The organism is Agrobacterium vitis (genome assembly GCF_014926405.1).
Lineage (GTDB): Bacteria > Pseudomonadota > Alphaproteobacteria > Rhizobiales > Rhizobiaceae > Allorhizobium > Allorhizobium vitis_H.
Window position 1 is genome coordinate 57672 of record NZ_JACXXJ020000002.1, and the last position, 57671, is coordinate 115342.

The window sequence follows — 57671 nt, forward strand, 5'->3', positions numbered from 1 at the left end:
CCTCGTTAGCACAAACCCTAGAACGCCTAAGACGGAAAGACTACTCATGCTTAGAACTAGTAGAAACTCTAATCGCGCGTTGTGAAGCTGCAAAAGCATTGAATGCCCTTCTGGCAACAGACTGGGGTGGCTTGCGGCGGAGGGCCAAAAAAATTGATCGCCATGGAAACGCCGGGGTAGGTCTTCGCGGCATTCCGCTCTGCTTCAAGGCGAACATCGCGACCGGCATATTTCCTACAAGCGCTGCTACGCCAGCGCTGATAAACCACTTGCCAAAGATACCATCCCGCATCGCAGAAAGACTTTTTTCAGCTGGAGCACTGCCGGGTGCCTCGGGAAACATGCATGAGTTATCGTTCGGAATTACGAGCAACAACTATGCCACCGGGGCGGTGCGGAACCCGTGGAATCCAAGTCTGATACCAGGAGGCTCAAGCGGTGGTGTGGCTGCTGCGGTGGCAAGCCGATTGATGTTAGGCGGCATAGGCACCGATACCGGGGCATCTGTTCGCCTACCCGCAGCCCTGTGTGGCGTAGTAGGATTTCGACCGACGCTTGGTCGATATCCAAGAGATCGGATAATACCGGTCAGCCCCACCCGGGACACCGCCGGAATCATAGCGCAGTGCGTAGCCGATGTTGTAATCCTCGACCAGGTTATTTCCGGAAGACCGGCGAGAATTCTACCCATACCGCTGAAGGGGCTTCGGATCGGCCTCCCCACTACCTACTTTTACGATGACCTTGATGCTGATGTGGCCTTCGCGGCTGAAACGACGATTCGCTTGCTGGCCAACAGAGGCGTAACGTTTGTTGAAGCCGATATCCCCCACCTAGAGGATCTGAACAGCGGTGCAAGTTTGCCAATTGCGCTTTATGAATTTCCGCACGCCCTAAAACAGTATCTCGACGATTTTGTGGGAACAGTTTCTTTTTCTGACGTTATCAAAGAAATTCGTAGTCCCGATGTAGCGAACATTGTCAATGCACAAATTGATGGACATCAAATTTCCAACGCTGAATATGAACTGGCGCGTCAATCCTTCAGGCCAAGGCTCCAAGCCGCTTATCGCAACTACTTCAGACTCTATCGGTTAGATGCAATCCTCTTCCCAACTGCACCCTTGGCGGCCAAAGCCATAGGTCAGGATTCCTCAGTCATCCACAATGGCTCAATGGTGAACACTTTCAAGATCTACGTGCGAAACGTGGATCCAAGCAGCAACGCAGGCCTACCTGGGTTGAGCCTTCCTGTCGGCCTTACACCTGATCGCTTGCCTGTTGGAATGGAAATTGATGGATTAGCGGGTTCAGACCACCGTCTGTTAGCAATCGGGGCAGCGTTAGAAAAAGCGATAAATTTTCGTTCTTTCCCCGATGTTCTGAATTAGCTGTTTTCCAAATCTGCGCTTCATTTAGAATTATTCTTGAAATTGATAGAATATTCAGTTCGTCTTTGTCGTTCCCAAAATCAAAACATCTGCTTGATATAATAAAAATCGATATATAAAATTTATAGTTAATGCGTCTTCACAGATTAGAACATGAATTATTTTATAATTCAGCAGTCAGGATTCCCAAGTAAAATTAAATCAGAGAACTCCATAGACTGCACCTACAGTTTGCTTTGAGTGCCAGAACGGCTCAAAGATTAGATTGCGGCTCAAGACCAAATATTAACCAGATATATCCATAGAGAATAGTTTATTATTCATAAAACACACAACAATACGACATCGGCGATTAAAGTACATATTCAAAATACACTGATTCTCTGCATGCAGGCTACATAATTTTATTATCATTACATAGGATCGATACATTTCGTTACAATCGGACACTTTTGCTTCATTCCCGCTCGCACAGATGTGCGTATTAGACCAAGCGCTTCAACAAGGAGGTGAGAGCCATTGACCACCCCGCCTTGGGTGCCTTTTTCAGGCCGTTATCCTGAAAGAGAGCTTTGCCGACCGCGACTATTTCAACACAGAAAGGGTCAGCCCGGGATGGCGCCAGGAAGGCATCGCCGTCGATCTTCACGTGCGAGAAACTTGTGTTCTGAAGCGAAGTATTCGGAAGGAAAGCAATATAAGCATCCAAATCATTTTTTTCATTGTTTGTAATGTGACAGACCTCGTTCTGCCAACACCTCATAGCTTCTTTTGTTATTCCTTGGGAATAGGGTGGAACGGTGGAGATGACCACGCCTTTGCCGGAAAAGCCCTCATAAAATCGCTCGCATGCATACCTTCGCATTTCTTGAAACGAACAATAAACGTACATTAGAGAATCATTGAGTACAATATTCAGGGACATACCTACCGGTGCTGGCAAGCAAGCAACACTGCGAAAGCGCTTGACCACTTCGTCTATAGCTGGATCAATCGGTACATTGGTATCAATGATAGAATCTATCCAGGAGCGTTGAGCAGGTATGAGATCCTGTTGTGCAAACCTAAGATAAGCTCTCCTTGTAGCAAGTAGGACGATTTCAAGTTCACGCCGGTCTTGTATATGCGAGCAGTCGATAACGTTGAATATCGGCCGACTGTGATCCATATCGAACAAGAGGGTTCTTTTTTGAATGTCAATCAGTCTAGGTTGATTATTATACGTGCTTGAGTACCCTTAATATTGGCTACCCGATAGCATCAATCACGGGATTGCGGTTTGAATCAATTGAGACGCACCGAAGCATTTCGTTTTTTAGCTCATCAAATTTATGTTGTTGGACGATTTTTCAAAGTAGGGCCCACATTTCGGTGAAACCGCCGGCAACGGCGCGATGTGAGGCCTGCAGTTTGAGTATTTTGCGCAACTAATCGTATAGTGGGGGACAAACTGACACCGAAAATAAGACACTGACTGATTAGGCGGGCAGTGATTCCAGCTAGGTTAATGAGCCCCACTACATTATTAGTTAAAACTGTCAGCCTTTATCCATCATTTAAATATATATCTTGCCGGTATTTTTATACGTCGCACCGAGTTTTTTGCTTGTCACTTTTAGCTCGAGATCGCAACAATTCAAATTTTGCTCCCGGCAATCCGCTTTAGTTCGCAGATGGCTATGAATGTAAGAATGCTTTGTTGTTTTCTCATCAAGACGCGTCCTGACGTCCCGTTTTTTTGCGCAGGTGCTTTGTCAGCGTAGGCCACACAAGATGGAAGGAACCGCTTGGCCGGCTTGGACGCTTCATTGGGATCTTCCAGAAAACGTCACTCCCCCTGAGGTTCTCGCACGCCATTCTGTCCCAAAGCTTCTAGAGCGGCTCGAGGAGAACCTGCCCTTACAGGTCATTGAGCATAGAGGAATGTTCAATTTAGGGAACCGCATTCAAGAATGCACCGCGAGCTCATTGTTAGCCGCGCTGGGGCAAGGAGGACGTAATCTGAGCGAGTTAGACGTCTGTTTAACTTCAGATAATATCCCTGTGGTTTCTCATGATCTTAATACCTGGCGAGTGTCTGAAAAACTGGGAGATAAATTTTTCAATGAAATTCACTCATCAGACATCAATAATGTGCCTGTTATTATTCGAGAGGTGTCCAATGGGATAATACAGGATAGGTATCGTGAAACCATTGATCATATTCCTTTGTTAGACGAAATATTGGGGAAGGTATTCTCGGCTAATCCAGATGCCACCATTTTCCTAGACGGCAGGAACTACGAGGCTCACGTGATTGTGGCTTGGCTTAGCCACCGACCGGTATACCATCAAAGAGCTGTTGTACTTTTCTACACATTTGAATACCCGGACGGTGGTGCCTTTGTCGACGCAGTTTTAACAGCCCAGCCCGCATCTGATTGGAGAAAATCAATCGCTTTGATGCCCGCTCTTTTTCCTGAAGAACTTTGCCGATTAGCCCGTCTGCGTCAAGTTAGTGAACCCACAGTCGATGATTTGTATTTGGCAGGCAAAGCCTGGATTGATTCCTTGCTGATGCAGGACATGCGGGTTGTGGCGGTACATGTTGTTTTCTCCGAAGTGTCCAGAAATTTGTTGGATCGGGTTGTCGATAAAGATGTCTTGTTGGCTTTCGACTCTGATCAAGCTGCAGTGAGACTCGCGCACTACGTCAAGGAGGATACAATGATCAAAGCTAAACGCCCTCACCTAAAGTTCGCTGCGGTCACCAGATGCTACGACTTCGCGGCCTTACTGAATTCCGGCGAGAGGGCTGAGTTCTCAATCGACATTAACACAGGCAGGGCTCGACCTCATGAGACAGACGAGCGGAAACACATACGTTGGAGAAAAGGAACACCAGGAAATTCTGCAACGATTGCGGACTGGGTAATCTCAGATCGATCTGAAGATGAAATGGCTATCTGGGAATGGCGAAATCAGGGCATCGATCGTGAAGTTTCTCATCTAAGCCCCCATCTGGATGTCGATGTAGGAACGTCGGAATAAAAATATCGAAACCAGAATAATTTGTTTATTAGGTTTAGCAAATCAATGTATTTTTTCGAAATGTATCTGTTTATTTTCCCAATGTAATGAAACTGTGCTTCACATATATTTCCACTTTACACTAAATAGATAGATTTGTTTTAATTATATTCAAATTTTATCATCATATTCATTGGCGATCCGTGTATAATTCTCGAGACTGGATACATTTACAATTCAATATATCCTGCCGCCGCCGCCGCGTCGCTGTGAGCGTCCGGCGAAAGCGTTTTCGGGTGTCGAGAGATGGAAGCTACGAGCCGCGTTTCATTTCATCGGCCATGACGCGGTCGATTATTTCAGGATCGCACTGTGTGTCGATGAGGAACTCGCGGATACCGCCGTCCCACGTCCTGATGTCGGCAAGTAGGCTTTGAAGTTCTTCGATGCCATTCCCGGTCAGACCCTTCGGGCCATCTTCACTGCCATCGCTGACGTAAACCAGTTCGCCCTCGGAGATGTTGTCCGGGTTTGCGGTTACTTCTTCGATCAGTTCGAGGTTTTCGCCGATCATGCCGGCGACTTGGCTGAGCGTATAGATGAACCTCGAGCGAGCCATCAGGCGGCCTCGCATCGAGCTTTTGCTGGCATCCAGTTCCAGGGCAGCAGATCTTCAAATCGGTCTTTGGGGTGATCCTGGATCCGGGTCAGGACATCTGTCAGGTAGAGCTCCGGATTATGGCCGTGCAGTTTGACCGTTTCGATGATGGTCAGGATGTTGGCGATGCGCTCACCGCCCTTGTCCGAGCCTGCGAATAACCAGATGCTATGACCGTTCCTTCTTGCGATGTCGCTCAGTGAGCGCAGCATAGCCTGGTGCCATTTCGGCCGATAGGAGGATGGATTCATCATGACTGACTACGATGCATATATTGGGTTGGACGTCCACAAAGACTCGATCTCCGTTGCCATTGCAGACGCTGGCCGTTCTGGCGAGGTCCGCCTCTTCGGAGCTATTCCGAACGAGCCAGCCGCGATCTCCAAACTTGTAAAGAAACTTTCGAGCAGGCACGGACGGGTTGAGTTTGTACGAGGCGGGGCCGTGTGGATACAATGTCTTTCGGCAAATTGAGGCGTTGGGCTTTGTTTGCCGGGTAGTCGCGCCAAGCCATACCCCTGTCCGGCCCGGCAATCGGCAGAAGAACGACACCCGCGACGCCGTGATGCTTGCAAGGCTGTTGCGCGCCGGAGAACTTACCTTCGTTTGGGTTCCTGATGTCGTGCACGAGGCGATGCGGGACCTAGTGCGAGCCCGGTCTGTCGCGTCTCACGATGCGCGGAAAGCTCGAACACTGATCCAACTGTTTTTGTTGAAGCATGACCTTCGGTATTCGGCCAAGTCATGGACGTCGCGACATAGGACCTGGCTACGCAATCGACATTTCCAACATTATGCGCAGCAGATCGCGTTTCAAAGCTATCTGAATCGACTGGAACAGGCCGAGGCCCGCAAAAAGGAGTTGGAAGATCAGATCGCTGTCATTTCTCAGACATGGTCCTTGGCACGTACAGTGGTGAACCTGCAGGCTTTCAAAGGCATAGGCTTGGTCATTGCCGCAACACTGGTCGCCGAGATCGGAATATTTTCGCGTTTCGACAATCCCCGGAAGCTAATGGCATACCTTGGACTAATTCCTGGAGAGCACTCAAGCGGCGGTTCCGTTCGGCCACGCGGGATAACCAAGACAGGCAACTCGGCCCTTCGCGCCCTGCTGTTCGAAGCTGCCTGGTCCTACCGCGTTCAGGCCAAGGTTGGGAACTGGATGCATAAGCGACGCCCGGACGTCCCGCAGGCCATTAATGACATCGCCTGGAAAGCCCAGGTTAGGTTGAGCGCACGATACCGCAAATTAGTCGGATCAGGTAAGAAGAGCAACGTGGCCATCACCGCGGTCGCTCGCGAGCTTGTCGGCTTCCTATGGGATGTTGCTCGCAAAACTGAATCCGAAACAACGTCGGCTGCTTCTTGAGCAGCTAACCCATAATCAGCGATCGGGAATGGTCAGGGCGTCGGGAGCGGAGAAGGAATCCTCGGGCAAAAATTTGGACGGGTTTATCCTATGTCCGCAGCCAGATCGAGGCAGCCTTCCGACGCATCGTCACCATTGGGTAGCCAATCCCAGGACAAGAGTTTGAGCAACCGTCGAGTATTCCCGGCGCTCTGACCCATCCCGACCGTTACGTAATGCTAAAACACTGCCTGCTTTGCAGGCGGTGTTTTAAAGCGCGCCTCAAACCTTGATAATGGTCATAAGAGTTTTTTCTGCCGAGGCACATCTACCGAACATTCTGCCCATATCGGGGCAGAAGTCGAGATCCATTACCGCTGGCATGCGTTTTACGGTCGGCATGTCCGCCGTTACTACGGCGAACATCGCCGCGGATCGGCAGTCGTCGTTGTTGAGCACGAACCTGGAGTGACGACGGCCGTGGAGCGGTGGATGCTCGACCGCGCGATCTGTGCCGCGATGAAGCTGGGAGAGCCGCAGGTATCGCTACAAGCGCTGACGGACCTTGAGCGGGTACTCAAGGATCATGGACTCAGGCAAGTCTTTTCGGATGAACGACCTCCGCCACAAGCGGATCTGGCCAGGATGAACGTCATGCCGGCGCGCCACCTCACCAATGCGAGCACCGGGTTCATCAGCTTCCGCCAGTATCCTCAGCTTCGCCTCGTCCGACCAGCGCCGCCTGCGCTCGGTACCGGACATGATCTCCATGCGAGCCATGAAACCTCTTTGTTCTGGTATTAATGTCAGCACTAATGCTGGTTCGAATGCCAGAACATCGCCTGATTTGCCCGATCAGCAAAAACAGCTCACCGGACGCTCACGCGTCGCTTGCGTCCGGTGAAGCTTCCTTGCAGATCCCGAGGCAATCTGCCCCGGAAGGCGAAGACTGCTCCCGCCGTCACAGGTACGACGCCGTGAACGGTACAAAGTCGACGCATAAGACGTCAGCCGCAATCGGCGCTCGCCGTATGGTTCAAGCAGCGAATGGCGCAAACGGGCGGCCGACATAAGCAGCCAGCGATTGTCGCTCTTGCCCGCAAGCTACTCGTTGCCCTATGGAAATATATCACCGCAGGCGTGGTCATCGAGGGGGCTATCGTGCAGCCTGCCTGATCGTCCACCGTTCAAATTCCGCCATCCTCCAGGATGTGATCAGTCCTGGAAGACCCCAGGTGGGGCGAGCCGATCCACTGTTTGGCATTCAAAACGCCGATATTTAAGTATGGTATCGTCCACCTGAACCCTGTCCGTCGAAAGCAGGATGTTGGTGCTGCTGCTCATCACAGCGACCGTATATAAGCTGGATCCGGCTAGCTCAAAAGCCGCGTCACGCAAGGGTTCACATCTGGAGCAGTCTATCGGAGAAGCCAAGATGCCTCCCTAATCAACACCCTGATTGACAAACCTCATATAAACAGTGGAAAGGCCAGCTCCTTGAGGGGGCGACAGGCGTTTTCCGCGATAGACCCGGCAGCGGAATGCAAAAAAACAATTTTGACTCCCCATCTGCAATTAGAAAGACCCATCTGTTCAGTGTAATGGTGGACGCCGAGTTGATGGGCACCGGTGTTGACCCGGTGAACCCGGACGAAATCAACCTGCTCTACTACATGCCGCTCTTCAGCTTGGTCGCATGGAAGAACCGCGTACGGATCATGGTGGCGACCAAGGCCCTTATCGCATCAAGCCTGGCAAGGCGGTCTCAGCCCGCAGCTCCGCTGGCGGAAGGCTCGAGCTGCTTGGTATGTGAATCCGTCTAGAGTGAAAAACCTCGTGACGCCGAGCGTTCTCGACTCCGCGAATTTTCAGGAGTGTTGAGCTCCCGCGGTTCGACCGTCTGCGAAGAAACAGGTAGCGGTATACCAAGCAACTCATTCAGCAACGCTTCCTGTTCCGAGCCTGTCAGGTGGTCGACTCGCGAGGGAGATGCTGGTCTAAATTCTGAAAGGCGCGACAATTCCGGTTCGCCGAATAATGCTTGTGGATCGATGGAGGCGTTAGTCAAGCGATCACGTCCCACATGCCCCTCCGAAGGTTCATGGACCAAGCTCTCCGCCACAGAGCTTTCTGGCAAGGATGTACCAGGGTTATCGTACCCAAGCCCGTCGCCATTATGTGCTGGCAGAGTCGGGACTGGCACACTCTGCAGGAGGTTCAACAGCTCCTGGTGTCCTTGATCTAACGCATGACTGTTCGGCACTAACGGCACCGACTGGCCCTGAGAATCCACCTTTTTTGCCGGTTCTCGTACACCGGATAACACGTGTGACGATGCCTCGAGTTTGCCCTGCCCCTCTATTCCCTCCAACTGAAGAGGAGCCGGAACCTTTGATTCCGGATAAGTTGGCGAGAACTGATGTTCCACAGGCTCCGACAGGCTTGTTCCCGCTTGCACTCCGGTTTGATTGTGGTGCGGGAGAATGTGCAACGCTCGGCTATCGTCCAAAGTCACCACTCTCGCTTGACGATCTGGAGTCGGGAATTTGGAAGCAGCCTCGCGCTCCTGCCAAGCCTGCTTATGACGGACGGACTCTGACGCGCGCAGTGTCTGGGCGTCGTGTTCTTGCTCATTTAGCCCCCGCAGCCTCCGTTGAACTGTCACGCCAAGTATTTTTTTCGAAACTTTAATCACCTGATCGCTCAGGTATTCGGCTTCATTTTTATAAAGCTTGCCGAAAGTATGTTTAGTGCCTTTCAGTTCCCCTGTGGCGTCGTCGTAGATCGCCGATCTCTTATTGAACAGCCGCCGGTGACTTAAGATATCTCGGCCCAGTTCATTACCTTCCTTGTCCAGGAGAGATCTATAAGATTTGCTGAAAGTGCCCCCAAGTTTCCGAATCTTTGTATATGAGGTATTGTGATCTTCCGATTTTGTTGAATTCTTGGAAAAACCAAGTCCTTTGCGAGCGATAAGTTCAAGATTACCTTTGTCGTCCCGCTCAAATGTTTCCCGTTTGGAACCTACTTGTCGGGTTAGTTTGCGATAAAGTCTGTTCTCTCGTCCACTGCGGTAAGGCGCAGTCATCTCTTCGGACGTGGCCTGAAACAGCCGCCGGTTGAGCCTGCCTCGGTTGACATACCGTGTACGGATCAGGGTGTCGTTTTCGTCCCGCTCCCATTTTTCCTCAAAACGTCCGTCTCTATGTTTTACATGCTTTGTACGAAGAGTGCCGTCCTCACCGTATTGATGCCTGGTAACACTTGCCCACGTCTTCCTTTCGTGAAGACTCAAATAAAACGCTCCTGTCTCCAGGTTACGCTTCAAAACTTTCATGTTTTTTCTTAGTAGGCCGTGCTCGCGCGTCAATTCTCTTGCGTTGTCAACTCGCAGCCTTTTATTTCCGAGAAGTTTATAGCTGATTTCACCCCGAAAGCTGGCGCCCAACTTGTCGACGAGCCGAATATCCGCAGCGTATTTTTGCTTCTTCTGCGGAGCTTCGAACCGCCCGCGCCGCTTCATTGCCTTCTCTTCCGTAAGCACCGCGTTGCGCATTTGCTCAACCAGGCGCTGAGTAGCGCGGCGCATGTCGATTGTAGGGGATTTCGCGACCGTTTTCTTTGTGATGTTGACCATGACTAAGCTCTTTCAATCAGATGCTTGTGACGTGACAAGTCTCATTGCCGGCGCGGCAGTAGCAAAGTCACAGGCTGTTTTCAGTTTGGCCCCGCGGCCGACTTTCGTAGCTCCGACGGCTATCAATGATCGGTCGGGAAGTGGGCTCTGGGCGGACAAAATCACGTGAATACTTATCGGCGGGACCGCCAAGCAGTTGGGCAGCGTCCTCTGGCAGCTTCATCATAAGGCGCTTATATTCCGCAGCGCTCGTATAGGTGCCGGTCCGCTGGCTTTTTTCATTGCGATCCGCAATGAGCACATCTTTATCCGTCAGCTGCTGCACTTTGTCCGGAGAGAGGTCTCGAATGTCGCGTAGATCCGCGCCAGTCGAAGCAATCACCGCTGCCTGCTCGGTAAACCGTTCAAACTTGACGGTGTTCGCATGGCTTTGTCGGCCCATCGAAAGGGGCAATCCGACTCGGCCCATCAACTGCGTGAAGTGTTCGGGATCGGAATATTCCAGTCTGGGAGGTGTCATATAACGGTTTCCGTCGCGAGCAAGAACTTGAACGCGATCCCATAATTCTCCCTTTTTCAACGCTAGCGCCCAGGGGGAATTGGGTGCGTTGTGCATCAGGAAACCAACACTAACCAAGCGATCGCGAGTCATCCCGCCGCTCCCGTCTGGCTGCCGTCCCATATTGACCGTCGCGAGCGGCAATTGTTTGTTGTGGGCTCGATTCTCTCCTGCAAACTCGGCAAAGCGTACATCCGCGCTGCCTTTTTCCCATGCTTCCAAGTATTTGGAATCATGCATAATACCTGACTTCGACCTAAGCTTGATCTCGGTGTCGTTGCCATATTGGGCCTTTATGGTGCGTTGGAATTCATCGAAGGGTTTATTCGCATAGTTGTCACCTGCGAACCTGTAGACGAAATGGATATCGTTTTGCGGAGTCTTGATCAGAATGTCAGGGAGCAGCGATCCTGCCTGGAATTCGTGTTCATAGCGCTTTTGAACTTCTCTGCGGCCATATTTCTCTGTTTGTATATACCGATCTTCTGGCTTCAATCTGTAGTTTTGATCAAGCTTTATATTTTTATCTGTCTGATAAAAAATATTGGTACCCGTGATACCCATCTCGGCATGAGCGCGATTCCACACTTCCAGCTTGTGTTGAAAACGCGATTTTGTATCGAGTTCCTGCGGAGCGGCAATCCTTTCAAATGCGAGCGGCGGCGGAAAGTAGTTGCCTGCTCCGTCCCTGTAGAGACGGCAGCTCGCATTAAATTCCGCCTTGGTCGGTAGATGTTCGAGGTTACCTTTAGTGACACCGGCGACCGCGTCACCTCCGGTTTGTCGGACAAGAATATACTCATCTGGCCGCCGGTCGTGACCCGGCAATGCCATGTTTGCAAACAAGCTGGATAAATCATTGTGTGTGTCAGCTTGCGTAAGGTGGGAGCTCGTCTCATGCAGACGGGACTCGAGGCTTTCAGTCTGAGCGGAGCTGCTGCCGTGGTCGCCAAACTCGTGGGTTTCTTGGCTACTCACCATCTCGAAATCGTTGGTCGTGTCGGAATTGACTATCTTCTGCCGCTTGGTGGAACCGTCATTGGCAGTTTCGATGCTGTGCACGCCCACTACGACGCTGTTTTCATCACTGCCTTCACTGTTCGGATTCATTATCGAACTCCTTTCAGTCAGCCAGGTCTTCGTTGGGAAGGGGGCACTGATGAACAAAATTCTCCAGCTCGATCATGTCGAGGTCCAACTGTGTGAAACCGCTTGGTTCGTGATTATCGGTCTTTTTCTGTTGGATTTCTCGATGTGTCTCGGGCGACGAGGAATTGCTGCTATTGCTGGGATTGAGTTTGACTATCGCCATTTTTGTTCTCCTGCAGGGCAGAGCCCGGCTCCTGTTGATTGCTGCTCCAGTCAATCACGGTCATTCGTGAACGGTTGCTCTACGTGGCGGTGCCGATTAACTCAGCGACACGGGGCGCGAGTCGTCCGATGGCCAGTCGTGACAGCCTGTTGATCTCTCCGGATTCCTGTGCCAGCAGGTCTTTCCTGCAGCATAATTCAGAGTCCGGATGGAAATCGACAACATGTCGAAACTACCATCCGGGACCAAATTGTTGAACGGGTTTATCGTTTCATCTGTAACCCTCGTTCAGCTTTGCGCGATCTGGTAGTTCTCATACGAAAAGGGCAAACGGCCAAGCACAGATATCTTCGACGCGATTTTCCGGAGAGGATCGGCACGCGGTGGCCTGCAGATATCGGTTGGTCATTCCTGTACCACCGTCAGCGCTGAAAGAGGCTTCGTCGGCCTCGCTCGCGCGGATCATACTCCCGCCGTTCGTCTGGCAACTCAGCCGTATTATAGTGTTCCGCGCTTTGCGACTGAGCTTTCAAAGGCGCCGCCCCTATCAAACTGGCGGTTCGGTCCAACGCGGAGACGAGTTCCTTTCTCTTTTGCCGTACACTGAGCGAGCTGGTCTCAAGTTTCATCTTGAAATCGTACAGGGCCAGGAACTCTCCATAGACTTCACGTTCACGATCGCGCGTTGGCCATTGTCCGGTCAGTGCAGTCTCGCGCGCGAGTACAGCTTCTGTCTGCCCACGAGGCCCAAGATGAAGCACTGGCGGCTCTTGCTCTTTGCTGGGAGGTGACAGCAGGGGATCACGGCTTACCGTATAATTGTAGCTGGTTGTTGCGACACGAATTGGCATAGTAACGCTGTCGGACGATACGCTTTGCAGGCCATCCTTGGCGAGTTGGTGTGCGTAACCCAGTTGATTCAACTGATATCCGTTTGAAGCCGCTGCACCTTCAGCAGACGCGACAGGGTCTGACAAGGTTGCTCGTTGATCTGAGCGATAACTGGAATCATCTGTCCATCCACGCCCAACTAGCCCGCTTCGCCTCCATCCAGTTCCAACATGCTGCCGATGAAGCTCTTTACATTCAAGATAGGCAGGCATTGGCCTTTCGAGACGACGGCCTTCTTTCGTTATGCGTAAAACTTCGTGGACCACCTTAAAGCCAAAAATGTGCTCCGACTCGAATTGTCCAGTCTCGGTAGCGAGCCGCGCCCGTTCGTTCCTACGACTTCCGTATGTGCCGATATTATCGCCTCTCGGGCAACTGGATCGGACTGGCGGAACAACTTGTCCGCCTTCGTCGGACGCTGTTCCTTTCGTACCGGGATTCAGCCCTTGGAGAGCCCCGTTTCCAGTCAAGTGGCTTTTGAAGCCGAGCCTCTTTATCTTGCCTCCGCCATTGAGAGCATGGCCACTGGCAATTGTGTTCTCCCGACACGCGTTCAGTCCAGAAAGTTCAACATGAGCTGCGCTCCGCATCTCCGACCGTAGGCACGTCCCGGGCCCTGTCTGACACGTTTCTTTTGAAGTTTTTTCACATCTGTGGGCCGGTCGATTGAGATCAAGCTTACCCAAAGTGCGCTTGGCCTCACTTGGGGAAGTCGATCGCGAAGGCGAGTTGAGCTCCTCGACTTCCTCAAATGGGTCATGTTCATCGCGAATCCAAGCCGAAGGGTCAAGTTCCAACAAACGCGCGTTCACCACCAAATTCTGCCACCGCGGTTGAGCAGGCTGCCTCCACCTTGCGTATGCCCGGAGTTCCGCGTTTCCCAGCGCAATCCCGTCATAAAAGAAAGCTGAGTTGGTTTCTTCTCCAGGCGCCAAACTTGAGATCGAGGAATCCTGTACCGCAGCGAGGCGGGCATCCAGGATTAGATCTTCCCATGAGGGTCGTTCGGGCTTGTCCCAGTTCTCGTACACGTCACGCTCGGGCGCTCCGAGTGTCACTCCATCATACACAAAGGATGCACGAGCGTCCTGCGCACCGTCAATTGGGGAGCCCAACATGCCCTCCAATTCGTCAGGTGGAAGTTCCTTTCCTGCTTCAAGACTTTCGTTCTCACACGAGGTCCGATCAGACTGGTTTAATTCAGCAACGCGTGCGTTCACGACGAGATCTTCCCATCCGGGCTGCGCGGGCTCCAGCCACCTTTCATATGCCAGGCGTTCCCCCTCACCCAGCGGGATCCCTTCGTACTCAAAGACCGAAGCGCCTCCCGATTCATGGAACCAGGCGGACCTGTCAATAGCATCAAGACGCGCGTCTATTATCAGGTCTCTCCACGAAGGTGGTTCCGGTTTGCTCCAGTTGTCATATACTTCGCGCTCGGGTGAGCTGAGCCTCATCCCATCATAGTAAAATGATGCAGGGACACTCTCGTCTTGGTCTATTGAGCCTTTCCGCTTGCGCTTGGGCGCATCGGACCGGAACTCCGTGCTTCTTTCAGGGGGATCGCGCTCATGCGAAACTGAAGCAGACGGGTGTAGTTCTGCAATGCGAGCGTTCACAACGAGCTCTTGCCACCCCGGCTGTCCGGGCTCCGGCCATTCCTCGTAGACACGTCGTTCTCCTTCCCCCAGAGGAACACCCTCATAGACAAAAACCGACGAGGTCGTTTGTCTGCCATCGAAATTCCAAGCGGAACTGTCGATATCATTAAGACGGGCACTCAGCACGAGGTCTTTCCACGTCGGTCGGCCCGTTTCATTCCAGGCCTCGTATGCCGACCGCTCTGCAGCGCCCAGTCTCATTCCATCGTAAAAGAAAGATGCAGATGATTCTTCCCAGCGATCCGTTTGACTGCCAGATGAGGAGCCAGCACAACGGTTCCTGAACTCCTTGGGACGAAGGACAGGGTTAACTCCGGAGTGAACGTCGGGCGAGGATCTAGCCGACGCGGTGAGCCCAATTTTTGAATTTCCCGGCGGGTTCATGGCGATGTCTCATCAATCTGCAAACTTCGTTGGTCATGAATTCACGAACTGGCATCTAACGGCGCTCACAAGGCTCGATCGGAAATGTCGTCACAACGCATTTCAAGTGTCAGGCGCAATTTCACCGCGTCGCTGGAGCGAAATGATCTGCTCGAGGAGCTCGCGTTGCGCCAATAGTGCTGGAGCTATTTCCGGAGGCATCTCGGACACAGGTTCGGCGGCGGCGGAACCGCTGCACTCGCCAATGTCACCAACTTCGTTTGACCCAGGGTAAACCTCCATCCCAATTGCGACACTATCCTCTCCATCAACCATGGTTTTACTCAGGGAAGTATCGGCTTCTCCATAGTCTGTCGGTTCGATCTGCACCGCCTCTAGCATAGTGGTGCCAGTTGCTCGTTGACTGAGATTGTCGCCAAAGAGATTCGTGTCTTCCGGGAGCATCAAAGATGCGGGCTCGGGAAGGGAACCCGCTTGGCTTTCGAAAATCCGCTTCAACATGAAATCGGAATAATATCGCACCTTCCGGAGTTTGAGAGGAGGCTGGCCCTTGATAAGGACTATTTCGTAGTTGTCGTCGAGCAGGCGGACTTGTTCGGGTCGCAAAAGAGGAGCACCTTGATCGGAGATCTGGATGTTATGATCAAACATGCGAGCTTGGCTGTATGACGTTGAGCGAGCCTGGAACGTGTATTCGCCGATAGCTTTAGAAATGTAGGTTGGTGTCTCGTCGTCAGCCGTAGCCATGAATACCTGCACGCCCGTATTGCTGAGGAAATTTTGCTTGCCGGCCTCATCATAAGTTCCGGTCAAGGCCGACAGACTCTGTATAATAAACATGAAGCGGCCCTTATAACCGGCAATCGTGGTGATTGCCGTTTCCACCGCTTCCAGCTTGCCCAAATGCTTGAACTCGTCGAGGAGAAACAGGACCTCATGCCGTTCATCCTTAACAGGCAGCGTTCGCTGAAGGATTGACACAACCTGCTGAAAGAGGAGGCGCATCAACGGCGCTACGACCTCAAGATCATTTGGGCTGACACAAAGATAAATGCAGGTCCTCTTCCGACGTAGGTCGTAAACGGAAAAATCGGATTGACTTGTCGCTGCTTTGACCAGCGGATCGGCCCAAAGATTGAGCCCGCCGTCGCCGAGCACCGATGTATAGGATGTCAGAATTTTGGTGTCATTTCCTGCCATGTTGTCGAATATGCGCTGAGCCTCTTTGTTTTGGGTTTCCTCCGCGAGTTTAGCAAAAAGCTTGTATTTCTCGCCCGGCTGAGCAAATAGGTCGTAAACGGAACCGATTGTGGGTGTGCCGCGCTCAATGCAGCTCAGGATGCCTGCAACGAAAAGATCCCTTGCGCCGTCAATGAAACCTTCTGCTCCCTTGCCCTTGGCTGTGATAAGATTGGCGGCGAGGCGGCGCGTTTCGGTAAAGCGCCGCTCGGGTGGCAACGCGGCGATATCCAGTACAGGATTGTAGCAGTGCGTTCGCCGCTCTGGATCTAACGGTGAGAACTTGAAAACCGCGTCGCCGCTCGATTTACGCGCTCGCGACGTGAGTTCAAAAAGCTCACCCTTCACATCCAAAGCAATCACCGAGCCCTGAAAGGTTAGCAATGTCGGAATAACGACGCCAACGCCCTTACCCGCGCGGGTTGGCGCGACAATAAGGCTGTGAGGTTGGTCTCCATTGGTTAGATAGCTTCCGAACCAGCGCGGCCCACATATCTTTCCGAAGATGGGGCCCTTGATGCGACTGTATCGCTGGAGGTAGCCGGCGTATCGCATTTCGCCAACCCCGGCCCAGCGAGCAGTTCCGTGATGCTCGGGATCGCGCATCGATAGGAATAGTTGGCACAGCAGTATGAACGCGGAGGTGGCAAATATAATCGCCAATCCGTGATAGAAGATGGGGCTTGCGTATCCCAAATAAGGTGGTGCCTCGTACAAGAACGCGAAAACGCTGAACGTCATCATCGCTTCGCCAGTAAAGCCATGGCGGAATGTTGCATAGAGACTTGCCGCGCAAAACCCAGCGACCAGTGAACATACTATGCTTATAGCTAGGCGTATTGGCGTGTACTTGCCTGAATTCATCACGTGACCACGCTTCGATCCCCTATCGGAAAGGGCAACTTGTTGTGCGGATAGCTGAAACTACCGCCCATAGTCTTCACGCATACGGGATTCCCTCGTATCAAGCGGCGCGTCGCGGCTGTGTCCGCTGCGACCCACGGATTGCGCCCCGGTGCGATCGGTAGGTTGCGCGCGATTTGCGCCGGGCATGATGTCGCGGACATTTTTTACGCTTGAAGTTTCAGGGTTATCGGCGTGGTCGAAGACATGAGCGGGATGTATGAACTTGGCAAAAAGGTCTTCGGCGCCATCCGCCGCTCTGGAATTATACGTCGCCGGCGTCATGTAAGCGTTGTCTGGTGATTTGAGCCAAACATTCTCCGTGCCATACGTGTTCGTCACAGTGGCAAGTTTTTCCAGCCTGAGGAGCTTTGGCCAAAACGCAAAGAAGGTTCCACCACGATGCTGAACCATCACCTCCGGATTGTGCACACCTGCCTGTAGCGGGAACTCATAGTCATGATCGCTGACTCGTGGTCCAGCAGGTGTATTATAGTGATATTGCCTATCGGTCTTCAGCCTGCTGAAAGTGTTCTCGGAAAGACCGAGCGCCTTCATTCGTTCGAGATACTTTTGGGGACCGAGATGCAAAAGAAGCTGATTTCGGGGCATATAAGATGTTTGTGCGCCATCCACTTTTTTGACCAGGATCACACTGTTGTCCAAGTCCTCCGCAATGGGCCACTTCCCTTTTCTTTCAAATATTTGTCGGCATGTCTCAAAGAGCACGACATGCTCCCACGGATGGGGCCACGGGGGAACTGGCTCGTTCCCGATCAGCAGGTTATCACCAATATGTTCAGCATCAAAAATCGTATGGGTTGACGGGTGCCGCGGCTGGTAAGCTTGGGACGTGCTGAGGTCTGGCCGAACCTCATCTCCTAACGCGACCTTTTGTTTCCCCTTTTCAAAAGCTATGTTAACACGCGATGCTTCGCTGATATGCGAGGGCTCTACGGTGCTCAAGCCAGGAAGGTCCTTGCGGATCGCTTGTGATGATCCAGGCGCGCGTTCGATGCTCGTTTCCGGGGCAATAGTGGGCGAACCCACTTTCTCGAAAGCCTCATTCAAGCTGACCCCATGGAAATCGCCTGTAACATCCCGCGCGGAGCGAGGTCTCTTGGAATGCGTTTCAGATAGTGCGTCGATCCTAGCCAGTTCCTCGTCGGTCAAATCGGGGAAGTCATCGGATTTTGCTTCTGGTGGGCTAAATTCAAGCCGAGAACCCTCCCGATGGACCGCAGGGCTTGCACGCAGCTCGTCGGCACCCGCAGCAAAATCCACTCGCGAGAGAACATTATCCGGCATGACCGGATGAATATTGGGTGCAACATCCCGTTTCGAAGTGGTGCGAGGTTCAGATAGTGCGTCGATTCTCGCCAGTTCCTCATCGGTCAAATCGGGGAAGTCATCGAACTTTCCTTCTGGTGGGTTCAACTCGAGCCGAGAACCCTCCCGATGGACCGCAGGGATTGCACGCAGCTCGTCGGCACCCACAGCAAAATCCACTCGCGAGAGAACATTATCCGGCATGACCGCATGAATATCGGATGCAGAATTCCCCTTCGAAGTGGTGCGAGTTTCAGATAGTGCGTCGATTCTAGCCAGTTCCTCGTCGGTCAAATCGGGGAAGTCATCGAAGCGCTCTTGCCGCGGCCTCACAGCTTGAACCGAACTTTCATGGATCGATCCTGAAACTGTTTGGCCATCGAGCTCGTTCCGCTCGTCGGAATCGTCAGTGTTAACGTCTTCGAGGATTTGGGTGCTTGCAATGCTGGGGGACCCTGCGTCAGTGCTTGAATCCCCAGCGGCTATGTTAGCAGGAAAACTCTGAGTACTGTGTCCATAAGGCGAAGCACTATCGTCAAACTCATGAAGGTCATCTAACCCCGGCCATGAGGAAAGTTGTGGAGTCGACGGAACGCTGTTAGCCGCCCCCTCATTATCCCTGTCGTCTTCGATCGCGTATGGCGCAGCGTCGAATGTTTCTTCAGGTTGCCCCTCTCCTGCAATGACGGTGTCCAGACTTGAAACCAACGTGGTTGTGTCAACAGGAAGCGTCGAAATTTCATGTTGAGGTTCCGAATAACTCTCTTCAATCTCCTCGAGATCATCCAGCCCCATCACAGACGCGTGCGACCCTTGCGACCTGGGCGCCGTAGTCGCGCCTTCCTCCACAGTCAGAGGTCTTGCAATCATATTGATCTCGTTTTCTGAGGGGGCGCGCTGCTTCGCAACGGATTCACTATCGTCACCAGACTGCTCATCTTCGCGTGATCGCTTTGTTCCTCCTTTGCGAAAACGTGACGATGGAGTCGCTTCGCGGCGGCCTTCGGCGGCGTATTCCTGTTCAGTCTCACGCAAGTATTGCCTTGTCGCACGAAGATACCGTTCGCTCATCGGTAAATCTGCAGGTCCGCCCGCGGGAGCCTCGGTTGATCTCAGTGGGATTCCGGCATGGGTATTCCGGACATGGGCTGCTGGCCCCTGATTTGCGGTTGAAGTACCCGGAAGGTCGGGTAGGCCGCCAGAAATTGGTGATCGTGAGAAACCAGTTGTTGTCATGGGGTCCGTGCCGTCTTGTCGGACAGCGGTCGATCGTGGTGTGAGCGGGACTGGTACAGTTCTGGCTCCTGGGCTATTCGAAGTCACGGGAGCGGAGCTGCTGAAGTCTCGACGGAACTCTTCGTCTGCCATAATTTAGTTCCTTTCCACCTTCGATGTCTCATCCATCCTGGCTGCGCCCATCTCTTGCACGCTTGCGAACGCTCGGTTCGGCGTCATCATCGCGTGGACGCTTAGAATTTGGTTCTCCCTGCCGCGGCCGATCGGCTGGAGGCGGCAACAGGTCTGCTGCGCTGTTGGTCTGTCCAGGGGCCCGCAGAGGAGTTGATTCAACAGGCTCTATCGGCGATGTATCCGGATCGTCCCGGTCCTCCCCTACGCCGGTGTGGGCCCTCCCCGCCTCAAGATTGTTCACCCTAATGCGCTTTGCGCCGCTCTGCTCTTCCTCGTCACGGCGAGACCGTTTTGGATGAAGCCGTTGCCGATCGTCACGTTTGCTTGTTGTGCGCGTGACGGGTTCTATTGCCAGGCGGCGAGGACCAGAACGCCCCTCAAGGTTCCGCCCGGTGTCTCCGGCGACACTGGGAGAGCCGTTCTTCAAATTGTGATCGCGCCCATCGGCTTCAGAGCTGCGCGGTTGAGCATCGTAGCCAGACGCCGACTGCAGACGCCCGTTTCGTGCCGAGCCTTCTGGCATATTTGGGAGTGGCTCACCGTGCGAAGAATCGAAAGATCGTTTCAGTTCCCGGTGAGTTCCTCCCGGCGACCACGATTCGACATCAAAATCCTCGAAACGATCTTGTTCGGCCTGTTCGCGCTCGATACGGCGATATTCTGCATACGTGATTGGCCGCTCGGTAATGCCACGTTCTGCTCGCGAGGTTGCGTCAAGAACAATGCCGTGGCGAAGCGATATCTCTGCCATCCTGACACGCAATGCGTCGTAATTGAGGTGGGGGTGGCGTCGGGATATTTTCAGCCATTCCCGCCCAAAAAGCTCCCGTCGGTTGACCACGACATGCAGATGCGGATGATCGCGATCTGTATGAAAGCTTGTAAGATAGTTGTAGCGGCCGCCACCATTGCCTGACCCAAACATGTCGGCCGCCCATTCGCGGCTTGCTGCATGAGCCGACGTAGGATCCGTACCTGGGGGGAAGCTTACGATAATGTGCGTGGTTAAGTCCTGTTGCCTTTGCTCGTCCGGCAGGCTCTCGTCATAATTTCCGGTCTCCAGAACCCAGCTCCGAGCAAACCTGGTAATTTGATCAGGCGGTAGCGGAATATCGAGGTGCCGGGCTGAGAGCCGGAGCTCCAACTTGCCCTTCCTGGAGAGATATTCCCACTGATTAATAACCTGCTGAATGGTTTTAGTTCCGCCCCTAGGCACAATTCGAATGACAACCTGAGCTGGATCGGCCATCCCGCACCCTCCTAAGCAGGCGCAACATCAATGCTGCGGAGCATCTTTAAGCATTGAGCACCCATCTATCCGTCGTCGTGATACGGATAAGATGGAACGGAGCAAGCCATCGAGATCAGCGAAAGCCATACCGAAAGCGATGCGTTCATCTCGCAGAGCCTCCAAATCCATTTCCGGACGTTCGGCATAGGCGGAAAGCAGCGCCGAGATATTGTTTGAAAGCGTTCCTATTGAATGAAGTATTGCCTCCATTTTCTGACGGGTCTCGGCTTCAATTTCGAGGAAGCCGCCAATGCGGCGTACCGCGACTCGTATGGCCATACTGTCGGAGAGCCCGAGCAACCGTGCCTGGCTGGAAAAACTCTCGTACTCGGCCAATCGCAAACGCGCGCTCACGACTTTGAAGCTCTCAATCTTCACACTTTCATACGAGGCGGTGGCGACGCCATTCGAGGTGGGCGTGCTGTTTTGCGACATAGCTTCCTCCACTGAAGGATGGAAAGATCTAGTTTTTTCGCGGAACCACCGCGTTGGCAAAGTCAATAACTAGTGCTCAAAACGATCGCAATCAAGAATAAAAGAGGAATACTGCATAGTCTATCGTTACATCTGCAATTTATATGAAACGAATCTGAAATATAAAATCGCGTGAACCAGCATACCTTTCATGCTATTCGTGAGAATACATGAACCAACAGAAATACAATTTGTCATCACCCGCGATACGGCAGGAATCACATGAAACTACTTACATTTTGCTCATTCAAGGGAGGCGCTGGCAAAACGACTGCGCTTATGGGTCTCTGTGCCGCCTTTGCAAACAGCGGTCGACGAGTGGCTCTATTGGACGCGGACGAGAACCGACCACTCAGGCGATGGAAGGAAAATGCTATACGAAGCAACACTTGGGATCCTCTCTGTGAAGTTTATAGCGCAGAGGAAATGTCGCTTCTCGAAGCGGGATATGAGGAGGCCGAGCGCCAGGGTTTCGACTATGCGCTAGCGGATACACATGGTGGTTCGAGCGAACTCAACAATACGATTATCGCTAGCTCAGACATGCTTTTGATCCCGACTATGTTAACGCCGCTTGATGTTGATGAAGCACTTTCAACTTATCGCTATGTGATCGAGCTCTTGTTGAGCGAGAACCTGACGATTCCAACGGCCGTGTTACGCCAGCGCATGCCGGTCGGCCGCCTCACCGCCTCGCAACGGGCAATGTCAGACATGCTAGAGAACCTCCCCGTCGTTCAGTCGCCCATGCACGAGAGAGATGCATTCGCGGCGATGAAAGAACGGGGCATGTTGCATCTAACGCTGCTGAATACGAAAACCGATCCAACGATGCGCCTCATCGAGCGGAACCTCAGGATCGCAATGGATGAACTCGTCGTCCTTTCACACTTGATCGGCGATGCCTTGGAGACCTGAAAATGGGAATTCGCAAACCCGTTTTGTCGGTAGAGAAGGCTAGGCAGCTTGCTGTTGCTCGAACCGAGACAGTACGGCCTCTCCTGCCGATAGCAGCCCCCAACTTGGCCGTTTCGCAGTTTTCCACCGATATCGATCTGGCGCCGCGTCAAAGTCGGCCAGCCGCAACCAGACATGATCATCCCGATCAGCATCCAACGCCTACGGTCGATGCCCTTAGCGCGCCTGCAGGTTCCGAGAAGGTACAAGTGTTTCTTTCGGCCCGTCCGCCTGCGCCAGATGTATCGGCGGTTTATGACAACCTTATCCGTCAATACAGCCCTTGCAAATCGCTGCAAATGATCTTGCGCCGAGCGCTCAGCGATTTCGAGATAATGCTGGCCGATGGATCGTTTCGTGCCGCGCCGAAAAGCTATCCGGTCCGTGATATCACCCCTGAAAAGTCCATCCTTGTTCAGACCTCCCGTATGTTCCCGGTGTCGCTGCTCCAAGTCGCTCGCAGTCATTTTGATCCCGTGGGACTAGAGACCGCGCGGGCCTTCGGACAGAAGCTCGCCACTGCGGCGCTGGCATCCTTCTTTGCTGGCGAAAAGACCCGCCGTTGACCTCTTAAGAATGACGCGACAGGCCGCCCGAAGGCGGATCGTTTGCAGGTGTGGCCAGGAAAGTTTGTCCCTGGCAGTCGGATCAACCAAGCGAATTGTGACACACTACGATAACGCGAAAATTCGGGTCCGTCAGGCGGCGATTACCCCGCCGTAAGAGATATTCACATCCGCGTCAAAAAAATAGCCGGCACCCCGCGCTGTTTTGATCAACTTTGGGTTTGTCGAATCCCGCTCAAGTTTCCGGCGCAGCCTCAATATGAGAACATCAATGCTCCTGTCATATACTTCCTCCTCACGCACGCGACACGCGATGAGAAGCTGCTCACGGGACAGGACATCACCTGGCTTTTCAAGGAAAGCGACGAGAAGATTGAACTCCCCTGCGGTAAGTTTCACCTCGCTACCCTGTGTGGACATCAAACGGCGTTGCCTGAGACTAAGTGTCCAGTCAGCGAAACAAAACAAGCGCCGGTCTTTGGTTCGCACCACATTGGGTCGCACGCGCAACGCAACACGGAGGCGCGCCAGGAACTCACGTGTTCCAAAAGGTTTTGCGATAAAATCGGTTGCCCCCAGTTCGAGCGCAACAACTTTGTCTGCCTCCTCAAGGCGATCGCCGCTGATGATTATAATCGGAACATCGGATTTTGTGGCCAGACTGCGGACGATCTCAAGTCCGTCTTCACGCCCTAAATTGAGATCGACGACGACCACGTCGACCGTCTCAGACGACATTACGCGGTTGAATTGTTGACTGTCTGATACGGCAGTGACCTTCAACGCGTGGACCGTAAGACACTCAGTGATAAGATGGCGCATGGCGGCATCGTCATCGATGACAAGAACGTGTTTCAACAGTTTACCTTTCAATTCCCGATTCTGTGGAACTCACAGTATCTAGACAAGCAAAGGCTGTACGCATCGTACCGCTCGTCAATTTTCTCTCGCTATACGGATACTTCGGCAAATTTTCGGCTAAACCGCGCATGACAATGCTAACGGCTTGTTTCAGTTTGATGACAAAGGTTGCTCCGACTTGACGCTGCAAAAGGCGGAGCCAGGATTTTGGCATGGATATCTAGTGCTGGTTTAGAAGATCTCCTATCGTTTCGCCGCGCCGGCGGGCATCGGCCGCGAGCCATATTTCGCCAACTTCGTAGACATCGCAGTAGGCGCGGAACGGGACGATGACATCAATTGCCGTTGCGAGCATGTCGATTAGCGTGCGATCTTCCAAGCTGGCCCCCTGGGCGCTGCTCTTCACCAGCGAAAACAGCTTTTTGAAGCCTTGGACGGGATTTGCCCCATGTATGGTTGAAATCGACCCGGGATGTCCTGAGACGACTTCACTCAGGTAGGCCCACGCGGCATCGTCACGCATCTCACCCAGCAGTATTCGATCAGGCCGCATCCGAAGACTTGCCTGGAGCAGTTGTTCCGCAGTCACAGCACCCAGTCCGACCCCATTCTTGGAGTAGAGCAGCCTGACATGATTCTCATGGGGAATGACGAGTTCGAGCGTATCTTCAATGGTGATCAGCCTTTCTTGCGGCGGAATAGCACTGATCAAGGTCTTGCTCATTGTTGTCTTGCCACTTCCAGTGGGACCGCAAAGCAACATTGTCAACTTACCGACGACGCATGCACGCAAGAATGATTCCAGATCGCCGCTGTCGTAGTGTCGAAGAATATCTTCGTCTTGTCGATCTTGGCACGTTTTCCGCATCCGCCACTTGTTCCACTGGCGAGCATCGTAACGAGACGAGACTTCGCCCAGTCCCGAAACGCGAATGCTTGGCCGTCGAATCGTCAAGCTCACCGTGTCCGATGGGACCGTTGGCGGCAAACAAATTTGTATTCGTTCGCCGCCGGGGAGTTCAGCGGCGCAAAGAGGATTGCGCGGGCCGACATCTTGTTTGCGCGATGCGCCCGCTAAAATGGCGATATCTTCGAGATCATCATAAGAGAGGGGTAAAGAGAACTTAGTGAAAACCCCTGCCTGGCGTACAAATGCTTCCCCAGGCCGATTTATCGCCACTTCTTCAGTCTTCGGATCATCGAGCCATTTCAAGACGGGATTGAGAAGGAAGCGCAATTGCGGATTTACTGCCATGTGTGCATCTCCGATGCTTTGGCTATCTGAGAATTAACGCCGATGCCAACTCTTCGCCAATCCACCAGTTATGTGAAGCTGGTAGATGTCTGAGAAATCCAGGTCCCGTGCTACGAAGATGGAGACGGTATCACCCTGATTCTTCTTCAAGGTTGGGGGAATGTTTATGGTCGCCCTCAGGGCTGTGTCGGCCGCTTGTTCACCGTTATTTTGAAAACTGTTGAAGCTGGTCCCGCCATCCGAGCTGCCAGCGTAATGACTTGCCGCTTGCACGGCGCCCTGGACGACGCTCAGGAGCATAGCCCCACCGAAACGCTTCCAGAAGTGGTTGTCGACCGTGCCTGGCAGTCCGGATCGGCCAAGTTCGTCAGCACCTGGAGAAAAAAGAGAAACGACGGCGTGAGCCGGCGTCTCGGCGCGATTCCAGAGAACAAAAACACGGGCATCTCCCTGTTGCAGCCCATGCTGGATTTCGCCCACCACGGTCGTGCCGCGATCCAGGAGCACAACATTGCCGGTTGCTCCGCGTATGTCCCCGGGCAGCACACATTTTACATAGCCTGCCAGGTTTGTATCAATGGCTGTTTGCAGTATGCAGGGAATGATCGTCCCTTGCGTAACAGTGAAATCGGGGTGCGGCAAAAGCGCAGCACGGCTGGGTTCCAACACGGTGGGGTTCATGCGGATTGAAAGATCGTTTTCAGCAGACGCCTCAGACTCCGGTAATGAGCTGGATTTCCTATTATCCTCCCCGTCGCTGTGAATATCGGCGTTCCGCGTAGGTTTGTCACTCTGATCACTTCCGCTATAGGCAAAGATTGGTGTTTCTTCCGGCCGCACTTCGTTGTGTTCTCGCTGATGTTGATCGGGCGGAGAGGTTGCCTCAGTGGTTGGCTGGGAAGCCGTAGGGTTTGAGGGGATGTCAATCGGCGCCGGCCGAAAAGGCTTGGTGTTGGCGTCGATCATTGTGTCTGGGGGAGAGGGCTCGGTCTTTTTCTTTGGACGCGCACCAAGCCAAATCAGACCCAACGACAGTACGAGAACCAGACCGGCAACAACAAGCTTCTGCGATCCCGAAAGACGTCGGCGATGAGGATCGGAGACCAGAGATGCCGATGCATCTATAGCTGCTCCAGGTTGAGAGTTGACTTCATTCATCGCCTCGCCCCCTTCAGCACGCGCATTACATCGGGTCTGACCGTACCAGTCCCAGTCTTTCGTCCGATGGCGTCATATGCTTTATTCCAGATGCACAGCACGGTATGACCGTCCCGCAGACGCCACTCCCGGGCGACCGAGGCGACCTCCACGTAGTCTCCTTTAACTGAGTAGTTGGCAGTGGCTTCCTTCCCATCTGGATTGACGACGTAGATCGAAGGTACACGCACGTTTCCGGGAAAGCGGAATGTCGTGGTAGATCCGTTGTCGAAGACCTCGAGCGGCCCCAGCGAACGGTTTCCTTGGGCAACATAGTTCCAATTTTTTGCACCCGGGACGCCGGTTGCTGTCGGCTGATCCAACAAGTCCTGTGCTCGATGCTGGTATTGTGTTTGCGCTCTTAGCCTGCCCGCCAGCTCTCTCTGTTCTGTCTCTTTTCGGCGAGCAGCGGCAGCATCGGCGGGATAAGTGAATTGCACGCTGTAGTAGAGATCGGGCGTCTCTTTATCGAGACGAGACATCGTCTTTGTCGTGAGGCTGAAAACATAGCGCCGCATTCCTGCGTCGCTTGCAGTCAGAACTATGACGGGCTGTGGCTGGAGGACCTTGCTTGCCTTGAAGAACAGATAATTGCCGCGGGGCAGAGCCGCGAGGTCCTTGCTGTTGGAAACGGCGACGGCTGTCACGGTCTCGTTGGCACCGAATGTTACGACCACGGTGGCCCCAACAGCGGTTGAAAGGTGCACAACCTGATCAGGGTTGTAGGCGAGATAGCGCATTCGTGGATCTTGGGTGCCGGCCGCTGGCGTGTCTTCCGCCTTCGCCCCGCTCGTAACAAAAAGCACACAGGCCAGTGCCAAAAACAGAAGCTTGGTCATTGCTGGCTCCGCGTCGCGTTCGAAACCGTATCTTCCGAGGTTTGATAGGAGGTGACAATTAAACCGCCCGGATTGGTCAGCCTCAGTCGGCTTGGCAAGTTCGTCAGTTTCTCATAGCGGACTGTTGCGGTCCAGGTGGTTACTATGGGAGTCTGCCCGTCTATGAGGAGGGCGCGTTTGTAACGGATCTGCTGCACACCCGGCATGATCTCATTTGAGCCGATATGGTCGACTTCCAGCTTTCCGCGCTTGCCGATTATGGTTTGGGGCGAGCTTGGATTGGGATAGTTGAAGAATTGCTGATAATCTTGGCGCACAGTTGGAGCACTGAAGTCCGAGACCAGATCATAGGCATATTGGGCTGTATCCGCCGTATAGCCTTCGCGCAGACGGACATACTCCCACAAAGATGCATTAATAACTGCTTGCTCCTGCGTTGCAGGCAAGCGCGAAATAGACACTTCACTGTCAATCGTACCGTCAGGGCGTACCCACAGATAGACTGGCACAAGTTTGTTCAGTGGGACCATCGTGGCGATAGCGAAAGCCTGCGCCACATTTCCCACGACCGCGACAATTGCCATAGCGCCCAAGGCTCTGGAAATTCGCCGAGCTGATTTGGCACGCGCAGATTGAAACGCTTGTACTTGCTTATAGTGGTCCGCCAATGCTTCCCGCTCTACCAGCAGGGCATGTTCAGGGTCCTTCATTTGCTCCTCCCGCGTTTCCAGGCTGAAGGTCCGGCTGAGCAGGCTGCCATCGCCCGACGTTCAGCGGGAATATGGGCCCCTTGGGGCTCGCCAACTGGTCATGTGATTGACAAGACGCCAGGCCGAGGATCAGAAAGAGCAGACAATATCTCATAGGATTCCTCCATTCATGGGGCTTAAGCTAACGGCGGACTACCCGGGCGAAATGGCGATTTAGGCTACCTGCAGCTTGCGTCGCACCGCTCCAGTAGCTACCTCCAATATTTCCAGCGATTGCCGGAAGTGCGACGATCAGAGCATCTCCCGTCAGGAAGAACATATCGATCTCGTAAAGGCCGATTATCTTGGCGGCGGTCGTGCCGGCAGAAGTGACCACTCCCAACATTACTGCGAGCGCGGTCGCTTCCGTCAGAATCACAATAGTCGCCACTATGTTCAGTAGAAGAAGAAGTATCCCGTAGGTGACAAGTTGGCCGATCCATTTCGCTGCCATATCTCTGGTGCGATCGAAGAGATAGCCCACCAGGAACAATGGGCCGATCGCCAGCAGCACCTTGGTGAGAATTCCGACTGCATCGTAAATTCCAAACGCCGTCCAAAGCGTTCCGTAGAAGATCCATTGTGCGCCTTGAAAGGCGAGGATATCTTGGTCGTTCATCGGCCCGATCTCAGAAGCAATCTTCTGGAAGGCTACCTGTGTTAGCGAGAACATCGTGTCGAGTTGGGCGGGGATGGTCTCCAAAGGAAGACCACTGACACTGAACCGCCGAATGAAGTTTGGAATCGTATCCTCGAAAACCGAGGCGATGTAATCATGATAGTCTGCTTGCCCAACGACAAGGGCACCGACGATCGATACCATGATAACCCGAGTAATGCCGCTGCGTGCCTCCATCTCTCCACGCATTACAAGGATGCCCTGGACTATGATCCACAGTGTCACGCAAGCCACGAGAGGTGCGCTCACTGCCCGTTGAATATCCCCAAGCAAAGTGTCCAGTCCGACTGTAAAGGCGAGATCGAAAATCGTGTGTATCGCCGTGAAAGGCGCTGGAATGCTAAAATTCATTTGCCCTTACCTGGATTCAGCCTTAGATTTCTGTAGGAAAGGTCGGCTCTGCTTCTGGACGAGGAGCAAGGGGCTCAATGAAGCGAAGCCGCGCCAAACATGAGCGCAGTTGCCTGGTGTTCCTTTCGTTGGGCCACCGCCTCTTCAGCTTCGTGCAGGCCCGCCTGTGCTGTGGTCATCGTCAACAGGCTGGTTGCCTGAATGTTTTGGATAATTGCATCGTGGATCTGTTTGAGAAGCAACCCGTTGGTGACAGTTGCCTGCATAATGTTGCGTGAACGGGAGAGCTGGGTCGCTGTCTCAGAATTTGCCGTAAGGCGCTTGTCCATTGCATCCAAATTATCAGCAGCGACACCGGCAGCATTTGCAGCGCCCGCAATCTGTTCGCGCAGGAGACTTCCTTCAGCGTCGTTACCCACGACTGCCCGGTCGGCATCCAAGGTGATCGCACGCGCCGTTGTCGAAGCGGGCATCTGGGGCGAAAACATTTCCCTGTCGAGTTGATTGGGAGAAGGATATTGGTTCTTCTGATCGAGCGCGGACAACAGGCCGGTGACGCCAAACGACGATGTCAACATTGTCACCATCGTGATCAACTGTTCGAGGTTCGCCGCGGTATTGATGGCCGTTGTCAGCGTTTCGGCCTCCGTCGGAGGATCACTGACAACAAACTGTGCTCTGGCGGTCCCCGACAGAAGCAGGCATATGAATAGTGCGTTTATTGCAAGCTTCGTGGTTTTCATGACTTCGATCTCCAGATCAATCCTGTGCTTCATGGTAGCGCGTCATGAATTTTTCGAGCCAGGCAGAGGGATCCCCTCCATAGGTCTCGCGCAACTGTTCCGCCAAACGCACCGTATTGGCCCGCCCGGACAGCACAGCAACGTATTCGGGCATGTCGCGAAGATCAAATTCGCAAACGACACTTCCGCTCTCGCGCTTAAGCAGGAACTTGCGACTGCCGACTGCCATGTCCTCGCGGATAGCTTGAAATTCTCGCTCTGTGCACTTCAACCCGTCTATATAGGCGGACCGGTCGGCCGTGGGTGATGGATAGAAGATCTTTGTCATGCACTGTGCGACGAGGCTGGCGCCCAACGGGGAATCAAGCACGTGCTCAGGTTGCTGTGTCGCGAGAATTAGCATTCCGTTATTCTTACGAACAGTCAGCAGGAACTTGTCGACGACTGCTGCGAATTTCGAGTTCAGCAGGTAGGCGCGAAACTCGTCGCAGCTCATAACGAACCGCCGGCCATCAACCATGGCGCCTATTCGATGCAAAAGGTATGCCGCGGCTGGCGCGCATACCTCCTCATATTCAAGGAGGTGAGTCATATCGAAGCCCGTAATCGAAGGATCTAGCTTCACTTCATCAGACTCGCCGTCAAACGCCCAGCCAAGCGCATTCCCCCGGCACCACCGCTGCAATCTGGCTCCTGCACCTTCAGACGGCCCGTGCAACAAGAATTCTCGTAGGCCCACAAGCGACCGCATGTTCGGCTCAAACGATAACTGCCGTTGGATACCGCGCTCTAACCGGCGATTTTCTTCCGGTGAAATTCCGCCCCTGCCGTCGCTCTCAATCAGCGCCACGATCCACTCGCGGAGGAAATCGCGCGCCGATGCTGTATTCTCCAGGCCGCGCAAAGGTGCAAGGCCGCTTGGCACACCTCTAGGCAGCGTGAGATAAGTCCCTCCGGTAGCGCGCACCAGCAGTTCACCGCCACGATCCTTATCGAAGAAGACGAGCGTGCCACTGCGATTGGCTATGCTCTGCTCGAGCATCGCCAGGATAAAGGTCATAAGTGTCGTTTTTCCTCGACCGATAGGCCCGAATATTGCCGTCATGCCAACGTCGTTCTCATGCGGAATATAGTCGAAGGGAGTCCCGCCGTTCGTCCGGAAGCGTGCAACGGCACCACCCCAATGGCCTGAAGTCCTCCCGCCTGGGAAATTTTCGAAGGAGACCAGTCCTGCGAAGTTGCGCGAGGTGATAGCCCCAGGACGCGTACGCCATCTGCTGTTTCCTGGAAGCTGAGACCAGTACGCAGCCTCTATTCCAATGCTCTCCTGGACAATAACCGCTCCTACATCCGCCAGGCTTGTTCGGGCGCTCGCCCCATGGTCAGCAAGAGTATGGAGATGGTCGGCATAGACGCAAAGACTGAGATGATGCGAACCCATCACGAATTCGCTACTTGCCAATGAGTCCTCTGCTTGCGCGAGTTCGCCAATCTGGGTGACTGCTTTGTCACCGGAGCTGGTCATTTGGTTTGACTTAAGACTGAGCTTGGCGTGAGCCTGCGCGCGAGTGAGAAAAGAGAAACTCTGGCTCAAAACCAGCGGAAAATTTGAGGACAGTAGCGTGTTGAGCATACCAGGCCGCGTCTTCGCGGGATATTCACGGAATGAGAAAATTGATCCGACGTAGTGATCTTTCGGCGTTCGAATCTCTAAGGCACGTTTGCCGCAAATGACTCGATCAGTATAGATGGAGGCGCCAAGCGAACCGCTAACGACGGGGACCGCTGAAAAGCGACAAGTCATTATCAGCCGGAGGGCCTCACCAATCTCCGTGAAAAGCACCTCGTTTTTTTCTCGGATACCAAGGCGGCGGAGACCATAGGCATCAAGCGCGCCAGCGACAACATTCCAAAGGTCCTCCAGATGCCGGATCTGATGTGCAAGATCGCCAGCGTTCTTCCCATACAGCCTGGTGAACCTACTTCCCACTTTGCCGAGAGCAGTGCGAGGATATACCATGAGTGTGAGAAAGTAGTCGTTCCGAAAAAGCTTGCCGGCGAGAACACGTTGCTCGAACGTTTCGCTTAGGTTCGAAGCGAAGCCGCTTCGAAAATGCCTTGGGGGCGGTGCCTGCACATCGTTATGACGGACAAGATGGGCATACACCGAGACGTTGTCGTCGGCGATATTGCGAAAGAGCGTGTTGAAGGCACGGCAGCGCGCATTTCGGACTTCAACCTCCTCCAGTTCGAAGGGCACACCACTGATATGTGCCATGGTCAAGATGGAGCCGTCCTCCAAAAGGACGACATGGTCGCTGAGGTGTCCAATGTAAGGCAGGTAGATTTCACCAGATCGCTCGGTCGCTCCATTTGTTCCGAACATCACGCCATTCCTCTTCCTCGCGGCGGCACTCTGATTGGGTTGGGACTGACACTCGCCCCGCCCCACGTATGGCTGTCAACACTTCTCCCCGCCGTCTGGAGAAACAGAAAGACCACACTTGCGGCGTTGTAGTCGCGCTCTACGACGAGCCGGGCTCCAAGCCACAGCGGCAAGAGAACGATTTCGTAGAGCGGATTCTGGACAATAACGATAAGAAAGCCAGCCAACATCATGAACAATCCAGCCAGCGTAAGCGGCACGCCAAAGAACAATGCAGGTCTCGTCGCCGCTAAATAGAGTGTGGCTTCTTCGAGACGGTCCTTCATCCGCCGCCCCCGGTGAGCGTTTGGCCGAGAAAGCTGGCTCCAAACATAATAACGATCCCGCCGACGACGCCAGCTACGAGACCAAGAGAAGCTCGACCGAACATCCATGATATGCCGATGGCTACGATGCCAAGAACTGCGAGCGATTGACCAAACGGACCAAGAATAAAGGTGCAGATATTGTTGACCATGGTGGCGGGATCGGTTCCGCCCGCCGCTTGTGCAGCGGCTGGCTCAGAGAAAAGCAAACTCCAGCCGATCGCGCCGCTGAGGCTCGGCAGGTAAGTAACCGCCAGGCGCACAACCAACTCCCTGAGGCAACGCAACGTCGAACGCACGCGGTATTTTTCAAAGCATGCCATGAGGGTACATCTCCATTACTCAATTCAAAAAACTTGATCGTCTTCCGGAGTTCTGTGTTCATTCGGCTCCTGCGGCTCTGGCGAACCAGATGAACCGCCTGCCCCACCTGCTGAGCGGGTGTTGTCGTAAGAACGCCAGACATTCCACGGTTCTTCTGGGCTCTGCTCATCATGATCTTGATTTTTCGCCGACTGAGCCAGTGGAGGCACGAGTTGCTGAGCCGCCAACTCGACCCTTCGCACATATCCGTTCGTGAAGCCGCGCTTGAGATTGCCGGTATTGTACGCCGAGATTGCTCGCCGAAGCGCGAGCTGTTCTTCTTGCGCCGTGTTCCCGCCCGTAAAGTGCCGTACAAGCAGTCGCGCCGCGGCTGATAGAGACGCACAGGGCTCAAATGCATTGCTAGACGTCAAACCCAGCATCGCGAAATTGCTCGAGTTCACCTGCATAAGGCCGACATCGATTGAATGCCCTGCTACGAGACGATCTTCCACACTTCGCCTGGCATCCGCCTGATCAGTCCAGTGAAGAGTTTCATCGGTAGTATTGTCATGAAGCACGAGTGGATCGGATCGGCTTTCGACTTTGGCAATCGCTGCAAGCGTAGATGGAGCAACCGAAGGGGCGCATTCGCGAGCAAGCTGACTGAAATCGGCCGGAGAGAGCGGCGCGGCCTCGCTTGGCTGGACCATTAGAAAAATGATCCCGAAAGATCCTGCCGCCTTCAGCATTCTATATCTCCTACGTCTCGCACTGATCTTCGCTGCAGTCTCAAGATGACGTGACCGCTAACGATCGCGACTATGGGAAGGATCTGTTACTCTTGGGTTTTAATGTTTTCGTTATTGATTTCATTTGAAGCAAATGACGTCGTTGATGGATGCTTGTTTGGTTGGCCGAGCTGAGTACGAGCCAATTTCACCTAAAAGAGACGGTCGGGCGGATTGTTTGCGTGGGGCAGGTATTGCTGTCGAATCGTGCCTTCTTTGGTTCCGCTGCGGAGAAGCACATTTCTCTTTGTTTTGAGTTTTAACCGACGTTGACCGAGAAACGTCACAAATCTCGCGGGGCTGTCACGGCGGTGCAGTCAAAACAGATCATATAAATGCGCATACGGGATCATTCGAGTAATCACGACCAGCAGATTGATCGAGTCGGCCTATTCAACAATGCTGTCCCCTGAGTGTCTCAGCAACGCCATTGGAGGCATCTCGCTGCCGTAGCGCAGGAGATCTCGGGTCATCCGGAATCCCACCCAGTTCGTGCGTCATTGAAAGCTTTATTGCGTTGCATCTCTACCCGAATTATGCCGACCCCATCCTTAATCTGTCCATTTATTCCGTTCTGATATTCGCGCGAACCACATAGGCGAGAGCCTTGGATGACACCGGTTTTTGCAAAAAGTGGTTAGATGCCTCGCCGTCCGCCGAAATTGAAACGTTTTTTTGATGCTGCCCGATCATGATGATCGGCACTTTTTCTAGTGTCGCGACCCAGGAGCCTACACGTTCTCCATCGAGAAACGATGAATGATCAATCAGAACAATATCTGCCTCTTTGCCTGCCAAAACCCAGTCAGTCAGCCCTTTGAACGTGTTAAAGCCGACTGGCTCATAACCGAGCGCCGCGATCGTTTCCTCATACCTTTCAAGCGTCACCGGATCGGGTTCAACCACAGCGACAATCTCTCCGCTACCGAGCGGTATTTTTTCAGGTCCAAAAAAACTCTCTGAATTCACTGGCTTCTTCGCCGAAGTTGGCAGATAAATGTCGAAGCGCGTACCTCTGCCAACAGTTGAGATCACATCGACAAAACCCGCCATTGCGCTGACGTGGCCGTGCACGGTGGAGAGCCCCAGCCCAGTGCCGCCGCATTGCGCGCGCGTGGTAAAAAAAGGCTCAAAAATATGTGGCAATGCGGCTTCGCCTATGCCTCCACCGTTATCCTCAACTGAAAGAAGGATGTAATCGCCAGCGGGTATCGTGCCGTTCGCAAGTACCTTATGCTTCCATACAAACGATCTATAGACGCTGACCTCGATACGCCCGGAGCCTATACAAGCCTCTGCGGCGTTCTTACACAGGTTCATCAGTATCTGCTCAATTTCGAGCGGATTTCCTTCGACAATCATCTGAGCGCTTTGAATATTGAAATCGACCTCCACCTCTGAAGGCAGCGCAACACGTAACGAAGGTGCAATCTCCCTCACCAACGCCGACAGGTTGAACGGCCTTGCTGTCCGTTCACGTCGCCGGCTAAGCGCAAGAATCTGATCAATAATCAGTCTCGCTCGATTGCTTTCAGCATTGATGCGATCGATGTAGTGTCGAGCGTAAGTGCGGCGGTGTAGAATGTTTTGTGCCATTTCGGCGTAGCCGAGAATTACCCCAAGAATGTTGTTGAATTCGTGCGCTATGCCTCCTGCAAGTGTCCCAACGGCTTCAAGCCGTTCCGCATGTTTCAAACGACGCTCAAGAATGTCTCGCTGGGTTTGCTTGCACCGAATGACCACATAATGGCTGACACAGCCAGCGGCAAGTTCCATAAGTTGAACTTCACTTGACGCTGGCTGCACGGGGTCTCGATCGAACCTAAGGCCGAAAACAGCAACTAGTCGATCGGACACCTTGAACGCAACCAACGCCCACCGGCCAGGGGCGTCTTCATTAAAGCAACTTGCCTTTCGGGCAGGATAGTCTCGAAAGATCGATCCGTGCTCGTCGGCCTGGACCAGAGAAACAATTTTCCGGATCCGCCGCTCGTTCCAGCTCGGCGGAGGCGCGCTTGCGGAAAACGTCTCGGCAATTTCGTTTTCAGTAACGTTCACTAACCCTAGCACACACTGGTTAGCTTCAAAAAAATTCTCAATAGTTCCCAGTGCGGCTTCCGCTGAGGATTTCAGTGACTGCTTTGTTTCTGTAGAATCTTCGAAGCAAACCCCAATTTTCTTGATAACTTCTTCAAAATCCAGGCGTCTCGCCAACCTGTCGGTTCGTCGACGCAATTTGTGAACCAGAATTACTATCCCAAAGCAGAAGAATACTGAAACAGCACCGAGAAACGTTCGTACCCGTTGCTCAACCACTCTGGCCAAGCTGTCAGCTTCCAGGTATGCCCGCTGCAACTTCTTCGTATTCTCGAACGTTCCAGAGGCCTGAACCAGCTTTACAGTTTCATTCAACCTCGGCAGTACGCCTAGGATAACCCTTCCATTACGGACGACCTCCTGAATAGCGACCTTATCCGCGTTCGTCGACATCTGAAGCTGGTCTAGACTTTGAGTGATCTGTAGTGCGAGCTCGGTGTTTGGTCGAAACGAAAACTGCAGCATTAAATAGCCCAGCTCAGGCACCTTCGCTGCGTTCAAATCTCGGCTATCCGAGGTTCTCAGAAGCGAGCTTATTGACTGATTAAAGGTCGCCAATGAATCCTCGAACACCACATTTTGCGCCCCGAACGATGCAACCGCCGCGTCGGTCGTGTTTATCGAGGACTTCAGTCGCGCAAGCAGTTCGGAGAGTTCCCCTACATCTTCAAGACGCGCCTTCTTAAAAAGCTGCTGTAGATTTGCGATGCTCGAGCGCACTCGCCCCAGAGGAACGATAAGAGGACGGTAATTCCGAAGAAGGCCGGCGTGAGCACGCAACACGTTCCGCTGGAGCAGCGCACAATCGACGTCGATTGACTGCAACTCAGTTAGAATCGCTTCACTGCTTTTTTCATTTTTCCAGGGTCCAATGGCCAGAACCGCAAAAGATATAGCCGCAACTACCAATGCTAAAACGTACCAGGAATTGATAGCGAGCAGAACCTTCCGGGAAGGTAACAAACGATCCCAAGTCATTTAGTTACCTCTCTTTGCAACAGCCGACCCGATTATGCGGATGTCGAGGGATTAGCGTCACCCGATGATCTCACCCCGGAATTACTTATCATTCTTACATCCGTGATACGAATTGCCGCACGGAAGAAAATTCCAGCCAAACAAGCAGAAACCAAGCTGTCCATGCGAGACTATAGGCGGCGGCGCTTAGATGCTGTCTTCCTCACCTCCACGACGATCGGCGCCACGAGGCCCCGGTTTCAATTCTCCCCCCTGATGCAAACTCTCATTTCCGCAATTCGACGCACCCCTCCATGACCATGTAACGTCGGCCACGCCCCTTCGATAGAGAGAGCGGGAGCATGTCTGAGTATTGTTGCAAGTCCCTCCTGCAACTCTAAACGAGCCAGCGCTTCGCCAAGACATCGATGTGCACCCGCACCAAAAACCATATGCCAGCGCATCTGCTTGCGGTGGATATCAAAAAGTTCAGGGTGTAGGTAGTGTTTCTCGTCTCGTAGCGCAGACATCGTGCAAAGCGCGAGAAGACTACCTTTTGGTAGCAGGAACCCATTAAGGTCAATATCTGCGAGTGCGATCCTTGGGTAAGATCCGACTGGTGGCTCGAAACGCAATCCCTCCTCGACGGCAGCGGGCACAAGAGTCTCATCCTTCAATAGGGCTTCCCATGCCTGTCGGTGTCGCAAAAGCAAGCCGATCAATGCAGTAATGCCGGTTTTGGTTGTGTCACTTCCAGCCAAGATAATCAGCATCAGTTGCACGACCCCTTCATCGGATGAGAGATCTTCTGCTTCTCGCGTGGCATTTATGAACGATGAAAGGAAATCATCGCGCGGATCGTTTCGACGATCATCAATCACCGCCTGCACATAGTTTTTAAACTCTGCTGCTGAAGCCTCCATGTCTGAAAAATCTGCGTCTCGCCATGAAGGGCTCAGGCAGCGGGAAACCCGATAGACAAGCTGTGTAAAATAAGGAACGTCGCCTGGCGGAAGACCTAGCACGCTTGCTATAGCAGCGGCTGGGAGCTTAGAAGCATATTCTTCGACGAAGTTGAAGGAACCAACCTCTTTCAAATCTTGAAAAAGGATCTCGGTCAGTTGCCTTATTTTCGGACGCAGGTTTTCAATCATGCGAAATGCGAAAGTCCGGGTAAAAGGAGAGCGACGCCTGCTGTGGGTTTTATCATTTGAGAAAAGCATGCTGAAGCGAACGAAGTCGAAAACTGCTCCTTCTTTGACGCCACGATTGAGCATCAACTCCGTCTCTATCTGACGGGTGCGCGGATCGCTGCTCAAGCCAAATACATCGTCAGCCCTCAAAACAAGATATACGCCGTCCTGCCTACGAAGGAAGGGGCGCTTTGGCCGCCACTCGGTGAAAATAGCGTGGCCACAGCGATCCAAGTCTGAGACACTAACATTGTCCGGGTCGAGGAAGGCAGCTCTGATTGATCCGGCTTCTTCCGACGCTTCTTGAGGGACTTCGACACTCATAGCAACCTCCAGATGATATAGTCTTTGGCAAAATTCGAGCAGAAGCGCTGGATGCGGCGACAGGCCTGCTCGAGAGGATCTTTAGTCGCAGAAGCCTTGGAGGCGCCGTTCATCGTCAGCGTGGAGTTGTAAAGCTTGGGCTCGTCTTCGACGGGCGTGATGAACTTGAAGTCGCCATAGGTTAGTGCTCGTACATGTCGTCGGTCAGAATCCAAACATGCCGGATGCCTGACGAGCACTTGGGTCAGTGCCTTCATCTCGTCATGAGCATAGGCGGCACCCGTCGTGTTGGAAGGCAAGTGAAAGATGAACCACTTGGTCTTCGGCGTGATCGCCTTTTCGAGATCGGCGGCTTGGATCTTGAAGTTGTTCTCGTGCGTGACCGAAACGAAAGCCAGCGTACCGGCGCAAAGCGTCACCATCTTCGGATAGGAAACCCAGTAAGACGCCGAGATGGCGACTTCCTCGCCGAGGTTCGGCGTCGCCATGAAGGCGTCGAACAGGAAGTGGTTGCCGCCGGTGACAACAATCACCTGCCTCCAGGAATATTCGAAGCCGTGCTCGCGCTTGAACTTGGCGGCGATCGCCTTGCGCAGCCCAGGACTGCTGGAAACCGGTGTATACTTCGTCTCGCCGAGGTTGATCGCGTCGATGGCTGCCTTTTTGATGTTGTCGGCTGTATCTAAATCTGGCCCGCCGATCTTAAGGCGGACGAAGTCCCTATGCTCAACTTTAAGCTCACGAAATCTCTGCGACATGACGTTGGTGGCAGAAGGCTTTACGCTGGAGAGAGCATCGGCTCGTACGAACATGGCGGTCAATCCAAGCATTTCAAAAGGAAGCCTTCAGCCGTCTTCTATCTTAAACGTACTGCGGACTTCAATTGACTGGTGGTCGCTTGTTACAAACGAAACCAAATTTCGCTCCCTCGGCAAAATGCATGATCTTTGTCGATCGAAGGCGTATTGGCTGGCGGGTCGAGCGTGCTGCTTTGTCTTCGATCAAGATTGTCAAATAAGGAATATCTGGCTATTGCCGAGAATCTGCCGCTTTAGGATTCCGAAGAGCCCCCTCAAGTCAGCAATTCGGCCGACACATCTGCTACTTCTTATGCATTACAGATGAAGTTCGATTCAACTTTCCTTGTATTTTGACTTTGTGAGATAAGGCCTCAACGAACGCTCGCATCAGCGAGGAAAACAGCGCCGCGTCAATGATCGCCCGCCTCTACGAACGCCTTTTTTGCGTTAGGCGATCTAAACAATGTGGGAAAAAGAGGCTGGCTCTAAGGAGCCTGTTGCAACTTCATGTCCGAAGAGAGCCATCTGAACGAACGCCACATGACGCCGCGAAAGCGGTTCTGTCTTGCGCTGGGTTCTGTCGGTGTCGTCTACGGCGATATCGGCACCAGCCCGCTCTATGCCTTTCGCGAAGCGCTGAAGCCGGTGGTCCATGACGGCGCCACCCGTTTCGAGATCATCAGCCTGATCTCGCTGATGATTTGGGCGCTGACGATCATCGTCACCATCAAATATGTGCTCTTCCTGCTGCGCGCGGACAACGACGGCGAGGGCGGCACGCTGTCGCTACTTGCCCTGCTGATGAAGACCGCCAACGGCCATACCGCCATCCTGATGCTGCTCGGCCTGATCGGTGCCTCCCTCTTCCTCGGGGATGCGATGATCACCCCGGCTCTATCCGTGTTGTCGGCCGTCGAGGGTCTGAAGCTCGTCGCACCCCGCCTCGCGGGCTATATCGTGCCGATCTCGGTGGTGATCCTGGCGCTGCTCTTCGTCGTGCAATCACGTGGCACCGGCGCCGTCGCGAAGTTCTTCGGCCCGATCACCGCCATCTGGTTCCTCGTCACGGCCGCTGCCGGCATTTCTCATATCTCGGACGACTACGGCATTCTGGCCGCCTTCAATCCCTATTATGCCGTCAGCTTCCTGCTGCATGAGGGCTTCGATGGCGTCGTCGTGCTCGGCGCCGTGTTCCTGACGGTGACGGGCGCGGAAGCGCTCTATGCCGATCTTGGCCATTTCGGCCGTCGTCCGATTCAGTGGGCCTGGTTCCTGCTGGTTTTCCCGTCGCTGACGCTGAATTATCTCGGGCAGGGCGCGCTCGTTCTCGGCAATCCGGGGACGATGTCCGACCCCTTCTATCTGATGTATCCGAAATGGGCGCTGCTGCCTGTCGTCATCCTGGCGACCGCCGCGACGATCATCGCCAGCCAGGCTGTCATCACCGGCGCCTTCTCGATGGTGCGCCAGGGCATCAACCTCGGCTTCCTGCCGCGCATGGAAATCCTGTTCACCTCGGAAACCAATGCCGGGCAGATCTTCGTGCCTTCGGTCAATGCCGTGCTGTTCATCGGCGTCATCTTCCTGGTTCTGAGTTTCAAGACATCGGACGCACTGGCGACCGCCTACGGCATCTCCGTCACCGGCGCCATGGTCGTCACCTCGATCATGGCCTTCGAATTCGTCCGCGCCCGCTGGAACTGGTCGCTCCCGGTTGCGGTGATCGCGCTCGTGCCACTGGTAGTGCTCGAAATGATCTTCCTCGGCGCCAACCTTTTGAAGATCCACGACGGCGGCTATATCCCGATCATGATCGCCACCGCCTTTACCGTCGTCATGTGGACCTGGCGTCGCGGCACGGCGATCCTGATGGAAAAGACCCGCCACGCCGATATTCCGCTTGCCTCCTTCCTTAGCTCGATCGAGCGCAAGGGTGAACATTCGCCGGCCCAGGTTACGGGCACCGCGATCTTCCTGACCGGCGATCCGGAGTCCGCCCCCGCCGCCTTGCTGCACAATCTCAAGCACAACCACGTGCTTCACGACCGCAACGTCATCCTGACGATCCGCACGATCAGCAAACCGCGTGTACCGAGCCACGCCCGTTACAAGATAGAACAGATTTCCGAGCGTTTCTCTCGCGTCGAACTGCTCTTCGGCTTCATGGAACCGCATAATGTGTCTCAAGCCCTGGCGACGTTGCGCAAGGCCGGATTGAAGTTCGACATCATGTCGACCTCCTTCTATCTCGGTCGCCGTAAGCTCCTGCCGGATGCCAAGTCGGGTATGCCCTACTGGCAGGACCGACTTTACATCGTACTTGCAAATGCTGCCGCAATGCCGTCAGATTATTTCAGCCTGCCAGCCAACCGCGTGGTCGAACTGGGATCGCAAGTCATTGTTTGAGATCTGCCCCAGTTATGCCGATGTGGACGCCAAGGAGAGTTGAGTATTTTTCGGCGTCCGCCCGCATGGCTTTTGAGGTGGGGCAAAGGCCAGAGGCGCGATGAGGACTTTGGAGCAGACATGCTTCGGAAGCAATTCGGCGTTCTGGCGGAGAGCCCGCGCCAAAACATTGATATAGACGGAAATTTTCATTCGTCCCCAGCCAGCCAGAGGCTTCACCTTGTTGATCACCAAAGATTTGGCAGTGGCGCCGTCCTTTGATGAGCCACCTGGCCGCGAGTTTAATCCATCGCTGGTAAGATTATCTGCCTCTGTTTCATCTGTAACAACTCACAACACAGCCGACATCAACTTGAAACAGCAGTTGGAAATTATCCATATCCGACACGCAGGTTAACAACTGACGCAGGGTCTCGACATGGTAATAAAGTTGTTATTGGTATTCGCGTTAACACTTATTCCCGGAGTAAATTCCGCATACGCAAACCAACGCGTCAACCATGTCATGTGGTCGAATAGAGGCGCAAATCGACTAGGGATTCCTCTTCGCGTGTTTAGCGCCAATCCAACCAAGAACACGGTCGCGATCTTTTACTCTGGCGATGCTGGATGGCAGAATATCGACGAAGAGATTGCTAACTATCTGCAGACGGAAGGGATTCCCGTCGTTGGCGTCAATTCACTCCGTTATTTTTGGTCCGAACGGTCTCCAAGCGGAACTGCGGCAGATCTTGGACATTTAATTGATGTCTACACCAAGCTTTTCGGCGTGCAGAATGTTTTACTTGTAGGATATTCCTTCGGCGCTGACGTCATGCCAGCAAGCTTCAATCGGCTTACCCACGAGCAAAGAATGCAGGTTAAGCAAATCTCCCTCCTGGCATTGTCACATCAGGTCGACTATGTCGTTTCACTCAGGGGCTGGCTTCAACTCGAAACCGAAGGTAAAGGCGGCAATCCTCTGAATGACCTCACATCGATTGACCCAACAATCGTCCAATGCATGTACGGGCGCGATGACCGCAATAATGCTTGCCCATCGCTCCGGCAGACCGGCGCCGAAGTTATTGGCTTTAGTGGCGGGCATCATTTTGATAATGATTTCAATGGATTGTCTAAGCGCATCGTCTCAGGCCTCGTGACACGCCTAAGACATTAATAACGTTTAGAGTGCTTAGCTTCGCCCTTATTTAATGGTTTTTCCAATTCGGCAGTATTTTGATTCACTCATGGCGGGAGAAATTGGCATGAATGATTTGTTTTGTTGACCCCTTCACACTTCAGCCAGATCCAGCTGTTTTTGCCGATTGCTCGCGGCGTCGAGCGCGTGGATGGTCTGAGGGTGAGAGGTTGCATGGGCACGTTCACATCGCCCCTCCCCCCAACAGAAATTTGAGCGGTTCCGAACGCCGCTCGATGTTCATTTGATGAAGGAGATCATCGCTCCAGGGAGCAGTCGAGGTCGCCACCGCGAAATGTGCAGAAGCGAGCTTTTCTGCTCATGGGTGTCCGCGCCGACGGAGGCAGCGCTGGTCATGCCATGGTGCGGGACCTACGCCATGAGTCCGCATCTGGCCGAGCGGTCGCGGGCATACTGGCATCGGAGAAGCCCGCGATCGATCTCGATCGTGAGATCGATGCAGTTGCAGTAGCGGCGACCATTGGACAGATCCATGCCCGTATTTCATCCCTTCGCACCACGCCCAGTGCGGAAGGTGCCGTATGGCTCGATCCGAAGGATAGCGACCTATCTGAGATGGATTGCCTTGGGCAAGACGATGGAAGAAATCGCTGACGTGGAAGGCGCCAAATACAACAGCGTCCGCGTCAAGCTTCGCGAAACCATGAAGCGCTTCGACGTCTGCCCAACGCCCATCTTACCGCGCTGGCAATCCGACGAAAACTCATTTGAGGGTTAAAGCAAATCCGGCAGTTAACGCATCAATCGTGCTGTGACGGGGCGAACCCAATACGCGTAGGTTGTCCAGTTACTTCTCGACAAGGTGCGTCCGCGGGACGTCACATAGAAGGAGGGGCCGTGGCCGCACTCGCGCGGCAGATGTTCAGAAAATGGTTTGCGTGATGGGCGTTTGCGCTCGAACGCTTTGAGGGCTGAGGATTTGGCTGCACTTTCAGCCGCAAGTTCGTCTTCATTCGGGTCTGCCGCGAGTTGCAGTTCCATCTGCTCAAGGGGCCGTAGAGTTCACGGCGAACGTTGTCGATCCCCAGCATCCCCTTAACCGCCTAACAGCACGGTTCCGATCGAAAACGAACAATTTGAGCACACTTTGGAAGGAAACGCCGCTCCGGTACTTTCAGCAAAACGTTTATATCGCATGAATTGCTCAGTGGGCTCTTAAGTCCAGTCTTAACAGCTCAAACTCACGGGATAAATGGAATGTCGCGACTACTCGCCTCGGAGAAATCCTGGAGCCCATGCCGCAAGTTCATCAATTCGATTGAACGCGTTTGCAGCAGCAGCCACTTCTGCAATGATGGTGGAATTGGCAAAAGGTGTGCTTCCGTCGCTGCGCTGCTCGTCCGAAACCTCGCGAAAACCTAGTTCACCGTAAATGCCTATCTCGACCCGCGGCTTTCTCTGCGGAACGAAGGGTGGTGCATCATGCCAGTCAGGCGGCCGGAACCGAGGGACTTTTCCTCACTGGGGCTAGCGGCTTTGATAACGAGCGATCCGGTTTGATATCCAACAGCGGTGTTTCATCCAGGCAGTCAAGGCCACGTACGGCAATCGAGTTTCCAGATACTCGTTCCACCTTCACGATCGACGTTCCGATCGGATTGGGCCTCACAGGTGATCGCAGAGAGAAAGCGCCGTGAATCTCTCCATCGTCAGCGGGACTTAGTAGGACAATATCGCGCGGTGACTCGTGCAGCCAATAAAGAACTTCAAGCTTCGCATACACCTCGACACCCTTCAGCGCCAAGGCCCAAGGTTCCGAAATCTCAAGCGTGCATAGTGGCCCCGATTCACTGCCCTGCCGAGGAGTGTCAGCTCGACTTTTCCAGGGGGTCCGGATCTTTCCAACAAAGAAAAGCGATGCGTCACCGTCTTCGGGTAGCGCGACCGCAACTTCATTTGTTCGCAATCTGGTTGAGTGCATAACAGCTCCTGCCAAGTTTAGTGAGCCAACAGATTTCGCTTCGCTCCCAAATCTTGTAAGAGGTGAGTTAACCGGTCATTTCAGGTTCGCCGTATTTCATTTCAATTGTAATATGCTTCTGCCGACGCAGGCTGCGCGGCTTTGCGGTACTCAAACCGCCCCGCTCACCAATGATGACCCCAGATAATCCCGTCTAGCGCAATCGAACGGATGCCGTGACTGCCGTTCCAAGGCGATCACTCCGTTGGCTTAAAAGATGCGCGGTACCGCCGATGAGGGGGACGTTGAACGACTGCTGGCAAATCTGACGACATCTGCTTTCAGCCCGAAGCCCCGACATGTGAAGTAATTTCAATGTAAATATAACAGCATTAGCACTGCAAGAGTTGTTCTTCTTCTCTATAGAGGTTTCAAGTCTATTAAATCCTCAATATCTTCGAGAATGTGAGTGGGATTGCTGCAGGCCAAAGCCTCTCTCTTGGCATAACCCCACGTAACTCCCGCGGAGGCAATGTTTTGACTCGTCGCTGCCTCAATATCACGAACCTCATCTCCGACAAGAAGGACTTCATTCCGGGACTTTTTGCACCGGCGAAGTATCTTATTGATCCTTTTGCCCTTCCCAAATACCGGCGAGCTACCCTCTATATAAGCAAAGTATCTCTCCAATGGCCCGAGCACGCGCTGAATATTTTCAATGCTGTTCGAACTTAAGATTGCAAGCTCCACCCCTTGATCTTGGAGGAGAAATAAGACCTTTTCTGTCCTAGGGAACATATCGAACGTTGCTTCGCGAGCCAGTTTACGCAAATCTCTCACGATCAGAGGAACGCGCCATACCGGTACTCTCAGCCATTTCAAAACCTGGCAAACTGAAAGGCCACGCAGATATTCAATCTGAGTGTCGCTGGGCGTTACAAATCGGTGTCGTTCGGACATTTCCCTCAGAGCGCTTATCATCCAGGCGCTGCTGTCGGCCAATGTACCATCAAAATCAAATATTATTAGCCTATAAGCGTCACTTTTAGCCATACATACTTTCCATATTTGTATATACGCACAATTGTCATTATATATATCATGTTAATACGATATCTATATTTAGATAATGCTGTATCAATACAGGTTTACAAAACACATCTCTTCAGTATACCGATTTTGTAACAATATATTCAGGGATATTCGAATTGTCCCTGTTGGCCGCGATCTCGCTTCAGGACTATCATTCCCTGAATGCTGGTTAAACAGAAACTGTGTTTCAGCAGTAACGCCCGCGATCGGTTTGCTGCTGGGGGATACTGGGGAGCGACGTCGTTCGTTATACAACGCTACCGAATTCAATCACATGGCTAAGAAGTATCTGGTGATCCACGCACACCACCTCGTGACGGCGAGCTAAGTTAAAGACAGAATTTGCAGCAGCTCGACCATGAAATCGAGCACGCCATCTTTCGCCCTCCCATGCGAACTCGAGGCGACACGGGAGATCGATACCTTCACGAACGTCTGGAACACCGGCGATCTATGTCGCCTTGCTTTTTGTTTCTGCCGGAACCTGCCACAAAAACTTCAGTGTTTCAGTTGAAACCCGGTTTTTTCCAACATGGATTGCTAGGACAGCTCAATGCACCAATATGCCGTCCCAGAAAGAGGGCCAAGCATTGATGTGTAGATTTCTTGAATCAGCAAAAAACATGTTGATGAGACCGTGGCGCGTGTCGGTTAGACGGGAAAAGCCGTCGAATTCATCTTCGTGCACAATTGTCTATATCTGTGAGTCAGAGCTGCAGGTAAGAGATTGCGTGCAATTATGCATTGATCGGAAAGTCGACTATTTGATAGTCGACGAATTTAGCCACCATCGTTTTGATAGACATTCTGTTGTTGTCCGCAAGTATCGCGAGCTTTGCCTTGAGGTCGAATTTGCTGACTGTCTTGTTATTGTCCGTGACTTTTATGACAATGGAGTTGGCGTCCGAGGCGGCTGATTAGATGCATCTACAGATTGCGTTCGGTACAGCAGAGATCGATCATCATATAGAGCGAAGTCTCCGCCGTCTCAGCTCTTGCGCTGGTACGATGGCCACGAGAACCGGCGGAAGTCAAATATGCCCGTCATCAGGTCCGCCACCGCCAGTGCGCATCTCGCACGGAATGTAGGGCAAAGTCGAACATATATGCGATCGATATAAGCCTCTCATCCTGTTTGATTCGCGCACCGCCGGCCATTTTCATCTCCAACATTACTCCATCATGACGGTGCTTCTCGCATGGAAATACCAGGCGAGCGCTTCAGATTGTTCGGATGGCTGGGATGTTCGGCCAACCTGTTGCTGCTGTCATGGGCACCGGAGACGGCAATGCAGTTCATGCAGGCCTCGTCTTCTACCAAGGCAGCGACAGGGTTAGCGTTGTGTTTTGACCCTCCTCGCCTAATTCGCCTGCGATTACGGACCTGGCAAATCGCCGGCGGGCATGGCGGTGAATTTCCTCTATCTCGTCGCTCCCTGGCAACGCTGTTTGGCTTCGCTTCTCTCAGCGATAGTCCATCCATCTACACCATCCTCGGCGGCGCGATGGCAGTGCTAGGGACAATCATCGTCGCCCATTGGGAAAGATTTCATAACGGGCTCCACAAAATTACACATTGCCTTGGCCACGCCGGAAGAGCGGGCGCCGCATTGTCTGTGGCTCCATCTCCCCGTGATTTACTCAGACGCACGAAAGGTCGCGAGCACCAAGTCGCAAAACCTGGCCCCCATCAGATCAGGCCGCGTGTACCCAACCCGCCAGTCTTAAGAAGAGTGCGAGCAGGTCCTTCTAGGCGCGCGTCGAAGAGCGCATATAGTCATAGACCGCGCGTTCCTCGAGGCCTTTCCACCGACATCAATTCCGCTCGCGCATCGTCGTGGGCCTCTTTGATCGATCTGGCGATAGGCCGAACTTTTGCCATCACCTCGGTAGCGGAGATCTCATTAAACATAATGGGTTCCGCAACATTGAAGACCAAATCAGGAATATTCTCAATTTTACGGTTCAGGTCGTTCCCTGACAAACTCTCTCCTGGTTGGCCGTCGTGATGGGTATACGCTACGCCTAAGACTGGGCGAATTGCGACTTCATTTTGCATTTGCAATAGTTGCGCTTCACTTAGTTGTTCTCCATCCGGCAGTGTTGCTGCCTGCCGCACGGCATGACACAACAGTTTCGCCTGTGGCGCCAGGATCTTAAGGCGTGACGAGAATTTTTCTAAAGGTTCCGTTCGAACCACGTCCCTTGTCGAGCGATGGGATTTGCTAAAATTAGCTATATTCTCCGCGGACTCAACTGGATTGTCAGTCGCTAGACGTTTGGCAACTTCCGTCAGCACAAGGTCTGGCAGATCAAGCAATTCTGTTTTGTGGGGTACCTGTGCATCGTCGTTCCCAGATGCATCATGCAAACTCGAATTTCTCATGATATCGCTCCTTTGTTCATCAAAGGATAATATGCTACTCGGGTGGAGACGATTAAGAATTTTTCTGTTTCATTTGTAGTTTTACGGCACAATTGATCAGCTTCGGCATCATCAAAGCGTTGGTCTGGCCATCTTCCGACGCAGCTAAGAAAAAGATTACTGTTTTTGAATACTGAAGAGAAAAACTTATAAATTTAAGAGCAATCTGCGGTAGTCTGTCCGCTCTCTTTCTCCTGCGGTCAGTACTGAACAAACTGTTTGAAGATTAAGACATCAAGTTGTCGTCAACTGTCGTTTCTGTCATTCGCGCTTAGAGCCTTCAACGTTTAAGCAGACCTCCCCGTCGTCCCAGTCAGCACCGATGACACCTAGCAAAATGCCTTGTTGGTAGCGGCCACCGATAGGCAAACCAGCGAGGAGCGCTGGAAGGGTCGCTGTCAATCGGCCCTTTGATTGCGACTTAGTCAAGTCTGTTCTGTCCGTGCCGGGGTCATGGCCCTTTACTTTTACGAGAGTTCGGATGCCGCCCGTGAGGCAGTTTACCGGTTTAAGCGCGAGGCGGCCGAGTATCCTGAACATGTGTGGAAACCGGTTATCTCGTGAAAATTCAGATCCGCGCAATTTCGCCGAACGTGGCGCTTGTGTTACTAAATGAAGACATCTCGACGCTCATCAAAAGCTTCGAAATCATTGAAATGATCGACGACACAGAATAAGCTTGCTCCCGCCGGGGAGCACAATGGGCAACGCCACCACTAGATCGCGCAGCTTAAGCACGGAAACCAAACTATACAGCCATATCCGCCATCACACGATGATGTCGGCGCCTGACTTTGACCGCTGTCAGTTAACGACGACCTTGGGAATGAAGCCAAGAATACTGATCAGCGTGTTCAGGGCGCTCATCTGCGCATGCATTTCGATGCTCGCTTCAATGTATCGAATATGCTGTGGGCCGCCAGCTTCTTTTCCGGTTTTGTAAGTCTCCGGGAGAGCCTGGAAGAGTTCATCGGCTTTTTCCACCAACTGCCGGTGTGTCCGGATAGCATCGATCGTGATTGCTTCCAGGTCCGCCGGAGGTAGTCCACGCGTCAGCCCGATCAATGGGCGGAGCTCGACCCTATTCGTCACGATTGCATCTTCCAGTTCCATTCCTGACCTAACCCTGGTTAGTCTGCGGTACGCCCCCGCAAACGTTGAACCCTTTGAACCCTTGCCCGGGGGTTAGAATCCGAGATGAATCGGCCCTGCGACCTTTAGCCGGAGCCTGGACATACGTCACAGGCCCCCGGACACAAGGTCAGAGGGTTCCTGGCGCCATTCCGGTCAGCGCCAACCGTTCATCTGCGGATTCTAAGCCGCAACGCAGCACGTACTGCGTGCCCTCTTATAAGAAACATTCCAGAATGACGCCAGTGTCGATCGAAATCACCGCGGTGCAAATCTTCACATCCTGTCCTCGGCCAAAGATATTCAACACCATACAACGCCATCATGGGACAAACTTGTTCCAGCTTTACGACAAGTGGTGGAAATTCCTTCTCATGTGAGGCTGGCATCGCCTGCAGTTTGGCGAAACACACTATGTGGCCGGACCCAGCCGTAATGTACGCACTTTTCCGCTGCATGCGCCTCCCGAGAACAGCCCAATTGGCCAGATGCCAACATTTGTGCTAATGTGGGTTTGTGACAATATCCGGAGCTTGTTGTATGAGCCGACTGACAATCGATATTACCGACCAGCAGCATCAAAATCTGAAGGCCACTGCCGCTTTACAGGGAAAGACGATCAAGCAATATGCGCTGGAACGCCTGTTTCCCGGGGACGCGGATGGTGAAGTGGCATGGCAGCAGTTGAAATCGCTGCTGAGCGATCGCATCGGTGAAAGTCTGGCGGGAAAAGTGTCCACCCGTAGCGTAAGCGAGGTTCTTGACGAGGAACTGGCCAAGGATAGCCGCGGTTGACCACAACCTATGTTCTGGCGAATGGCGCGGAAGCGGACCTGCGCGGAATCATTCGCTACACGCGCAAACAATGGAGCGATGCGCAGGTGCGCCGATACATTACCAGGCTAGAGCAAGGTTTTGCCCGGCTTGCCTCGGGGCAACCACCGTTCAGAGACTTGGGCGAGCTTTATCCGACGCTCCGCATGGTCCATTGCGAGCACCACTACGTCTTCTGCCTGCCGCGCGACAACGAGCCCGCGCTGATTGTCGGCATTTTCCATGAGCGCATGGACCTGATGACGAGGTTGAGCGAAAGGCTGGGGATGACCACCACGTAAAACCAGGGTCAATCCTATGGTTTTCGAGCGCCAATCCCCGACAGATCGATGCGAATGTCGGAAGTGTTTGGATCGGACGGAGCGTCGTCCTGTTTTGCGTTTTCGGAGCCGTCACCGGCCGGAGCCTCATTGGTGGCCGGTTCAGCTCCGTCCTTTTTCACAGGCCCAGGATCGGCGAGTTTCATCTTTCCTGGATCTTCCGCTCGAAACACCGCCGTTCCTTCGAAGTATCCCGTCTGCCAGGCAATGATCGCGTCGTCGAACACTTGCGGTAGGACTTGCCTCTCGGTCGGATTGCCATACCATTTCGTGACAATCCGATAGACCTTGGCGAAGAGTGCCGTGCCCATGCGGATGTTCTCGCAAGCATCGACCAGGTCCGGCTTCATCTGGCCCGCCTCTACGATGCCGAGCCCGGCAGGGTATTGTGTGATCCCGACGCGAACGGTGTTGCGACCGAGGTTGTCTCCGATCAGCGCCAACGCTTCCTCCGCCGTCTTCGGCCTGGGCACCAGTACGAGGCGGTTTCCGGAGCGGACCGTGACTGCGAGCGGGTCCGGTGCCCCTGCCCGCTCGATGAACTGTTCTACGATCGCCGGCTTCAGGCCGGGATCGCTGCATTCTTTGATGAGGGCGGCATCGACCATCGCAAACAATTCCTTATCTGTTGAAAGCCGTGACGACGGGCAGTCCGAACAGTTTTGCCCAGGCCATCACGCTCACGTTTTGAATGGCGACGATCGAGGTTCCCGCGGTCCACCATCCGTTGCCCGGGGCAATGATTGCGCTGGGGGAATGCAGCATCGACTGCAGGACCGGCCAGAGGAGGAGCTGCTCGTAGCAGATCAGCGCGGCGAGCTTCTGGCCGTCGCTTTGCACAACTGGATTGCCAAAGAGGTTGGCGCGGGCTCCACCGCCCTGCCCGGTCCAGGCCCGCCATGGCTGCCACATGGACACCGGGACGGGCATGCGTTCACGATAGAGAATTCGAGCTTCGTCAGCCGAGACCGTCACCATGACATTGTCGTAGCCGCCCGGATCGATGACGGCCGCGCCAGCGATCACAGTGAGCTCCGAGCCTTGCAAGCCTTGGCTCCAAAACCTCGCGACGGTCGGTGTCCAGAAACCGAGTGCGCTTTCGGGAAGAACGATGAACCGGGTTTTCACTGATGCCGCCGCGAGCACCGTTGCGATCAGGTCACGGTGATAGTCGAGCGAGCCGTCGCGTCCGAGTTTCTCACCTTGTTCGAGGTCGACGCCCTTCCATCCCTCGGGTAGATTCGGCGAAGTCCACGTAGCGGCGGACCAGAGCCACAATCCTCCCAGGACGATGGTGGCAGCCGGCCAATATCGCGATGTCATCATCGCGAGGCCGGCTGTCATCGCGACCAGCCCCCACCATCCCCATCCCGGAAAGAGCACACCTGCAGCGATGAGCGGATGTGCCCAGCCGGTTATGCCGAGGGGCGGCAGTCCCATGAGCACCGCCGCCGCCAGATAGCGTGCCGCCATTGCCATTCCCGATCGACCTTCCCCCGTGTACATCCCTTCCGGTTGCCCCTTCCAGAGCGCCGCATGCACCCCGGCGAAGGAGAGCGAAGCAGCTGTCCAGAGCAGAAGCCCCGGCCAGAGATCGGCGCCATAGAAGTTGGCGACGCCCTGCGGCAGCCCACGCGACGCAGCCAGAAAATATCCGGCCGACACCAGCACCGCCGTCAGCCGCGACGGCGACATCGCCCATAGCGCCGGAAACAACACAGCGACCGGAAGGGTCAGGACATGACCACTCCAGGCAATCCCGCCGCAAGCGACAGATACGGCGATGAGCAGGCAGGATCGCTGCCTGTTATGGATTGAACGTGAGGACCGGCCACGCCAGGCCGAGAAGGCCCGTGTCGGGAACCGGTCCAAAATACCGACTATCATAGGAGCTCGCAAAGGATGAGTGAAGAAACAGATTTCTCAGTGGCACGATGCCGGTCTTGAACGGTGTGATTGGCCTGCCCTCGCCATCGCTCGTTCGAACCTTCGATGAGGCAAGAGGCCTGCCGTCGACAGTGACATTCACGCCGATTTCGATGTGCTGTCCGGGAAGTGCCGCCACTGTCTTGATAAGCGGCGCAAACCCACCGGGGCAGAGGCCACGCCTGACATAGCCGCGGCGGCGTGCCTCCTCGAATGACGCGGTCGGCGGTGGGCAGATGAACACGAGATCGCCGACCTCGACCGGACGCTGCAGGGCCATGATACGCCAGAGCCCAAGCGGCTCGCTCGGCGTCAGGTTCAATCGAAAGCCGCCGAAGTATGCGATTGCCGCCAGAGCGGCGATCATCCCGCCCAGGCCGGCCAGGAACAGGAGAAGCCGCCGCCTCATTGCTTCATCACCGGCGTCTGACGCTGGGCGAGCCGCAAATCTTCGGCCTGACGCAGGGTCTGGACGGTGCGCTCGTGAGCGGCGAGCTGCTGGGACGTGCGTATGATCGGCCAGGCTTCCTTCAGATGCTCCTTCTGCTCGGGCTGCATCCCGTCTGAGAGTTTGTCGAAGAGCTTTCCGGAGGGTTCGCGCGCGGCATTGGTGAGCAGTGTGCGTTCCCCGAACCGCTGGGTGACAGCTTGGTTGAACCCGTCAATTTCCAGCTTGGTTTCCCGATTGCTCAGTGCATATGCCATGGCCGCCGGCAGATCGTTGCGGTCGATCGCGTCACGCACGCGCTCCAGCACCACATGTGCTGCCGGCGACAATGCCGGGATGTCGATCGACACGCGCTGACGCAATACCTGCTCGTCAGCCTGCAGCCGCTGCACGGCGGTCTCGCGCATCCTCAGATACTGCTTGAGATCGCGCTTCAGGGCCGGAACATTGAGGTTTGCAACGCGACGGTCCTCGCGCTCGGTCTTGCTGGCAAGAATGCCGGTCTTGCCCTTCAGCGGTCCGATCGACGCCGGGGCGGTCGTCAGCGTCTGAAGCGCCAGTTCTGCCGTTTCTTTATCCGCTAGCACCGCATCGAAGTTCATCGCCCGGAAGGCGGTCTCGGGATCAGCAAAGACGTAAGAAAAGCGGGTCGAGACCTCTTCCCATTGTTGTCTGAGGGCTGGATCGGTGTCGAGCTTTTGCTCCACCGTATCGGCGACGGAACCGGAAAATGTCCTGATGCCTGCAACCATGGGCGCGGCCTCCTTCATCGTTTGGGTTTTTAAGGGGTGGTGCAGACCGAGACGCTCTGCAAAGACAGCAAGGCGCTGGCCGAGATCGACAAGTTTCGTCTTCTGGCGCAGCGTCCAGTCGAGTTGGTCGCGTAGCAGCGTCCGCGCCACCTGGACGATGTTAAGGCCGCGACTTTCCGCAAACCGCAGCGCCTCGCGGTAAAGCTTTCCGCGCTCATAATCGAGCGTGGTCTCCTTGGCTTGGATGTGTTTTTCCACGAAGTCGCGAACTAACGCGATGTTCTGCTCCGGGGTGAGCTCCAGCGGAAGAGCGATTGTGAGGTCCCGGGCAAGCTGCGCATCGGCACGTTTTTCGAACGCCTCGACCTTGTTCCAGAAGGCTTCGACCGCTCCCGATACCGAGCGATCGGCGATCAGCGCCCGCACCCATTTCGGAGCATCCACAGGAAGTAAAAACTCCTCATGAAGCAGCCCCTGTTTGCGGGTGTAGTCGATGGTACGGGCCTCGCGCTCGTACTCCATCTTCGCGCAGTGCCGATAGGCCGCAGACAGCACCACGCTGCGGCCACCGCCGCGGCTGACGATACTGGCTGCAAAATGGGCGATGGCCACGGCGTAAAACACTCCTGGTTCGAACCTCGTTCGTCGGAAGCGACAACCCTACGACGGCCCCGCCAGGGCCGTGGGCAAGCACGTCGCATCAGCGACGTATAATTGCGCCCTTGGATCCGCTCCTTCGGAACGGCGCCCTTGGATCCGCTCCTTCGGAACGGCGGGATCATCCTCCAAAGTGTCGGCTTTGCCGACGTGCAGATCTGCACATTCCTTCGGACGTGCTTTTGGGGAAATCTTGCAACGGAACAGACGCCCAAGATTTCCAGGGAGATGCGACCGGAATGAAGAAACCATCATCGAAGATCAGGGAAGAAATCGCCAGATTGCAGGACCAGCTGAAACAGGCCGAAACACGCGAGGCCGAGCGCATCGGGCGGATTGCGCTAAAAGCTGGGCTTGGGGAAATCGACATCGAGGAGGCCGAGCTTCAGTCAGCCTTCGAGGAAGTCGCCAAACGGTTTCGTGGCGGCAAGGGCTCGGCGACCGGAAAGAGACAAGCCGGAGAGAGCCGGACCGGTACCGAGCCGTCCGCGGCGCTCGCGTCTGGCGCGGATGAAGGCGGGTCTGGCGAGGCTTGAACGGATGGCAAAGTCGATGACGTCAGAAGCACGCAAGAAGGACTCCCGCGAAAAAATCGAGCTCGGCGGGCTGATCGTCAAGGCAGGACTGCGTTACGAAAAGCGGGCGCTGCTGCTCGGGCTGTTGGTCGACGGCGGCCGCCGGTTCAAGGGCGACGAAGAAGAGCGGTCACGCTTGACCGCCATCGGCGCGGAGGCCTTTGGTCGTGACGGTGAATAGAATTCTCCTCGCCGTCATCCCGGCCACAATCATGATCGCCGCGATGATGCTCATGCCGGGGATCGAGCGATGGCTGGCGGCGTTCGGAAGGACAGCGCAGACAAAGCTGATGCTCGGGCGGATCGGTCTCGCCCTGCCCTACATCACAGCGGCTGCGATCGGCACGATCTTCCTGTTCGCGGCCAATGGCGCTGCGAACATCAGGGCGGCCGGGTGGGGCGTTGTCAGCGGCAGCGTGGCGGCGATCTTCATCGCGGCGATCCGCGAGGCGGTCCGGCTTGCCAGCATCGCCGGCAACGTTCCGGGCGGACAGTCGGTATTCGCCTACGCGGACCCGGCGACGATGCTTGGCGCGTCCGTCACATTCCTTGCCGGCGTCTTCGCGCTGCGCGTCGGTCTTCGCGGCAATGCGGCTTTTGCCAGTTCGGCGCCGCGCCGTATCCGCGGCAAACGCGCCGTGCATGGCGAGGCCGACTGGATGAAGGTGCAGGAGGCGGCAAAACTTTTCCCCGATCCCGGCGGCATCGTCGTCGGCGAACGGTACCGCGTCGATCGCGACAGCGTTGCGGCTGTGTCGTTCCGCGCCGACGATCCGTCGACCTGGGGCGCGGGAGGCAAGAGCCCGCTCCTATGCTTCGACGGCTCCTTTGGCTCCTCGCATGGCATCGTCTTCGCCGGATCCGGCGGTTTCAAGACGACGTCGGTCACGGTCCCGACCGCGCTCAAGTGGGGTGGCAGTCTCGTTGTCCTCGACCCGTCGAGCGAGGTCGCACCGATGGTATCGGAGCATCGCCGCAAGGCTGGCCGGAAGGTGATCATTCTCGATCCCTCGACGTCAGGCGTGGGCTTCAATGCGCTCGACTGGATCGGGCGACATGGCAGCACGAAAGAAGAGGACATCGTCGCCGTCGCAACGTGGATCATGACCGACAATCCCCGCTCGGCCTCTGCGCGCGACGACTTCTTTCGGGCGTCGGCCATGCAGCTTCTGACGGCTCTGATTGCCGACGTCTGGCTGTCCGGTCACACGGACGAGCAAGACCAGACGCTGCGCCGTGTGAGAGTCAATCTTTCCGAGCCGGAACCGAAGCTGCGGGCGCGTCTGACCAAGATCTACGAGCAGTCGGAATCGGACTTCGTGAAGGAGAATGTTTCGGTCTTCGTCAACATGACGCCTGAGACCTTTTCCGGGGTCTACGCCAATGCGGTGAAAGAAACCCACTGGCTATCTTATCCGAACTACGCCGCGCTCGTCTCAGGCGACAGTTTTTCGACCGACGATCTCGCCGAGGGCGGAACCGACATCTTCATAGCGCTCGATTTGAAGGTACTGGAAGCCCATCCCGGACTGGCGCGAGTGGTTATCGGATCGCTGCTCAATGCCATCTACAATCGAAATGGCGATGTGAAAGGTGGCGCGCTCTTCCTACTTGATGAGGTCGCCAGGCTCGGCTATCTGCGGATCTTAGAGACCGCCCGCGACGCCGGACGGAAATACGGCATCACGCTGACGATGATCTTCCAGTCCATCGGCCAGATGCGCGAGGCCTATGGCGGGCGGGACGCGACGAGCAAGTGGTTCGAATCCGCGTCGTGGATTTCGTTTGCCGCGATCAACGATCCTGATACTGCCGACTATATCTCGAAACGCTGCGGCGATACGACGGTCGAGGTGGACCAGACAAACCGCTCGTCAGGGATGAAGGGATCGTCGCGCTCACGTTCCCGGCAGCTCAGCCGCCGGCCGCTGATCCTGCCACATGAGGTGCTGCGCATGCGCGCTGACGAGCAGATCGTGTTCACATCGGGCAATCCGCCGCTCAGATGCGGACGCGCCATCTGGTTCCGTCGTGAGGATATGAGGACTTGTGTCGGTGAGAACAGGTTCCATCGTCCAGCCAAGGCGCAAACGATGCTGGAGTCTCGGCAAGCCGACCAAAAGTGACGACGAGAAGCTTCACAATAATCACACCGGCTCGCGACCAAGACGAATGGCCACTTCTATCGTGACCGAAAAATTGTATAGTTGACAGCGCTCAACAAAAGCTTCGTTGGAACTCTTGATCACACGGGGGAACGGCATGCGGTATTTTGAGGAAAACAACGGCCTGAAGGTTCGCGCCATCACCGGCACGCGTTCGATCCTTCTAGCATTCGATGCCGATCGGGACACGCGAAATAGCCTGAGAGGATTTTCGATCCGCCGCTCCGAATATCTCAAGAAACCCGACGGCGAAACGGTTACAAGCGTGAAGTGGCTCCAGTCGAGCAAGGTGTTCAGGACGGTCGAACCCAAGCCGAAGGAGAAGATCAACGGAAGATTCAAGATCTTCCGGACGGACAAACACCCGATCCAGAAATTCTTCTGGTCGGATTATGGAGCGGAGCCGAGCACCGATTATCAGTACGAGATATTTCCCGCCTATGGTCCGGTAGGCGATCTTCAGCTTGATAAACATCGTATGATCGCGCTGAAAATCCGGACAGAAGACGAAGACGACGGCAAGCACGGAATCTGGTTCAATCGAGGAGCAATTGCGAGCCAGCATTATGCACGCGAGTTCGGCAATATCCCTCCGACAGAAGAAGAAGTGCTTGACCTCAACAATATCAAGACGCGGTGGCTCTCGCGTGGGCTACTCGAAGCCTGCCTTGCCTATATCAAGGCACCCAAGAAAGGGGAGTGGCTTCACGCCTGCCTCTACGAGTTCAGCTATCAGCCCATCATCGATGCTTTCGACGATGCGCTGAAGAGAGGCGTCAACGTTCGAATTATCTATCACGCCACCGAGGCGAACAAGAAGGCGATCGGCACGAAACTATCCGGCAAAGATGTCCTGATAGAACGGACACGACCTACCATTCCGCACAACAAATTCATCGTCCACTCTTCGAAATCCGACAAGCCACT

General features: G+C 54.2%; 47 protein-coding genes and 5 pseudogenes (2 of these 52 cut by a window edge). 16 read left to right on the forward strand and 36 right to left on the reverse strand.

Features of this window, described 5'->3' with window-relative positions; all coding sequences use genetic code 11:
- Window positions 1-1391, forward strand: the 3' portion of a protein-coding gene (gene iaaH, locus IEI95_RS01125; RefSeq protein ID WP_070167543.1) for an indoleacetamide hydrolase. Its footprint begins 13 nt before the window's first position; the window shows 1391 of its 1404 coding nt (coding positions 14-1404); its start codon lies off the left edge, out of view; its stop codon occupies window positions 1389-1391.
- 484 nt (window positions 1392-1875) lie between these two features.
- Here iaaH and IEI95_RS01130 read toward each other — a convergent pair whose 3' ends face one another.
- Window positions 1876-2559, reverse strand: a complete 684-nt coding sequence (locus IEI95_RS01130) for a RolB family protein (RefSeq protein WP_070167544.1) — start codon at window positions 2557-2559, stop codon at window positions 1876-1878.
- A 605-nt stretch (window positions 2560-3164) separates the two neighbouring features.
- On the opposite strand from IEI95_RS01130, the gene IEI95_RS01135 reads away from it, so the two are divergent.
- Window positions 3165-4421, forward strand: a complete 1257-nt coding sequence (locus IEI95_RS01135) for a glycerophosphodiester phosphodiesterase family protein (protein WP_081344251.1) — start codon at window positions 3165-3167, stop codon at window positions 4419-4421.
- Window positions 4422-4713: 292 nt separating this feature from the next.
- Here the strand turns inward: IEI95_RS01135 and IEI95_RS29690 are convergent, their stop codons facing one another.
- Together IEI95_RS29690 and IEI95_RS01145 are read right to left on the reverse strand one after the other, a co-directional pair.
- Complete coding sequence (locus tag IEI95_RS29690) at window positions 4714-5019, reverse strand: hypothetical protein (RefSeq protein ID WP_070147012.1); 306 nt, start codon at window positions 5017-5019, stop codon at window positions 4714-4716.
- A pseudogene (locus tag IEI95_RS01145) lies at window positions 5019-5234 on the reverse strand (transposase domain-containing protein); the annotation flags it as partial. The gene IEI95_RS29690 and the pseudogene IEI95_RS01145, both read right to left, overlap by 1 nt.
- 76 nt (window positions 5235-5310) lie before the next feature.
- On the opposite strand from IEI95_RS01145, the pseudogene IEI95_RS01150 reads away from it, so the two are divergent.
- A pseudogene (locus tag IEI95_RS01150) lies at window positions 5311-6430 on the forward strand (IS110 family RNA-guided transposase).
- Between the two features lie 525 nt (window positions 6431-6955).
- Here IEI95_RS01150 and IEI95_RS01155 read toward each other — a convergent pair.
- Entirely contained in the window at window positions 6956-7189 is a 234-nt protein-coding gene (locus IEI95_RS01155) for a transposase (protein ID WP_071202246.1), read from the reverse strand.
- A 219-nt stretch (window positions 7190-7408) separates the two neighbouring features.
- Between IEI95_RS01155 and IEI95_RS29210 the strand changes: the two are divergent.
- Both IEI95_RS29210 and IEI95_RS01160 read left to right on the forward strand, forming a co-directional pair.
- A pseudogene (locus tag IEI95_RS29210) lies at window positions 7409-7585 on the forward strand (IS110 family transposase); the annotation flags it as partial.
- Window positions 7586-7950: 365 nt separating this feature from the next.
- Entirely contained in the window at window positions 7951-8232 is a 282-nt protein-coding gene (locus IEI95_RS01160; protein WP_060716591.1) for a hypothetical protein, read from the forward strand.
- Here IEI95_RS01160 and IEI95_RS01165 read toward each other — a convergent pair.
- The 8 genes from IEI95_RS01165 to virD1 form a co-directional block, all read right to left on the reverse strand.
- The gene (locus tag IEI95_RS01165) at window positions 8229-10046 is read right to left on the reverse strand and encodes a hypothetical protein (protein WP_060716590.1); all 1818 of its coding nucleotides are present in this window, start codon (window positions 10044-10046) and stop codon (window positions 8229-8231) included. The genes IEI95_RS01160 and IEI95_RS01165 overlap by 4 nt on opposite strands.
- Window positions 10047-10113: 67 nt before the next feature.
- Window positions 10114-11715, reverse strand: a complete 1602-nt coding sequence (locus IEI95_RS01170) for a VirE2 family protein (RefSeq protein WP_194415667.1) — start codon at window positions 11713-11715, stop codon at window positions 10114-10116.
- Between the two features lie 13 nt (window positions 11716-11728).
- Entirely contained in the window at window positions 11729-11917 is a 189-nt protein-coding gene (locus tag IEI95_RS01175; RefSeq protein ID WP_060716588.1) for a hypothetical protein, read from the reverse strand.
- Window positions 11918-12339: 422 nt separating this feature from the next.
- A complete protein-coding gene (locus IEI95_RS01180; protein ID WP_194415669.1) occupies window positions 12340-14853 on the reverse strand; it encodes a virA/G regulated protein in 2514 nt (837 codons plus the stop codon).
- 102 nt (window positions 14854-14955) lie between these two features.
- Window positions 14956-16956, reverse strand: coding sequence for a type IV secretion system ATPase VirD4 (gene virD4, locus IEI95_RS01185; protein ID WP_060716586.1), 2001 nt, complete (start codon window positions 16954-16956; stop codon window positions 14956-14958).
- Window positions 16957-17016: 60 nt separating this feature from the next.
- Window positions 17017-19395 (reverse strand): hypothetical protein, encoded by a 2379-nt coding sequence (locus tag IEI95_RS01190; RefSeq protein WP_060716585.1) that lies wholly within the window; start codon window positions 19393-19395, stop codon window positions 17017-17019.
- 325 nt (window positions 19396-19720) lie between these two features.
- Window positions 19721-20983, reverse strand: coding sequence for a relaxase/mobilization nuclease domain-containing protein (locus IEI95_RS01195; RefSeq protein ID WP_081088915.1), 1263 nt, complete (start codon window positions 20981-20983; stop codon window positions 19721-19723).
- A 27-nt stretch (window positions 20984-21010) separates the two neighbouring features.
- Window positions 21011-21460, reverse strand: a complete 450-nt coding sequence (virD1, locus tag IEI95_RS01200) for a T-DNA border endonuclease subunit VirD1 (RefSeq protein WP_060716583.1) — start codon at window positions 21458-21460, stop codon at window positions 21011-21013.
- Between the two features lie 261 nt (window positions 21461-21721).
- Between virD1 and IEI95_RS01205 the strand changes: the two genes are divergently transcribed.
- The gene (locus IEI95_RS01205) at window positions 21722-22417 is read left to right on the forward strand and encodes a conjugal transfer ATPase VirC1 (protein ID WP_060716582.1); all 696 of its coding nucleotides are present in this window, start codon (window positions 21722-21724) and stop codon (window positions 22415-22417) included.
- A gap of 2 nt (window positions 22418-22419) precedes the next feature.
- Window positions 22420-23022, forward strand: a complete 603-nt coding sequence (locus tag IEI95_RS01210) for a conjugal transfer protein VirC2 (protein WP_070149663.1) — start codon at window positions 22420-22422, stop codon at window positions 23020-23022.
- A 132-nt stretch (window positions 23023-23154) separates the two neighbouring features.
- Here IEI95_RS01210 and virG read toward each other — a convergent pair whose 3' ends face one another.
- From virG to IEI95_RS01285, 15 genes are all read right to left on the reverse strand, one after another.
- A complete protein-coding gene (virG, locus tag IEI95_RS01215) occupies window positions 23155-23880 on the reverse strand; it encodes a two-component system response regulator VirG (protein WP_081341753.1) in 726 nt (241 codons plus the stop codon).
- Between the two features lie 223 nt (window positions 23881-24103).
- Window positions 24104-25138, reverse strand: coding sequence for a P-type DNA transfer ATPase VirB11 (gene virB11, locus IEI95_RS01220; protein WP_060716580.1), 1035 nt, complete (start codon window positions 25136-25138; stop codon window positions 24104-24106).
- A 33-nt stretch (window positions 25139-25171) separates the two neighbouring features.
- Complete coding sequence (virB10, locus tag IEI95_RS01225) at window positions 25172-26296, reverse strand: type IV secretion system protein VirB10 (protein ID WP_060716579.1); 1125 nt, start codon at window positions 26294-26296, stop codon at window positions 25172-25174.
- Window positions 26293-27174 carry a P-type conjugative transfer protein VirB9 gene (gene virB9 / locus IEI95_RS01230; RefSeq protein WP_156536507.1) on the reverse strand — a complete coding sequence of 294 codons (882 nt, stop codon included), beginning with the start codon at window positions 27172-27174 and terminating at the stop codon, window positions 26293-26295. Before virB9 ends, virB10 begins: the two co-directional genes overlap by 4 nt.
- Entirely contained in the window at window positions 27171-27884 is a 714-nt protein-coding gene (locus IEI95_RS01235) for a type IV secretion system protein VirB8 (protein ID WP_060716577.1), read from the reverse strand. Before IEI95_RS01235 ends, virB9 begins: the two co-directional genes overlap by 4 nt.
- A complete protein-coding gene (locus IEI95_RS01240) occupies window positions 27871-28038 on the reverse strand; it encodes a type IV secretion system lipoprotein VirB7 (RefSeq protein ID WP_081088913.1) in 168 nt (55 codons plus the stop codon). The genes IEI95_RS01235 and IEI95_RS01240 overlap by 14 nt, the downstream gene beginning before the upstream one ends.
- A 27-nt stretch (window positions 28039-28065) precedes the next feature.
- Window positions 28066-28953: a type IV secretion system protein gene (locus tag IEI95_RS01245; protein ID WP_060716576.1), complete on the reverse strand. Its 888-nt coding sequence runs from the start codon at window positions 28951-28953 to the stop codon at window positions 28066-28068.
- Window positions 28954-29027: 74 nt separating this feature from the next.
- Window positions 29028-29696: a pilin minor subunit VirB5 gene (virB5, locus tag IEI95_RS01250; RefSeq protein WP_060716607.1), complete on the reverse strand. Its 669-nt coding sequence runs from the start codon at window positions 29694-29696 to the stop codon at window positions 29028-29030.
- Between the two features lie 16 nt (window positions 29697-29712).
- Window positions 29713-32082, reverse strand: a complete 2370-nt coding sequence (virB4, locus tag IEI95_RS01255; protein WP_060716575.1) for a type IV secretion/conjugal transfer ATPase VirB4 — start codon at window positions 32080-32082, stop codon at window positions 29713-29715.
- Window positions 32082-32408 carry a type IV secretion system protein VirB3 gene (locus IEI95_RS01260; RefSeq protein ID WP_060716574.1) on the reverse strand — a complete coding sequence of 109 codons (327 nt, stop codon included), beginning with the start codon at window positions 32406-32408 and terminating at the stop codon, window positions 32082-32084. Before IEI95_RS01260 ends, virB4 begins: the two co-directional genes overlap by 1 nt.
- Entirely contained in the window at window positions 32405-32770 is a 366-nt protein-coding gene (gene virB2 / locus IEI95_RS01265) for a pilin major subunit VirB2 (protein ID WP_060716573.1), read from the reverse strand. Before virB2 ends, IEI95_RS01260 begins: the two co-directional genes overlap by 4 nt.
- A gap of 24 nt (window positions 32771-32794) precedes the next feature.
- Window positions 32795-33502 (reverse strand): type IV secretion system lytic transglycosylase VirB1, encoded by a 708-nt coding sequence (locus tag IEI95_RS01270; RefSeq protein WP_060716572.1) that lies wholly within the window; start codon window positions 33500-33502, stop codon window positions 32795-32797.
- Between the two features lie 603 nt (window positions 33503-34105).
- On the reverse strand, window positions 34106-36616 hold the full coding sequence (locus IEI95_RS01275) for a two-component system VirA-like sensor kinase (RefSeq protein WP_060716571.1): 2511 nt from the start codon (window positions 36614-36616) through the stop codon (window positions 34106-34108).
- A gap of 239 nt (window positions 36617-36855) precedes the next feature.
- Window positions 36856-38112: a cytochrome P450 gene (locus tag IEI95_RS01280; RefSeq protein ID WP_060716570.1), complete on the reverse strand. Its 1257-nt coding sequence runs from the start codon at window positions 38110-38112 to the stop codon at window positions 36856-36858.
- Window positions 38109-38924 (reverse strand): aminotransferase class I/II-fold pyridoxal phosphate-dependent enzyme, encoded by an 816-nt coding sequence (locus IEI95_RS01285; protein ID WP_158544235.1) that lies wholly within the window; start codon window positions 38922-38924, stop codon window positions 38109-38111. The genes IEI95_RS01280 and IEI95_RS01285 overlap by 4 nt, the downstream gene beginning before the upstream one ends.
- Window positions 38925-39419: 495 nt before the next feature.
- Here IEI95_RS01285 and IEI95_RS01290 point away from each other — a divergent pair, with 495 nt between their 5' ends.
- From IEI95_RS01290 to IEI95_RS01300, 3 genes and pseudogenes are all read left to right on the forward strand, one after another.
- Window positions 39420-41318, forward strand: a complete 1899-nt coding sequence (locus IEI95_RS01290) for a potassium transporter Kup (RefSeq protein ID WP_060716569.1) — start codon at window positions 39420-39422, stop codon at window positions 41316-41318.
- 418 nt (window positions 41319-41736) lie between these two features.
- Complete coding sequence (locus IEI95_RS01295) at window positions 41737-42477, forward strand: AcvB/VirJ family lysyl-phosphatidylglycerol hydrolase (protein WP_081088911.1); 741 nt, start codon at window positions 41737-41739, stop codon at window positions 42475-42477.
- A 432-nt stretch (window positions 42478-42909) separates the two neighbouring features.
- Window positions 42910-43230, forward strand: a pseudogene (locus IEI95_RS01300) (transcriptional regulator TraR); the annotation flags it as partial.
- Between the two features lie 135 nt (window positions 43231-43365).
- On the opposite strand, the pseudogene IEI95_RS01305 reads toward IEI95_RS01300, so the two are convergent.
- The 5 genes and pseudogenes from IEI95_RS01305 to IEI95_RS01325 all read right to left on the reverse strand — a co-directional run.
- Window positions 43366-43515 (reverse strand): annotated as a pseudogene (locus tag IEI95_RS01305) (IS66 family transposase); the annotation flags it as partial.
- A gap of 433 nt (window positions 43516-43948) precedes the next feature.
- Window positions 43949-44440, reverse strand: a complete 492-nt coding sequence (tsaA, locus tag IEI95_RS01310) for a tRNA (N6-threonylcarbamoyladenosine(37)-N6)-methyltransferase TrmO (protein ID WP_081088910.1) — start codon at window positions 44438-44440, stop codon at window positions 43949-43951.
- Window positions 44441-44839: 399 nt separating this feature from the next.
- The gene (locus tag IEI95_RS01315; protein WP_060716566.1) at window positions 44840-45472 is read right to left on the reverse strand and encodes an HAD family hydrolase; all 633 of its coding nucleotides are present in this window, start codon (window positions 45470-45472) and stop codon (window positions 44840-44842) included.
- A 1816-nt stretch (window positions 45473-47288) separates the two neighbouring features.
- Window positions 47289-47897 (reverse strand): hypothetical protein, encoded by a 609-nt coding sequence (locus IEI95_RS01320; protein ID WP_060716565.1) that lies wholly within the window; start codon window positions 47895-47897, stop codon window positions 47289-47291.
- Between the two features lie 843 nt (window positions 47898-48740).
- Window positions 48741-49049 (reverse strand): transcriptional repressor TraM, encoded by a 309-nt coding sequence (locus IEI95_RS01325; protein ID WP_060716563.1) that lies wholly within the window; start codon window positions 49047-49049, stop codon window positions 48741-48743.
- Window positions 49050-49607: 558 nt separating this feature from the next.
- On the opposite strand from IEI95_RS01325, the gene IEI95_RS01330 reads away from it, so the two are divergent.
- Together IEI95_RS01330 and IEI95_RS01335 are read left to right on the forward strand one after the other, a co-directional pair.
- Window positions 49608-49862 (forward strand): type II TA system antitoxin, ParD family, encoded by a 255-nt coding sequence (locus IEI95_RS01330; protein ID WP_060716562.1) that lies wholly within the window; start codon window positions 49608-49610, stop codon window positions 49860-49862.
- A complete protein-coding gene (locus IEI95_RS01335; protein WP_060716561.1) occupies window positions 49859-50182 on the forward strand; it encodes a type II toxin-antitoxin system RelE/ParE family toxin in 324 nt (107 codons plus the stop codon). The genes IEI95_RS01330 and IEI95_RS01335 overlap by 4 nt, the downstream gene beginning before the upstream one ends.
- Window positions 50183-50196: 14 nt before the next feature.
- Here the strand turns inward: IEI95_RS01335 and IEI95_RS01340 are convergent, their stop codons facing one another.
- The 4 genes from IEI95_RS01340 to IEI95_RS01355 are packed head-to-tail and all read right to left on the reverse strand — an operon-like array spanning window position 50197 to window position 53959.
- On the reverse strand, window positions 50197-50829 hold the full coding sequence (locus IEI95_RS01340; protein WP_156538652.1) for a TraH family protein: 633 nt from the start codon (window positions 50827-50829) through the stop codon (window positions 50197-50199).
- Window positions 50830-50842: 13 nt separating this feature from the next.
- Window positions 50843-52012: a conjugal transfer protein TraB gene (locus IEI95_RS01345; RefSeq protein WP_234934145.1), complete on the reverse strand. Its 1170-nt coding sequence runs from the start codon at window positions 52010-52012 to the stop codon at window positions 50843-50845.
- A gap of 16 nt (window positions 52013-52028) precedes the next feature.
- Window positions 52029-52556, reverse strand: a complete 528-nt coding sequence (gene traF / locus IEI95_RS01350; protein WP_194415673.1) for a conjugative transfer signal peptidase TraF — start codon at window positions 52554-52556, stop codon at window positions 52029-52031.
- On the reverse strand, window positions 52553-53959 hold the full coding sequence (locus IEI95_RS01355; RefSeq protein WP_420481785.1) for a BID domain-containing protein: 1407 nt from the start codon (window positions 53957-53959) through the stop codon (window positions 52553-52555). Before IEI95_RS01355 ends, traF begins: the two co-directional genes overlap by 4 nt.
- Before the next feature lie 284 nt (window positions 53960-54243).
- Here IEI95_RS01355 and traC point away from each other — a divergent pair, with 284 nt between their 5' ends.
- The 4 genes from traC to IEI95_RS01375 form a co-directional block, all read left to right on the forward strand.
- Window positions 54244-54540 carry a conjugal transfer protein TraC gene (traC, locus tag IEI95_RS01360; RefSeq protein ID WP_060716558.1) on the forward strand — a complete coding sequence of 99 codons (297 nt, stop codon included), beginning with the start codon at window positions 54244-54246 and terminating at the stop codon, window positions 54538-54540.
- Complete coding sequence (gene traD / locus IEI95_RS01365) at window positions 54515-54760, forward strand: type IV conjugative transfer system coupling protein TraD (RefSeq protein ID WP_114386963.1); 246 nt, start codon at window positions 54515-54517, stop codon at window positions 54758-54760. The genes traC and traD overlap by 26 nt, the downstream gene beginning before the upstream one ends.
- Window positions 54747-56705, forward strand: a complete 1959-nt coding sequence (gene traG, locus IEI95_RS01370) for a Ti-type conjugative transfer system protein TraG (protein ID WP_060716556.1) — start codon at window positions 54747-54749, stop codon at window positions 56703-56705. The genes traD and traG overlap by 14 nt, the downstream gene beginning before the upstream one ends.
- A 136-nt stretch (window positions 56706-56841) precedes the next feature.
- Window positions 56842-57671: the start of a phospholipase D-like domain-containing protein gene (locus IEI95_RS01375; protein WP_060716555.1), read on the forward strand. It continues 1045 nt past the right edge of the window; 830 of the gene's 1875 nt are visible here — the first part of the coding sequence; its start codon is at window positions 56842-56844; the stop codon falls past the right edge of the window.

What these genes read in the sequence shown, in the direction of transcription:
- virB11 (WP_060716580.1), bottom strand. Translation starts at nt 25,138, where the DNA reads ATGGCAGTAAATCCGCAATTGCGCTTCCTTCTCAATCCCGTCTTGAAA.
- tsaA (WP_081088910.1), bottom strand. Translation starts at nt 44,440, where the DNA reads ATGCACTCAACCAGATTGCGAACAAATGAAGTTGCGGTCGCGCTACCC.
- IEI95_RS01180 (WP_194415669.1), bottom strand. Translation starts at nt 14,853, where the DNA reads ATGAACCCGCCGGGAAATTCAAAAATTGGGCTCACCGCGTCGGCTAGA.
- IEI95_RS01330 (WP_060716562.1), top strand. Translation starts at nt 49,608, where the DNA reads ATGAGCCGACTGACAATCGATATTACCGACCAGCAGCATCAAAATCTG.
- IEI95_RS01260 (WP_060716574.1), bottom strand. Translation starts at nt 32,408, where the DNA reads ATGAAGGACCGTCTCGAAGAAGCCACACTCTATTTAGCGGCGACGAGA.
- IEI95_RS01170 (WP_194415667.1), bottom strand. Translation starts at nt 11,715, where the DNA reads ATGAATCCGAACAGTGAAGGCAGTGATGAAAACAGCGTCGTAGTGGGC.
- IEI95_RS01270 (WP_060716572.1), bottom strand. Translation starts at nt 33,502, where the DNA reads ATGCTGAAGGCGGCAGGATCTTTCGGGATCATTTTTCTAATGGTCCAG.
- IEI95_RS01315 (WP_060716566.1), bottom strand. Translation starts at nt 45,472, where the DNA reads ATGGCTAAAAGTGACGCTTATAGGCTAATAATATTTGATTTTGATGGT.
- IEI95_RS01320 (WP_060716565.1), bottom strand. Translation starts at nt 47,897, where the DNA reads ATGAGAAATTCGAGTTTGCATGATGCATCTGGGAACGACGATGCACAG.
- IEI95_RS01135 (WP_081344251.1), top strand. Translation starts at nt 3,165, where the DNA reads ATGGAAGGAACCGCTTGGCCGGCTTGGACGCTTCATTGGGATCTTCCA.
- IEI95_RS01235 (WP_060716577.1), bottom strand. Translation starts at nt 27,884, where the DNA reads ATGAAGGACCCTGAACATGCCCTGCTGGTAGAGCGGGAAGCATTGGCG.
- virB2 (WP_060716573.1), bottom strand. Translation starts at nt 32,770, where the DNA reads ATGGCATGCTTTGAAAAATACCGCGTGCGTTCGACGTTGCGTTGCCTC.
- IEI95_RS01130 (WP_070167544.1), bottom strand. Translation starts at nt 2,559, where the DNA reads ATGGATCACAGTCGGCCGATATTCAACGTTATCGACTGCTCGCATATA.
- IEI95_RS01290 (WP_060716569.1), top strand. Translation starts at nt 39,420, where the DNA reads ATGTCCGAAGAGAGCCATCTGAACGAACGCCACATGACGCCGCGAAAG.
- traF (WP_194415673.1), bottom strand. Translation starts at nt 52,556, where the DNA reads ATGAGGCGGCGGCTTCTCCTGTTCCTGGCCGGCCTGGGCGGGATGATC.
- IEI95_RS01205 (WP_060716582.1), top strand. Translation starts at nt 21,722, where the DNA reads ATGAAACTACTTACATTTTGCTCATTCAAGGGAGGCGCTGGCAAAACG.
- traD (WP_114386963.1), top strand. Translation starts at nt 54,515, where the DNA reads ATGAAGGCGGGTCTGGCGAGGCTTGAACGGATGGCAAAGTCGATGACG.
- IEI95_RS01280 (WP_060716570.1), bottom strand. Translation starts at nt 38,112, where the DNA reads ATGAGTGTCGAAGTCCCTCAAGAAGCGTCGGAAGAAGCCGGATCAATC.
- IEI95_RS01285 (WP_158544235.1), bottom strand. Translation starts at nt 38,924, where the DNA reads ATGTTCGTACGAGCCGATGCTCTCTCCAGCGTAAAGCCTTCTGCCACC.
- IEI95_RS01190 (WP_060716585.1), bottom strand. Translation starts at nt 19,395, where the DNA reads ATGAGCGAACGGTATCTTCGTGCGACAAGGCAATACTTGCGTGAGACT.
- virB5 (WP_060716607.1), bottom strand. Translation starts at nt 29,696, where the DNA reads ATGAAAACCACGAAGCTTGCAATAAACGCACTATTCATATGCCTGCTT.
- IEI95_RS01245 (WP_060716576.1), bottom strand. Translation starts at nt 28,953, where the DNA reads ATGAATTTTAGCATTCCAGCGCCTTTCACGGCGATACACACGATTTTC.
- IEI95_RS01275 (WP_060716571.1), bottom strand. Translation starts at nt 36,616, where the DNA reads ATGACTTGGGATCGTTTGTTACCTTCCCGGAAGGTTCTGCTCGCTATC.
- virB10 (WP_060716579.1), bottom strand. Translation starts at nt 26,296, where the DNA reads ATGAATGAAGTCAACTCTCAACCTGGAGCAGCTATAGATGCATCGGCA.
- traC (WP_060716558.1), top strand. Translation starts at nt 54,244, where the DNA reads ATGAAGAAACCATCATCGAAGATCAGGGAAGAAATCGCCAGATTGCAG.
- virB4 (WP_060716575.1), bottom strand. Translation starts at nt 32,082, where the DNA reads ATGTTCGGAACAAATGGAGCGACCGAGCGATCTGGTGAAATCTACCTG.
- IEI95_RS01210 (WP_070149663.1), top strand. Translation starts at nt 22,420, where the DNA reads ATGGGAATTCGCAAACCCGTTTTGTCGGTAGAGAAGGCTAGGCAGCTT.
- virD1 (WP_060716583.1), bottom strand. Translation starts at nt 21,460, where the DNA reads ATGTCGCAAAACAGCACGCCCACCTCGAATGGCGTCGCCACCGCCTCG.
- virD4 (WP_060716586.1), bottom strand. Translation starts at nt 16,956, where the DNA reads ATGAATTCAGGCAAGTACACGCCAATACGCCTAGCTATAAGCATAGTA.
- IEI95_RS01240 (WP_081088913.1), bottom strand. Translation starts at nt 28,038, where the DNA reads ATGAGATATTGTCTGCTCTTTCTGATCCTCGGCCTGGCGTCTTGTCAA.
- IEI95_RS29690 (WP_070147012.1), bottom strand. Translation starts at nt 5,019, where the DNA reads ATGGCTCGCTCGAGGTTCATCTATACGCTCAGCCAAGTCGCCGGCATG.
- IEI95_RS01160 (WP_060716591.1), top strand. Translation starts at nt 7,951, where the DNA reads ATGCAAAAAAACAATTTTGACTCCCCATCTGCAATTAGAAAGACCCAT.
- virB9 (WP_156536507.1), bottom strand. Translation starts at nt 27,174, where the DNA reads ATGACCAAGCTTCTGTTTTTGGCACTGGCCTGTGTGCTTTTTGTTACG.
- IEI95_RS01340 (WP_156538652.1), bottom strand. Translation starts at nt 50,829, where the DNA reads ATGGTCGATGCCGCCCTCATCAAAGAATGCAGCGATCCCGGCCTGAAG.
- IEI95_RS01175 (WP_060716588.1), bottom strand. Translation starts at nt 11,917, where the DNA reads ATGGCGATAGTCAAACTCAATCCCAGCAATAGCAGCAATTCCTCGTCG.
- IEI95_RS01155 (WP_071202246.1), bottom strand. Translation starts at nt 7,189, where the DNA reads ATGGCTCGCATGGAGATCATGTCCGGTACCGAGCGCAGGCGGCGCTGG.
- IEI95_RS01325 (WP_060716563.1), bottom strand. Translation starts at nt 49,049, where the DNA reads ATGGAACTGGAAGATGCAATCGTGACGAATAGGGTCGAGCTCCGCCCA.
- IEI95_RS01165 (WP_060716590.1), bottom strand. Translation starts at nt 10,046, where the DNA reads ATGGTCAACATCACAAAGAAAACGGTCGCGAAATCCCCTACAATCGAC.
- IEI95_RS01295 (WP_081088911.1), top strand. Translation starts at nt 41,737, where the DNA reads ATGGTAATAAAGTTGTTATTGGTATTCGCGTTAACACTTATTCCCGGA.
- IEI95_RS01195 (WP_081088915.1), bottom strand. Translation starts at nt 20,983, where the DNA reads ATGGCCGATCCAGCTCAGGTTGTCATTCGAATTGTGCCTAGGGGCGGA.